We start from the raw sequence: 56563 nt of genomic DNA on the forward strand, positions 1-56563 counted from the left end.
GAGTAGTCAAAAATAGTGATATGTACGCATTATCTTCAAGTGAAAAGTCTAGAATTGATGCATTGACATTCCGCGAGATCTCCAACAAGAATGACCTTCTCAATGTTCTGAAAGTAGAGATAAATAAATACACAAACAATGATTTGTCTTTGGAAATTTTAGAGTTAATAAAAAAAGCATATGAAGCATCTATTGACGTCCAACTAACAGAACTGGCATTTGAGCCGCCAAAGACACAAATAGTTAACAAGATCGCCAATGACTTAAACGTTATTTTAAAAAGGGAGTGTGGACTTTCTAAAAAAGAATCCGAGGAGTTAACAAAGCGTCTTATTGAAGTTGCAGGTAACAATGATTACTTATCAGAATATTGTTCAGCAAAACTATGCATTAACCTATTAAACAACAGAAAGCTAGAGCAATATATTGAAAGTAAAATATTCTTTATTTATCTCGATGCACCAGTACTCATCCCTTACTTATCTGTAATTCGATTTTCCGACAACGACCTTTTTGATAAATCCCTTAGAAATGTTAAATTCATGAGGGAAAATATAAACACGCTAAAAAATAAACGATTGAGGGCAACATCTGAGCACTTTGAAGAAACAGTAAGGCATTTAGAACAAGCTGACAAAATCAGCCAGTTTGTAACTGACGAATTAATTCAAGAGCTAGGTGAGTCAAAAAACGTATTTTTCAACATTTACCTCAGGTGGAAAAGAAAACAGCCTACAAGATGTAACTTCACAACATTTCTTTATGAATTTATCGGAATATCCGAAGATGAAATTCCAACAAAAAACAAATTTGACGTTTTTTCTAGATGTGTATTAGATTTCTTGAGAATGAGTAACATTGATATCATTGATTATACCAATGAGGTAGACGGCACTTATATCTCAACAATTAAGTCAAAATTAACCAGAGAACCAGCGTTTAGACAAAGGAATTCAAGGACAATTGAAAATGATATAGTCTGTTCCTCTGCACTTGGTGATGACAAACTGCACTGTGATGAGGCCGGATATTTAAGCACTCCAATGCTTATAACACTCGATGGTTCTCAGTACACGTTAAGAAATGTAGTAAGAAAAAACTACAAGCATAAAGAGTGGCTTATTTATACGCCACAGAGAGCCATTGAAAGGTTATCAATGCTAAACATGAAAATAGCACCAGAATCTCTTAAGGATGGTGTGCTTGCAACTATTTCAGAAGAGTATTTTTTTAAAGACAATTCAAATAGCATAATAGACACCCTGTCATATATACTAGGCAACACCACAATCGATCAGGGCGAAATTATAAATTTAGCAACCAGATTAAAAAGACAAATAACAGAAGAGTCTCTAGGTGAAACAGAAATAGATATCGAGAAATACAATATCGTTAGTCAAGTCCTTTTGTACACTTATGAAAGCTTTAAATCAGACTTTAATAAAATTATAAAATTATTTTCCGATAGCACACAAAAGGAACCTTTAGTTGAACTACTTTTGAAAACCACAAAGGGCGGATTCAATCGCGAAGAAAAGGAGGTGTATTTGAAAAGCTTAAAAGCTCTCATTCAAACCGTAGACTAAGTATCTATATTTGATACTACCCCTAAGTATGACATCATGGACGGTTAGTCGCCCTTTGTGCGCATGGATGCGTGATACTATGGGCCATGAGCGAGTTTAAGCGTGTAGTCTTACGTAGCTCTCCCTTACAACGTCCCTCAGCACCTTGGCGACGTCTGGGTCATTCCAGCTAACATCCCCGCTCTCAATCAAATTCATCACCGCTGTGACGTACTCAGGCGGCGTGAAAGTCAAAACTGGCTCCGGTTCTTGCCCAACCTCCCCACAGTTATTGACAGAACTCCGAGTCGTGCCAAAGCATCAAAAGATGCCTAATCAACACGCAACAAGCACGAGCCGAGCATCACGCAGCACGTCTGTGCTCCAACTTCCCCAACGTTGTACGCCGCTAAATCACCTTCTTCAGCGGCAGCACAAAACACCTCAGTCAAGAATAGAGCATCCACATAGTGTCCACACTTGAGTCGTTTTTAAGGGCTTACAGGCACCTACGGTGCAACTTAACTCATTGTTTTACAATATATTCCACGTCATTCATGGCATAAAAAAGGCCACCGAAGTGGCCTTTTGCAAGCTTTCAGACAAATTAATCGTAAGCATTAAGCGTGCGTTGGCACAAGGCAGAGCGCACACAGTCCTGTTTGTCGAAACGAATGATGCCGACCATCTCGTCCTCTTCGAAGCGCTCCAGCGCGTCGCTAAGGCCGGATTTCACGCCGCGTGGCAAATCGCACTGGGTAATATCACCGTTCACGATCACCGTGACGTTCTCGCCCAGGCGGGTCAAAAACATCTTCATCTGGCTGGCCGTCACGTTCTGGGCCTCGTCCAGGATGACTACCGCATTTTCGAAGGTACGCCCGCGCATATAGGCGAAAGGCGCGATCTCTACCTTGCCAATTTCCGGGCGCAGGCAGTATTGCAAGAACGACGATCCTAAACGGCGTAGCAGAATGTCATACACCGGCCGGAAATAAGGGGCGAACTTCTCAGAGATATCCCCCGGCAAAAAGCCGAGATCTTCATCCGCCTGCAGAACCGGACGAGTGACGATAATCCGATCCACCTCTTTATGTATCAGGGCTTCAGCTGCCTTGGCTGCACTGATGAAGGTTTTACCGCAACCAGCCTCACCAGTGGCAAATATCAACAGCTTGTTTTCTATGGCTGATAAGTAATGACCTTGAGCTTCGGTTCTAGCCTCGATGGTAGAAGTATCCCGGCTGTCACGAGCCATACCGATAGATTCCACACCACCCATTTGTACCAGCGAGGTCACGCTTTCTTCTTCACGCTGGCGATGACTACGTGCGTCACGACGAATGACGCGTTTGGCTTCACGACGTGCTTTGATCACTGCTTTCTGTCTTCCCATAGTGGCACCTTACAGTTTGTTTCACCTACCGCAGGGCAGCAAACGCCGAGCGATTATGTTACACACGTATCAGGTTGTGGCCCCCTTTAAAGCCATAGAATGACGTGAACACCTAGCCGCCAAAAGGCGCGGCTCTTTTTCACAGAACAACGAGATTGGTACAAAACAGGAGTGTGTGTCAGCCGGATTAATGCGAAAGGAAAGCCAAGAGTCGGTCAGAAATTGAGAGTCGTAGAGAGCGCCCTCGTTACAACGAGAAATCAGTGAAGGTATGTTATTTGCTGTTTGTAGCCCAACCAAGGACTTTACCATTAGCGATCCCCGCAGTGATATTTACAGCATTGAGCTGTGCACCGTGTGAAAACTACCGCCAGATGATTACAGTATAATGACATTCAACCGCGCTGCGTTGCTAAAATGTAAAAAAATTTAATATTTTTTGTTTTAACCCGCTGCAACACCACTATATCAAAGCATAACCGCCTTGGCATTAAATTATTTTATTGTTAAATATCAACGCATTGATATTAATTCCGGCGAATGACATTTAGGTTGCCGGATTAAAAATTGAGCACATAAAAAAGCGCAGCCTTTGCGCTGCGCTTCTCTGTCCAACTAACAACTTTAGCGTCTCAAGCTTGCAACAAACTGCTGGCCAAATAATCGCCATTCGTCTTGACGCCCGGTAACACAAAGAAATAGCCGCCGCCGATAGGCTTGACGTATTCCTCCAGCGCTTCACCGTTCAATCGTTTCTGCACCGTCAGGAAACCCTGTTCCAAGTCTGCCTGGTAACAGACAAACAGCAACCCCATTTCCAACTGACCCGAATTGGAAACGCCCAGCGAATAGCTGTAACCACGGCGCAGCATCAGGTTGCTCTGGGTTTGTGGCGTACGCGGGTTGGCCAACCGAATATGGGCATCCATACGGATCAGCTTACCTTCCGGGTCTTTGGCATAGTCCGGTTCATCATGCTCGTGCTTCATCCCCAACGGCGCACCACTGTGCTTTTCGCGGCCAAAGATGGTTTGCTGCTCCTGCAACGGCGTCCGATCCCAAAATTCGACGTGGAAACGAATGATACGCGCAGCCTGATAGCTACCGCCAACGGCCCACGCAGGTTCTCCCGCTTTATCACCGACCCATACCACCTGATCCATTAACGGCTTATCGCTGGTTTTTGGGTTGGCGGTGCCGTCTTTGAAGCCCAGCAGGTTAATTGGCGTCTCTTTGCCCCGGCTGCGGGCCGAGTGTGCCGAGATAAAACCTTCCCGCTTCCAGCGCACGCTGAGCAAGTCTGGCGAATGCTTGATGATATCGCGCAGCGCGTGGATCACCGTTTCATTGGTATTGGCACAGATTTGCAGCAACAAGTCACCATGACACAGGGCAGCATCGAGTGAATCGTTGGGGAAACGCGTCATGGTTTGCAGGTGCAGCGGTTTCTGCGCCTGTAAGCCAAAGCGCTCATCAAACAGCGAAGTGCCAACGGAAACGGTGATGGTCAGGTTATCAGGGTAAATTTCCGGCCCCATGATGCCCGAATCCAACGGTGGCAGCTTGGGATCGACCTCCGGTGCCTTACCGCCGCTGGTGAGGAACGCGATACGGTTAGTCAACAGACGAAATAGCCGTTCAAGATCCTGTTTGTTGGTCGCCAACACGTCGAAAGCCACCAGCATCATGGCCGATTGCTGCGGCGTCAAAATACCGGCTTGGTGCTGGCCGTAGAACGGTTGTTTTTGCCAGCGTTCGTCCTGCGAGGTAGCCAGCGGCTCTTCTGCAGCCCGCGCCAGGGATGGCCCCGCCAACGCCAGAGCACCGCCCATCATGCCCAAACCCTGCAACAACCGCCTGCGCGAAGGCGAAGCGGCCTGCTCATCTTGAGGAAACGGCCCGTTTTGCGGGCCGGTCTTGTTGTTCATCATGCTCAGCCTTAATCCAGACCCAGCACGCCACGCAGCTGTGACAGGTCTTCTGCCAGCGTAGTGATCGGCCCTTTCATCGCATTACGATCCGCGGTGGTCAGCTTCTCGTAAGACTCATAACCCTCTGCGGTCTTGTATTTAGCCAGGATGGTATCGACGGTTTTAAAGTTGGCGTCGATCTTCGCCAGCAGTGGCTGGTTGGCCTTTTCCAACAGCGGACGCAACAGGTTCACAATCTTCTGGGCGCCATCGACGTTGGCCTGGAAATCCCACAGGTCGGTACGGCTGTAGCGATCCTCTTCACCGCTGATCTTGCTGGCCGCCACTTCTTCAATCAGGCCAGCAGCACCGCCCACCACTTTGCTTGGCGGGAAGGTCAGTTCACCAATGCGTTTTTGCAACTCCAGCGTGTCTTTATACAGACCATCGGCATACTCATTCATGCCCTTGGTGGTGTTATCGGCAAACAGCGCTTTCTCCAGACGGTGGAAGCCGGTGAATTTCGGATCTTCGGCTTTTTTCTCATAGTCGTCTTCACGGGCGTCGATGCTGCCGTCCAGATCGGAGAACAGCTCGGCAATCGGTTCAATACGCTCGTAGTGCTGACGGGTTGGCGCATAAAGCTTGCGGGCCTGGGCCACATCACCGGCTTTGATCGCATCGGTGAACAGCTTGGTCTGCTTGACCAGCCCTTCAACTTCCTTGGTGACATAGACTTTATATTCGGCAATCGGGCCAACCAAATCCATCACATTCAGTTTGCCATCAGCTACCGCACCCGCAGCCGTGACGACAAGCTTGCCTTTCGGGTTGCTCAACAGCCCACAGGTCATGTCGTATTCGCCCGGTTCGAGGTTTGCCGTCATTTTCTGGGTGAAACCTGGCGCAATATTTTCACGCTCTTCCACCACCATCACGCCTTTGAGGATTTCCCACTCCAGGTTCTTCTGGCTAGTGTTATGCACCACAAACTGGGTTTTACCGGCGGGCAGGGTCAACTGCATCGGCTCACACTGTTTGTCGTTTACGGTCACCTTAACTTGAGGGATATCCGCCGCCAGCGCGTTGAGGCTCAGCGCGAAAGCAGGAACGGCCAGTAATGCGGCATGCAATGCCTTGCGGCGAAATAACGGAGTAGACATACGGAATTCCCTAGTAAATTAGTGATGTGTCTTGCGTTGCGCCGGGATCGTTGAGGACTCCGTACGCTGCGGCAGGAAAAAGAAAATCAGAGCAGGGATCAGATACAGGAAATAGACCGCCACTTCGCTAACCGATGGCGCTTCCTGATAGCCGAACATTCCCTCTAACAGGGTGCCCAGCAGTGAATGCGTGGATAGCTGGTTGCTGAGGTCGAACGCGATATCCTGGAAGTGGTTCCACAATCCGGCCTCGTGGAAGGCACGGATCGCCCCGGCAGCCAGGCCCGCAGCCACGAACAGAATAAACAGGCTGGTCCATTTGAAGAACTTGGCCAGGTGCAATTTGATACCGCCCCAATAGATCAGCATGCCCACTACGATGGCGCACGCCAGGCCGAGCATCGCACCGATTGGCGCGGCAATGCCCACATCCTGCTGAAACGCGGCCAACAGAAAGAACACCGACTCCAGTCCTTCACGGGCAACGGCAAAAAACACCATCGCCACCAATGCCCATCCTTGTCTTTTACCCGAGTTGAGAGCGTTATCAATCGCCCCTTCAAGATGCACCTTCACCGAGCGGGAAACCTTGCGCATCCAGAACACCATATAGGTCAGGATGCACACCGCCACTACCGCTACCAGCCCTTCGAACAGCTCTTGCTGTTTTTGTGGAAACTCGCCGGTGGTTTCATTGATGAAGATACCTAACGCCAGGCACAGAGCAACGGCGACGATCACTCCAATCCATACCACACCAAGCCATTGACCGCGTTGAGTCCGCTTCAGATAGCTGGCGATCAAACTGACGATCAGCGCAGCCTCCAACCCCTCACGGAACATGATAAGGAAAGGAACAAACATAGAATATTAACCCCTGAAAAGGCGTTTGTAGTCAGCCGCGGGCGCTGGGTCGACCAGACTGCGGCAATGTAAAGAAAAGTAAACCAGAACGATAGTGATTATCATTCTACTGAAAAGAAAAACAAGAGGCGGAAGTGTGATTTTTATTAATCAAATGTCGCTAGTTGTTACAGCTTGGTGAGAGGAGTGATGGGGAAAGCGGATCTCTCCCCGATTACCGGGGAGAGATTAAGACGGATTTAGACCGTTTTGAACTCGGCCTCTGCCATATCAAAACGTTTGGTGATGGTTGCCGAAGGCTGGCGCCCCATCAGGCTGACCACCACGATGGCGATACAACCAAACACAAAACCAGGAATGATTTCATACAGACCCAGCCAGGCGAACTGCTTCCAGACGATCACAGTGATCGCCCCCACCAGCATACCGGCCAGCGCGCCGTTACGGGTCATGCGCGACCACATCACCGAGATCAGCACCACCGGGCCAAATGCGGCACCAAAGCCGGCCCAGGCATAGCTTACCAGACCCAGCACGCGGTTCTCCGGGTTAGCCGCCAGGGCAATCGCCACCAGCGCCACTACCAGTACCATCGCACGCCCTACCCACACCAGCTCACGCTGGCTGGCCTCTTTGCGCAAGAAGGCTTTGTACAGGTCTTCGGTGATCGCACTGGAACAAACCAGCAGTTGACAGCTCAGGGTGCTCATTACCGCCGCCAGAATAGCCGACAGCAGGATCCCGGCAATCCATGGGTTAAACAGCAGCATGGCCAGTTCGATAAACACCCGCTCGCCGTTTTGCGTCACATTGCCCGCTTGATCCGGGTTATTGGCAAAGTAAGCGATGCCGAAGAAGCCAACCGCAATGGTCCCCGCCAGGCAGAGGATCATCCAGATCATACTGATGCGGCGAGCGCTACGGATGGTGCGGTGGGAATCCGCAGCCATAAAGCGCGCCAGAATATGCGGCTGACCAAAGTAGCCCAGGCCCCAGCCCAGCAACGACAGGATCGCCACCAGATTCAGCCCTTTCATCATATCCAGATTGGCCGGGTTTTTAGCCGCGATCACCAGCATCGAACTGTCGATGCCGCCCACGGCGAAGATGACGATGACCGGCGTGAGGATCAGCGCAAAAATCATCAGGCTGGCCTGCACGGTATCGGTCCAACTGACCGCCAGGAACCCGCCGATAAAGGTATATAGGATGGTGGCGGCTGCCCCGGCCCACAGCGCGGTGGCGTAGGTCATACCGAAGGTGCTTTCAAACAGACGCGCACCGGCCACAATGCCGGAAGCACAATAGATGGTGAAGAACACCAGGATCACGATGGCGGAAATCACCCGCAGCAGTTTACTGTTGTCCTCAAAACGGCTGGTGAAGTAGTCCGGCAGCGTCAAGGCGTTGTTGTTGGCTTCGGTATGGACGCGTAACCGCCCTGCCACCAGCTTCCAGTTCAGGTAGGCACCAATGGTCAGCCCGATGGCGATCCAGCTCTCCGAAATACCGGAAAGGAAAATCGCGCCCGGCAGGCCCATGAGCAGCCAGCCGCTCATATCGGATGCCCCAGCAGAGAGCGCGGTCACCACGCTGCCCAGACTGCGGCCACCCAGAATGTAATCGTCAAAGTTGTTGGTCGCCCGATAGGCCAGCAGGCCGATCACCACCATCCCAAGAATGTAGACCACGAAGGTCACCAGCATAGGTGTGTTCATTATTTCAAACTCTCCATTTCTTATTCCCTTCTCCCTTTCAAGCCACCGTATGTTAGCAGCCTCTTGAAAGTTATCGGGTATTTTTATGTCAGTAATTTCACCCGCCACGCGCCGGAACGGGGCGCATTGCGATGGTGGCGGATAAACAGCGTTTATACCCATCATGGTCTGAACGCTGGCTATCCTAGTTGAGGCAGTCAACAACCAACAAGAGATTTAACAAAAAAGTCACACGAAACTCACGCCAGGTCACATTTATTCGCTGTTAAGGTTGCACTCGCCATAGCCGAAATGAGTTGCACCTCTTACTTAACCCTGATTAATACAGGGAAATAACCTAGATTCACACCACAATCCCACTTCTGTGCACGTAATCCGTAGCACTCAAGATGTTAAAAAATCGATTGGAGTCACACTTCGTTATGGAGTGCATTTAACAAGGTTGCACAAAGTTGCAACATGCAGGATATTGTCGGCATCAACAACCTAATTACGCTACGGATCGCCCCTAATCTAGCCGGTTATGAGGGGTCCAAATACAGGAGCTGGATTGGCATGGGCACTACCACAATGGGCGTGAAGCTCGATGAAGCAACCCGCGATCGCATCAAGAGCGCGGCACAACGAATTGACCGCACGCCACACTGGTTAATCAAGCAGGCTATTTTCAATTATCTTGAACGTCTGGAGAGCGGTTCCGATCTGCCAGAAATTCCAGCACTTGCCGTTGCCGGTCAAACAGAAGCGGATGATATCGCGCCGCAGGTGCCTGAAGAGTCCCATCAACCCTTCCTCGAGTTTGCCGAACAGATCCTGCCGCAGTCCGTCACTCGTGCGGCTATCACCGCCGCCTACCGCCGCCCGGAAACTGAAGCGGTACCAATGCTGCTTGAACAGGCGCGCTTACCCGCCGATCTGGCACAGGCCACCCATAAACTGGCCTATGGCATTGCCGAAAAGCTGCGTAACCAGAAGAGTGCCAACGGCCGTGCCGGTATGGTGCAAGGGTTGCTGCAGGAGTTCTCGCTCTCTTCTCAGGAAGGGGTGGCTCTGATGTGCCTGGCCGAAGCGCTGCTGCGTATTCCAGACAAGCCAACGCGCGATGCGTTAATCCGCGACAAAATCAGCAACGGCAACTGGCACTCCCACCTTGGCCGCAGCCCTTCGCTGTTCGTCAACGCCGCAACCTGGGGCCTGCTGTTTACCGGCAAGCTGGTGTCTACCCATAATGAAGCCAATCTCTCCAGCGCACTGAACCGCATCATCGGTAAACGCGGCGAGCCGTTGATCCGTAAAGGGGTCGATATGGCAATGCGCCTGATGGGCGAACAGTTTGTGACTGGTGAAACCATCGCCGAAGCGCTGGCCAATGCCCGTAAGCTGGAAGACAAAGGTTTCCGCTACTCCTACGACATGCTGGGTGAAGCCGCACTGACTGAAGCCGATGCGCAGGCCTATCTGGTTTCCTATCAGCAAGCAATCCACGCTATCGGCAAAGCCTCCAATGGCCGTGGCATCTATGAAGGCCCCGGCATCTCGATCAAACTTTCAGCGCTGCACCCACGTTACAGCCGCGCCCAGTACGATCGCGTGATGGAAGAGTTGTATCCACGTTTGCTGTCGTTGACGTTGCAGGCACGCCAATACGATATCGGCATCAATATCGACGCCGAAGAGGCCGATCGGCTGGAGATCTCCCTCGATCTGCTGGAAAAGCTGTGCTTTGAGCCGCAGTTGGCCGGTTGGAACGGCATCGGCTTTGTTATTCAGGCTTACCAGAAACGCTGTCCGTTTGCCATTGATGCGGTGATCGACATGGCCAGCCGCAGCCGCCGTCGCCTGATGATCCGCCTGGTTAAAGGCGCTTACTGGGACAGCGAAATCAAGCGCGCCCAGATGGATGGCCTGGAAGGCTACCCGGTGTATACCCGCAAAGTGTATACCGACGTTTCCTATCTGGCCTGCGCCCGCAAGCTGCTGGCGGTACCGAACCTGATTTATCCGCAGTTTGCTACCCACAACGCCCACACGCTGAGCGCCATCTATCATCTGGCAGGCAATAACTACTATCCGGGCCAATACGAATTCCAGTGCCTGCACGGTATGGGCGAACCGCTGTACGAACAGGTGGTAGGCAAAGTGGCCGACGGCAAGCTGAACCGCCCTTGCCGTATTTATGCGCCAGTCGGCACGCACGAAACGCTGCTGGCCTATCTGGTACGCCGTCTGTTGGAGAATGGTGCCAATACCTCGTTCGTTAACCGTATCGCCGATGCCACCCTGCCGCTCGACGAGCTGGTTGCCGATCCGGTCAGCGCGGTCGAGGCCATGGCGGCTAGCGAAGGCCGCATAGGTTTACCACATCCGCGCATTCCATTGCCGCGTGAGCTATATGGTGAAAAACGCGTTAACTCTAGCGGTCTGGATCTCGCCAACGAACAGCGGCTGGCTTCGCTGTCCAGCGCCCTGCTCACCAGCGCAAGCCAACAATGGCGTGCCGAGCCAATGATCGATGCTCCGTTGGATCAAGGCGTTGAACAACCGGTGATCAACCCAGCCGAACCGGGTGATATTGTCGGCTATGTGCGTGAGGCCACCGAAGGTGAAGTCAGCCGGGCATTAGACTCCGCTGCCGCGGCTGGGCCGATCTGGTTTGCCACCCCACCTTCCGAACGTGCCGCCATTTTAGAACGCGCGGCAGAGCTGATGGAAAGCCAGCTGCAAAGCCTGCTGGGGATCCTGGTGCGCGAGGCGGGTAAAACCTTCAATAACGCTATCTCAGAAGTCCGTGAAGCCGTTGATTTTCTGCATTACTACGCTGGCCAAGTGCGTGACGACTTCGCCAACGACAGCCATCGCCCGTTAGGTCCGGTAGTCTGTATCAGCCCGTGGAACTTCCCGCTGGCCATCTTCACCGGCCAGGTTGCCGCCGCCCTTGCCGCGGGTAACAGCGTGCTGGCAAAACCGGCAGAACAGACGCCGTTGGTCGCCGCCCAGGCGGTGCGTATTCTGCTGGAGGCTGGTATTCCTCAGGGCGTCCTGCAGCTGTTGCCTGGCCAGGGTGAAACCGTCGGTTCCCTCTTGGTCAATGATGCCCGCGTACGCGGCGTGATGTTCACCGGCTCTACTGACGTTGCGGGCATTCTGCAACGCAATATCGCAGGCCGTCTGGATCCTCAAGGCCGCCCAACCCCGTTGATTGCCGAAACCGGTGGTTTAAACGCGATGATCGTCGACTCTTCTGCTCTGACCGAACAGGTGGTGACCGATGTCGTGGCCTCCGCCTTCGACAGTGCCGGACAGCGTTGCTCTGCCCTGCGCATCCTGTGCGTGCAAGAAGACGTGGCAGAACACACCCTGAAAATGCTGCGCGGGGCGATGGCCGAATGCCGGATGGGTAATCCAGAACGCCTGTCTACGGACATTGGCCCGGTGATCGACGCCGAAGCCAAAACCGGCATTGAACGTCATATCCAAGCCATGCGAGCCAAAGGCCGCAAGGTTTATCAGGCGGCAAAAAGCCTGGGAGATGATGAGAAAGAGTGGGCTCGCGGCACCTTTGTGAAGCCAACGCTGATCGAACTGGAAAGCTTTGACGAGCTGCAAAAAGAGATCTTTGGCCCGGTGCTGCACGTAGTTCGCTTCCAGCGTGCCAATCTGGGCGCATTGGTCGATCAGATCAATGCTTCAGGCTATGGTCTGACGCTGGGTATCCATACGCGTATCGATGAAACCATCGCTAGAGTCACCGATCATGCCAAGGTCGGTAACCTGTATGTTAACCGCAATATGGTGGGTGCAGTGGTAGGCGTGCAGCCGTTTGGCGGCGAGGGATTATCTGGCACCGGGCCGAAAGCCGGTGGGCCACTCTATCTGTACCGCCTGCTGGCCAGCCGTCCACAGGATGCCGTGCAGCGCACTCTGAATCGCCAGGATAACGAGCGTCCTCTGGAGGCTACCGTACGCCCTACGCTGCTTGTACCGCATCAGGCCTTGGAACAATGGGCCGTGGCGGAGAACCATCGCGAGTTGGCAGTCCTGGCGCAACAATACGCCGAACTGGGCCAGGGTGGTACCGTTCGCCCGCTGCCAGGCCCAACTGGGGAACGCAACACTTACGCCCTGCTGCCACGTGAACGTGTGCTGTGCCTGGCGGATAACAACGCCGATGCGCTGAACCAGTTGGCAGCCGTGTTGGCGGTTGGCAGCCAGGCGCTGTGGCTGGAAGCGGAATTACAGCGCACGCTGTATCGCAGCCTGCCAGCCGCCGTTCAGGCACGGATCGGTTTCACCAAGGATTGGGCGCAGGATAAAGTCGAGTTTGATGCGGCCATCTATCACGGCGACGCCGATCAACTGCGCACTCTGTGTGAGCAAATCGCACAACGCAGCGGTGCTATTGTCTCGGTGCAAGGTTTCGCCCGCGGTGAAACCAACATCCTGCTGGAACGCCTGTTGATCGAACGCTCATTAAGCGTCAACACCGCCGCCGCCGGGGGTAATGCCAGCCTGATGACGATCGGTTAATCGCCAAATTCGAGTGACACCACCAACCCCGCAGCAATGCGGGGTTTTTTATTGTCTGAGGTATGGCAGTTCAAAAGCCGTCAGAATGCAGATATCGCTTGCCATTGATCCATAAAGATATCCACCAAACCAGAGAGCTCTTCTCGGGTTGCTCCATTGCGGGCTTGCACAGACATGCCCTGGATGACATTGGCAATGTACTTACCCAACAGAGCACAGTTGGTGTTTTCCGGCAGTTCTCCCTGGCGAACGCGCAGCTCCAGGCACTCGACAATTTTTTTCTCTGCGGAATTTCTTGGCTGGCTAAGCTGGTTAAATAACGCCTCATCCTCAGCAGACATCCCAAAAGTGGCAACAACCATAAAGCAGCCGGCGGGAGTCTCTGTGTCGGTAAACCAATCAACGCAAGTACGCAGCAACTGCTCAATCACCTGTGGCAAAGGGAGATCGTCCTGTTCAAGGATCACATCTCTGGCTTGACCGTAAGTGGCCAGATACTTATCCACCGCCGCACAAAATAAGCCTTCCTTGCTACCAAACTCAGCGTATAGCGAAGAAGGTTTGGTTCCTGTTTCCTCAATCAGTTGAGACATCGACGTGGGTTCATAACCAAAGCGCCAGAACAACCCCATAGCCTTTTCCAACACATCGTCGCGATCGAGTTTTTTAGGCCTGCCACGTGCAGGCCGCTCCGGTAGATCCTTTCTCATGTATAGGGCTCCAGGGCCTTGGTGACACCATTTATGTAACGATCACTATAAAATATTGCCCCAGTTTATACCATGGCGCCATTTAAAATAACGATCATTACAAAATATGATTGCATCATCACCACTCTGCGCGTATGGTAATTAAATAACGATCGTTACATAACCTGTAAGGATCGTCCTACGCAAAACTTTACTAAGGAATGGAATCATGAAATTACAGAGTTTATTAGCTATCGAAACACCGGTTATTCAAGCCTCCATGGTGTGGCTGAACTCTGCCGAACTGGCCGCTGCGGTCTCTAACGCTGGGGGACTGGGAGTATTAGGCCCGAATGCCGGACGCCAGGTTGCCAATGGCGGAATAGTTGCGACCGTAGAGGCTTTCCGCCAGGAAATAAGGAAAACCAGAAGCTTAACGGATAAACCCTTTGCCGTTAATTACCTCCTGCCCATCGAAGGAGTCGATATCAGTTTTAAATACGCCGAGCCGTTACTGGAGGTCATCCTGCAGGAAAAAATTAACATCGTCATAACCAGCGGTAAGGATATTACCAAAGGTGAAGCATACATCCGCAGGCTGAAAGAGGCTGGAGTTATCGTTATTCACCGCGAAATCTCACCGACGGTTGAGAACTCCATCATGGCGGAAAATATCGGGGTGGATGCGATCATTGTCACCGGCCATGAGGCTGGAGGACACCTGAGTGAACACCGTATCAGCACCCTGGTTCTGCTGCCCCAGGTCACCGATGTGGTCAAAATCCCGGTGATTGCCGCCGGAGGTATCTATAACCTGAAAACCGCAAAGGCGGCCATGGCAATGGGAGCTGCCGGGATCTATGTTGGTACACGCTTTATCACCACGTTTGAATCCCCTGCCAGCCTCAATACCAAGCAAGCGATTGTCGACGTTCAGTCTGAGGAGTTGGTCGAAATTAATACTCCGGCGGGAGATATTCGCGTCATCGCCACCGAGAGTATCCGCGCGGGACGCGGCGAGAGCGAAGTGGGCATCATCAAGACAGGTATGTTAGACGGAGACCACCACTATGGGGTGATCACGGTATCTGGCGCCGCTGGCGGCATTGGCAAGATTAGCAGCGTTAAGGAAGTGGTCTGCGAATTCTCTTCTGCCTTTCACTAATAGATTCTGTTGAGTAGCCAGTAGCACCACGAACATCCAAAGAGCCCTAGCAGAAAGCCCCAATTGCGAGCCTCTTCGCAAACCCCGCATTGACGCGGGGTTTTTTATTGCCTGCATAAAAGTCAGCCGATACCGTATTCATCTCCTTGCCAATAAATGTGTATGGTGTGTATTATAAGGAATGAACAGGTGAAAAGTTCAGAACTGATTAAACGACTCGAAAGCCATGGTTGGGTTTTACAACGGATCAAAGGCAGCCACCATCAATTCAAACACCCTAACTCATCGTTGGTGATCACCGTGCCTCATCCCAATAAGGAGGTGAAATTGGGAACGCTGCGGCAAATCATGAAGGATGCAGGGCTGCTTAATTCCTAGACCATTTCGCAATGACGAGGTAACGCTATGTTTTATCCCGCTTATATACATGCCGAGCCGGATGGCAGCGCCAGCGGCTTCTTTCCCGATGTGCCAGGCTGCTACTTTGCCGGAGACAGTCTCGATCAAACCTTCCAGGATGCCAAAAGCGCTCTGGATGCCCACTTTGAATTATTGAGCGAAGAGAATCAGGCCATTCCACGCCCACAAACAGTGTCCTTCCATCTGGCTCAGGGCAACGACGCCCTCAACGGCGGGCAGTGGCTGCTGGTGGATATCAATATGGACAAGTTCGATGGCCGGGCAGAACGCATCAATATCACGTTGCCCCACAGGCTGCTCAACCGCATTGATGCGCTGGTGCAGCAGCATCCGGGCTATGGCAGCCGCAGCGCATTTCTCGCCGCCGCAGCGCGTAATGAGTTGTTAAAGGCAGGATAACGAGGTTAAGGGGGCATAGCCCCCTGACAAGATCACTGATTGAGAAACTTATCTAGAAACTGCTTGGTGCGCTGATGCTGCGGGTTGGCGAACAACGCCTTCGCTGGCCCCTGCTCAACAATGCGGCCATGATCCATAAAAATGGCGCGATCGGCCACGTCACGGGCAAAGCTCATTTCGTGGGTGACGATCACCATGGTGCGTTTCTCTTCTGCCAAAGCGCGAATGGTATTGAGCACTTCACCAACCAGTTCAGGATCCAGCGCAGAGGTCGGTTCATCAAACAAAATGACCTCGGGCTGCATCGCTAACGCCCTGGCAATGGCTACGCGCTGCTGCTGACCGCCAGACAAACGTTTAGGGTAAGCCTGCTCTTTACCGCTCAGCCCCACTTTTGCCAACAGGACACGCGCCAGCTTTTCAGCGCTGGCCTTGGCCTCTCCTTTAACGATCACCGGTCCTTCGATGATGTTTTCCAGCACCGAACGGTGGGGAAACAGGTTGAAGCTCTGAAACACAAAGCCCACCTGCTGGCGCAGGGCCCGTACCTGATTTTTTTGTTTGCTCAGCGGGCGAGCGCTGTCGATCAAGATGTCACCGACACGGATAGTGCCAGAATCCGGCACCTCCAGCAGGTTGATGCTGCGTAACAAGGTCGTCTTACCGGAACCACTCGGCCCGATAATCGCCACCACTTCTCCCGCGTTCACCTCAAGATCGATACCGTGCAATACGGTCTGCCCTTTGAACTTTTTAACCAACTGTCTGACTTCGATGGCGCTCATCGGCTACTCCTGATCCTGACGGTTAACGTGCGCTTCCAGACGGTTCTGCAACGCGGAAAGCAAGGTGGCCATCACCCAGTAGATCAGCGATGCCGCCAGATACATGGCGAACACTTCCAGCGTACGTGAGGTGATCAGCTGCGCCTGACGGAACAGCTCCGGCACCTGAATAGTCGCCGCCAGCGAGGTATCCTTGACCAACCCGATAAAGCTGTTGCCCAGCGGAGGCAGCGCGGTGCGAGCCGCCTGCGGCAGGATCACCCGGCGCAGGGTCTGCCAAGGCGTCATGCCGATACTGGCCGCCGCTTCCCATTGCCCTTTATCGATTGAGGAAATCGCCGCACGCAGCGTTTCCGACGTATAGGCGGCGGTGTTTAATGAAAGGCCGATTAATGCCGCAGGGAACGGATCCAGCTCGATACCAAACTGCGGTAAGCCGTAATAGATCATAAACAGCTGGGCGATCAGCGGCGTACCGCGAAACAGGGAAACGTAGATGCGTGACAGCCAGGAGATCGGCCATAACGGCGAAAGGCGCATCAGCGCCAGCAAAAACCCGAGGATCAAACCGAGCGCCATGCCCCCCAGACTAAGCTGGAGGGTTAACAGCGCACCCCGTAATAAAAATGGCGCTGAATCCAGCGCCAGTTGGATACTCTCTTGCATTATTGAGTTACGTCCGCGCCAAACCATTTTTCAGAGATCTTCGCCAACGTCCCGTCTTTCTGCATTTCGGCAATCGCCTGATCGATAGCGGCCAGCAGTTCCGGATTGTTTTTACGCACTGCTACGCCAGCTTCCTGACGAGAGAATGCCGGGCCAGCGACGGCCAACGTATCACCGGTTTTCTTTACCAGATCCAACGCCGCCAGACGGTCGACCAAAATGGCATCGATGCGGCCTACGCGCAGATCCTGATATTTGGTTGGGTCATCGTCGTAGGTACGCACATCAACACCCTGCACGTTTTCACGCAGCCACTGTTCGTAGTTGGTGCCCAGACCCACGCCGACCTTCTTGCCCTTCAGATCGTCGGCCTTGGTAATAATGCCTTCATTGCCTTTCTTCACCAGCGCCTGGATACCGGAAACGGTGTACGGGGTAGAGAAATCGTACTTTTTCTTACGCTCATCGGAGATGGTGACCTGGTTAATCACCACGTCGATACGCTTGGACTCCAGCGAGGCTAACATGCCATCCCATTTGGTTGGGTTGAGCTTGGCCTTCACCCCCAGATGTTCCGCCAGTGCATTAGCGAAATCCACCTCAAAGCCAGTCAGTTTGCCGTCCTCACCCTGGAAGCTGAACGGCGGATAGGTGCCTTCCAGCCCAACGATCAGCGTGCCGCGCTGCTTGACCTGATTGAGCAGGTTATCGGCCGCGTAGGTTTTGACGTTCAAGCCGGTGGTCAGCGCCACGGCCATCACACCCAGCAGCAGTTGACGACGAAATTTTGAAAAGACCATAGACACCCCATCTGTTGTTTATCTTTTTGATTTCATGACTTTAACAGTCATAAACACTTCATAAAGGAATATAACCTAATAACTATAGTTCTAAATGGAATAACAACTGTGCTCGGCATCAGACCTGTGGATGATAGGCGAACAGCGCCGGTGCCCCACCGGTGTGCACAAACAGGATCGGACCTTCATCGCGAAAACGTTTCTGGCTGATGCCATCAATCAACCCCGCCATCGCTTTACCAGTATAGACCGGGTCCAGCAGTACACCTTCCTGCTGCGCCAGCAGCTTCACCGCCGCCATACCTTCGTCATTCGGCATACCGTACTGCGGGGCAAAATAGTCATCCCACAGGGTTATGGGGGCCAGCTCGTCAATATCCAGCGAACAGGCGACCGCTTTTTGCAGTTGTTCAACCTTCGGTAACTGATCGATCACCTTGCGGGAAACGGTCACGCCAATCAGTTCGCTCTCCGGCAGCAGTTGCTGTAGCCCCACCGCCAGGCCGGCGTGAGTCCCGGCACTGCCGGATGCCACTACGATCGAACTGAAGGTGACGCCATGGCTTTGCGCAGCAATTTCCAGCGCACACTGCACATAGCCCAATGAGCCGAGCGCATTGGAACCCCCTACGGGGATGACATAAGGACGGAAACCCTGGGCTTCCAAACGTGTGGCCAGATCGGCCAGTTGCATCTGCGGATCGTGCAAGGCATCACACATCACCACTTCAACATTGAACAGATCGAGCAGCAGACGATTACCGTTACTGAGGTAGTTTTCCGCTTTGGTATCAATGGGGTTTTCCAACAGCGCAACGCAATGCAGGCCGAGCTTGGCCGCCACGGCGGCGGTCTGGCGAACGTGGTTGGATTGAATGGCACCGGCGGTAACCAGGGTATCGGCCCCTTGGCGTACTGCATCGGCGGCTAAAAACTCCAGTTTTCTCAGCTTGTTACCACCCATTGCCATCGGCGTGACATCGTCACGTTTGATGTAAATTTCGCGGCCAAGGTAGTCTGAAAGGCGGGATAACTTTTCGAGCGGCGTGGCAGAGCCAACCAAATCCAGGCGCGGGAATTGCGCCAGTTGCTGTTGCAGATCCACAACTTCCCCCAGGGAATAAAATAACGGTGTTTGAGTGATAGATTTATCAGATGTGCTCTGAATAATCACTCTTTATTCGTGGGGGTGGCTGCAGGGTAACCCGGCTGGCCGAGTCGAGTTAATTAATACGGAGTTGAACGGGCGCAGCATGCAGCGCCCCTACATTGTGAGTTGGCGGAGAAGGGTCCGCAGTCTCAGTAACTTTTTTGCCAGGCCAGGTATTGGTCGTATTTACGCAGCGCGATACGGTAGTTATCGTTCGCCGCCGGTGGCAGATCGTCAATAATACGCTGATGGTTGAACGCGCTGGCAAACTGATCGGCAGGATAGTTGTGTGCCACCAGCATTTCATCCAGGCGCCGCAGGCGTACGACATATTCGCGGATGGTGCTGTGGTTCATCTCGGTCTGTTCAAACAGATATTGTTTAAACGCCATGATGTCGAAGTAGCTGGGGTGACTATTACAGGAGATTTCACTACAAAACCGGCATAGCGCGGTCAACTCGCTTTGCACGTTTTGCCAGACCAGATCGTCAATCGGTTGATCCATCCGGGCGATGGCTTCCTTATTGATGATCTTGCCACGGAACACCAGTGCCATGCGGTCAAGCACCTTCTCGCACTGGGAGCAATGGGTTTGGCTGTGTTTATAATCTTTCAGGTAGCGGCTGAGTGGCCGTTTCTTCAACTGTTTTCCTGGCATCTTTTGCAGTCCATTTATTGCGGCAGTAATCAGGTTGGTTAGGGAGGCAGGCTTTGGGGTTCAGTTGTCCTGGGCCAGACGTGCCCGCAGGCGTTTAATTGCCTGGCTATGCAACTGGCTGACTCGCGACTCACCCACATCAAGCACTGCGCCAATTTCCTTCAGATTCAACTCCTCCTGGTAATACAACGTCAGCACCAGTTTTTCGCGTTCCGGCAGCGCCTCGATGGCATCGATCACCCGCTGGCGCAGATTGCCTTCCAACAGTTGATGCAGCGGATTGGCAGCTTCATGACCTTCCAGCACCGGTTCGGCGCTGTCGCCATGCTCTTCCTGCCATTCGTCGTAAGAAAATAGCTGGCTATTATTGGTGTCCAGCAGGATCTGGCGATACTCGTCCAGCGAGACATCCAACCCCTGTGCCACCTCCATTTCGCTGGCCGGGCGGCCAAGCCGCTGTTCCAACTGCTGCATCATGCGCGCCACTTCCCGAGCGTTGCGGCGTACGCTGCGCGGCACCCAGTCGCGGCTACGCAACTCGTCGAGCATTGCTCCGCGAATACGCTGCACGGCATAGGTCGTGAAGGCAGTTCCTTGCAGGGCATCGTAACGCTCAACCGCGTTTAACAGCCCTATTCCCCCTGCTTGCAGCAGATCGTCCAGTTCCACGCTGGCGGGCAGCCTAACCTGCAGGCGTAACGCCTCGTGGCGCACTAACGGTACGTAGCGTAGCCAGAGAGAATTTTTGTCCATGACGCCTTCGGCGGTATACAGATCGCTCACTATGTCTAACCTGCGGATAACGGAGTCATGGCTATTATCCGTAGCAGGCGCAATACCAATCGTCTGAACAGCCGTACAAAACGGGCTTTATTTGTGCCATGTAAAAACTCTGACGGCAGCCAAAGACAAAAAACCCTGCCGAAGCAGGGTTTGGATGACAAGGCTAATCGGAGAGAGTCGATTAACGCAGCAGGGTCAGTACGTTCTGGGTAGACTGGTTAGCCTGGGCCAGAACAGAGGTGCCAGCCTGTTGCAGAATGTTGGCACGGCTCATGTTAGATACTTCGGTCGCGTAGTCTGCATCTTGAATACGAGACTGGGAAGCAGACAGGTTGTTAACGGTGCTGTTCAGGTTGTTGATAACAGAATCGAAACGGTTCTGTACCGCACCCAGAGAAGAACGCAGGCCGTCAACTTGTGACAGAGCTTTGTCCAGAGTTGCCAGTGGATCTTGAGTCGCGTCAGTGGTGCTCAGCTCTACACCTTTGCTGACTTTACCGTTGGTACCTAAAGTCGCTTTAGTGTAAGTATCTTTGCCATCAGCATCTTTACCCTGGATTACATAACCAGCGTTACCTTTGGCATCGGTATATTTGTGCAGTTCTTCACCTGCTGCCAATCCTGAAACGTTAACTTTGGCAGGAACCTTATCCACTGTTGCTGCAGAATCAATTTTAGCTTGAGTAATCGTAGCGGTAGCATCAGTACCTGAGTTGTAGGATGCCTTACCGTCAGCCCCCAGAGTTACTGCGTAAGCTTCTGTACCGGCTTGGTTTTTGGTGAAGTATGCGGTAGTACCGCCGTTATCGTAAGAATACAGTTTGCCGTCATTACCTGTAGAACCGGCATCAACGAATGTTGGTGCGGCAGTAGTATCAACATCGGTGACTTTAGCACCAACGTTGCTGACATTTACCGCAGTTGCAACACTGAATTTATCCAGACCCAGAGTTTCAGCGTTGATATTTTTCAGATCGATATCGATGGTTTCACCATCGTTAGCGCCAACCTGGATAGTCAACTTTTGGTTACCACTCAACACTTTTACGCCGTTGAAATCGGTCTGTTCAGAGATACGGTTGATCTCATTCAGACGCTGGGTGATTTCGTCCTGGATGGATTTCAAATCGCTGTCTGAGTTAGAACCGGTTTGAGACTGCACGGTCAGACGACGGATGTTCTGCAGGTTGTCGTTGACTTCGTTCAGTGCGCCTTCAGTGGTCTGCGCCAGAGAGATACCGTCGTTAGCGTTACGGGAAGCCTGAGTCAGGCCCTTGATGTTAGCGGTGAAACGGTTAGAGATCGCCTGACCCGCAGCATCATCCTTCGCGCTGTTGATACGCAGACCGGAAGACAGACGCTCGATAGCGGTCCCCAGAGAAGACTGAGATTTGTTCAGGTTGTTCTGCGCCATCAACGACAGGCTGTTGGTATTAATTACTTGTGCCATAATTTGCTTTCCTTACGAATCAGTTGCGACGTTCGCATTCACAATTAAAGGGTTCGGACCTTGTTGGTCCACGGCGTCAACCACCGTCTCCTCAGGTATCGGCGCCCCCCCCGCAACCTTTAGATTTTTTTTCCGTTTTTTTCACTTTTCGCCAATGGCGCGAATAACGCTGTTTTTCCCTCTTCTACTGCGCCATCGTTTTTTCTATTTATCCGTAAACTTTTTGAATACTGAGCCGATAACGCATAGAGCGTAAAAGTCATTGACCATAGGAGAATCACGAATGGCATCGATTAGTTCATTAGGCATCGGCTCAGGGCTGGACCTCAACGGCTTGCTGGACAAGCTGACCAAGGCGGAACAACAACGTCTGACACCTTATACTACCCAGCAAACCAGCTATAACGCCAAGCTGACTGCCTACGGCACGTTGAAAAGCTCGCTGGAAAAATTTGATAACCTGAGCAAGGATTTGGCCAAGCCAGAATTCTTTAACAATACTACCGCCACCACTCACGATCAGTTTAACGTGACTACCACCGCCAAATCGGTCCCGGGTAACTATAGCGTCGAGGTGCTGCACCTGGCGCAGCCGCAAACCTTGACGACAAAGGCCGATATTAAAGATCAAGCGGAGAAGCTGGGCACTAGCGGCGCCAGCGATCGTTCGATTTCGATCACCGCCGGCAACCCGCCCAAAGAGGTCAAAATCCCGCTAGGTGACGATCAAACCTCACTGCTGGAAATGCGTGATGCGATTAACGGCGCCAAAGCCGGGGTGAACGCCACCATCATGCGCGTGGGCGACAACGACTATCAGTTGGCCATCAGTTCCTCCACCACCGGCGAAAAAAATACGGTCAAGGTGCAGGTTAATAATGACGATAAACTGGGAGCGATCTTAAATTATGATCCTACCAGCACCAGCAACGCGATGAAGGAAACGGTCAAAGGCCAGGATGCCGAGTTGACCATTAACGGCACCACCATCAAGCGCAGTACCAATTCGATCGCCGACGCCCTGCAAGGGGTGACGCTGGATCTGAAAACCACCACCAAAACGGGCGAACCGCAGAACCTGGTGATCACCGCAGATAAAAGCGGCACCTCGGACAAGGTCAAGGCTTGGGTTGATAGCTATAACTCGCTATTGGATACCTTTAATTCCCTGACCAAATACACCCCAGTAAAGAGTGGCGAAGCACAGAACAACAAAAATGGGGCGCTGCTGGGCGACAACACGCTGCGCGGCATCCAATCCTCAATCAAGAGCGCGCTCAGCGCCGCACAGGACAATCCAGAGCTGAAGGGCCTGGGTAACCTGGGTATTACTACCAATACCAAAACCGGCAAACTGGAATTGGACAGCGAAAAGCTGAAAAAAGCGATCGATGAAAAACCCGATCAGGTGGCCAATTTCTTCGCTGGTGATGGCAAGGAGAGCGGTATGGCGACGGAAATCCACAATGAGATCCAAAACTATATCAAGGCCGGTGGCGTGATTGAGAACTCGACCAAGAGTATCAACACCAACCTCGACCGTTTGAATACCCAAATCACCCGCGTGACCGAAAGCATTCAAAACTCCATCGATCGTTACAAACAGCAATTTGTTCAGTTGGATACCATGATGTCGAAACTGAATGGTACCAGTAATTATTTAACCCAACAGTTCACGTCTAAATAGGCGTGTTAACCAGGTAAAATAGCATGTACAACCGCAGCGGAACCCAGGCTTACGCCCAGGTTAGTGTAGAAAGTGGCGTGATGGGTGCCAGCCCGCACCAGCTCATCGTGATGCTATTCGACGGGGCGCTCAGCGCCCTGCTTCGTGCACGCATCCTGATGAATCAGGGGAATATCGCCGGCAAGGGGCTGGCGATCTCAAAAGCAATTAATATCATTGATAACGGGCTAAAAAATGGCCTCAATCATGAACAGGGAGGGGAGATCGCCGATAATCTCGCCGCCTTATATGACTATATGAAACGCCGTCTGATGCAGGCCAACCTGCACAATGATGTCGCAGCCCTTGACGAGGTCAGCGGGCTGCTGGAGAACATTGCCGACGCCTGGCGCCAAATTGGCCCCAATTATCAACCCGTTCAGGACGGCGTATAATGGAACACCACCAACAACTGCTATCGGCCTATCAACAGATCCATACCCTGAGCGAGCAGATGATCACACTGGCGCAGGCTGGCCAGTGGGATGCGCTGATTGAAATGGAGATCACCTACGTCCAGGCGGTAGAAAAAACCGCCCAACTGGCGGGTATCCCTGAACCATCTTCGACCTTGCAGGATTTTTTACGCAGTAAATTGCAGCAAATCCTCAACAACGAAACCGAAGTGAAGCGACTGATGCAGCTACGCATGAACGAATTAACGGTTTTGATCGGGCAGTCTACCCGCCAGAGCGCGGTCAACAGCACCTACGGTCAATTCCATGACCGCGCTTTGCTGCTTGGTGAGCCGCAATCAAGATAAATCTTATGTTTAACCGCCTGTCCTAAGTAATTAATAGGATAAAACACTATTATTATCCCGTTGCACCATAATATAAACGCATGAGATTTGAATAATTCGTATGGCAGGTAATGCATGAAAATGCAAACCGCTGGCACTATTGCCGATTTAATGGATAACACTTATCCCGACACGGACGTTTTCTGTTCAACAGGAAACTGATTCTTGACAAGTAAATTACCGAGTTGTGATCGGCAACAGGCGAAAAAATGTTGCTCCAGCCCCCAGCAAAGCGTAAAGATATTCGTAGATAATAACGATGAAATGAATATTGATGGAACGCTTAATTAATTTTTGTCCTGGGATCGGTGCCTCAGCACACATCATTCAGCATACTGAACTGCGACTTCCGTCGCTCTATTTTGAGCAGACGCATCTGTTTTTGATCCAGCAAGGGCAAACACGTATACGGTGGCGGCAGCGGGAGGTGGTAGCTCGCGCTGGGGAGCTGTTGATCGTAGAAGGTGGGCTAACCGCCGATGTGATTAATAGCCTTTCAGACAGCGGAATATTCAGCTGCCAACTGCTGATTTGCGATCCCTTGCTGTTTGATACGCTAGCCAATGCGCCTATCGCGCCGCCGCCGATCCCTTTCACCGGCGTCACTACGCTGACGAAACTCCCCTGCCCGTTTTTGCACAGTTTTGAAACCGCGGCGCTAGCACTGACGCTGCACGATCGTTTTCCCCAGATGATTATCCGCCATAAAATGTGCGAAATCCTACTGTGGCTGGCACACCTGGGGATCCGATTCACTCACCAGGAAGCCAATAATCTGACCCAGCAGGTGCGCCGCTTGCTGGCAAGCGATCCGCAACGGATTTGGACCGCCGCTGAAGTGGCTGAAAATCTGATGATGAGCGAGGTGGTGCTGCGGCGTAAACTGTCGGCGGAGAATAGCGCCTTGCGCAGCCTGATGATCGACGTACGTATGAGCCGCGCGCTGCTGTTATTGCAGGCCACAGACTGGCCGATTTCCGCCATTGCACAATATGTGAGCTATGAGAGTTCTTCTCGTTTTGCCGAACGCTTCCGTAAACGATTCGGCTTCGCACCTACCGCCATCCGTGGGCACCAGCGAATTATGCAGCCCACCGCCGCGCAGCCCCCGGCATATCCATGGCTAAATACGGTAGAGGAATAAGTGCAGATTTTAACAACGGCAGGCTGAGGATGTGACGAAGGCCACCCAGAGTGGCCCGTACATCAGTTGAACTTAACTAACACATAGATTAATGCGGCCAACACAATTAACATAACGATGCTGAAAAAACGCCATCTCACTTCACTTTTAGTGCTCATCACCTTTCCTGAGTAAATACTATTAGCGCGATTATTTCCGTAGAAGAAATAACATCCTTGCCAAAGCTGTGCATCGTTCATCTTATCCACAACAGCATCAGCAGACTCCAAAGTACGATCAAAAAAATAACAACCACCGTACATTAGGAATTAGTTCTTTCAATAAAACAGAGGTATTTCTTTAAGTTACACCGTTCGCGGTTTTCTGCCAGTGCTTGAATGAGACTCAATTGCCTCACCGTCGGGCTATACTTTTTGCGTGGGCTAAAAGCGACAGAGAACGACTCCACTCAAAAATATGAGATAGTTCCTTGATGCGGTAAGGATATATCTAATTTACATCCCGGTTAATTGACATTTAGGACAATAACTACAAATATTAGCTTAATTAACCAATTTCAAGGAGGATAAGATAATGGAGTATTTGGTAGCATCGCTGACTGTTTTATGCCTTTTTTCCTTTAAGAAACACGCCAAAGTTATTGATAGTAAAAAGATTGGTGTTGCCCATAAAAAACACCGTCGACGCTCAAGACACCGGCTTGCCATGATTTATTGATTAGGCAAACGGGCCGAAAACCACTGAGAATCACATTAGGGAGGCTTACGCCAATACAGAGCTTGCGCTAAAGCCACCCTTTATTTACCGCTACACCGCCATATTCATCACGTCTTGATAAGCCGCAACCAGTTTATTACGCACCTGCACTCCCAGTTGCAAAGACACCGAAGACTTCTGCAGATCGACCATCACGTCGTTCAAACTGATACCCGGCACACCCAATTCAAAATTCTGTGCTTGCTGGCGCGCAGTTTGTTGAGTCTCGCTGATCTTACCGAGAGCCGCCTTTAACTCATTGGCAAAGCTTGCTCCCTGCACCGGATCGTTTTGTCGCAGCGCTCCGGCCTGAACCGCCGTGGCTTGCAACTGCTGCACCACTCCTTCAATACCCTGAATTGCCATCATGACCTCGTCACTTCATTCATACCCTATGGATTTCAAGCGGTGGCCTGAAAGACGGCGGGAAAACCGCGCCTTCATTCGCCTGCATGATCCCGATGCTGAACACCCTACCACAGTGTTTTCCGGTTAAAGCGGCTAATTAACTGCAAAAACACCGGTTTATCGGGCCATCAAAATTTGCCCCTAGAGCAAATAATGGCATGCCCAAAAATGGGGGCGCTTTTGTTAGGCCGTAAAGAACTGTGTATTCAGGGAGTCTGTTTTGTCATCACACAACAACGCTAGCCATACCTCGAACCCACCAGAGTGGGTACCAGCATGAATGGTGAAAGCCGTGATAACGGCCTGCTGGCCCTATGGAATCGCCTGCGTGCCAACCCTAAAATTCCACTGCTGATCGCGGCCTCGGCGACGATCGCCATCGTGGTTGCGCTGACGCTATGGGCCAAAAGCCCGGATTACCGCGTGCTGTACAGCAATCTCAACGATCGCGACGGCGGCGCTATCGTCACGCAACTCACGCAGATGAACATCCCCTATCGCTTTACCGAGAACGGCTCTGCGTTGATGATCCCGGCGGAGAAGGTGCATGAAACGCGCCTGCGTCTGGCGCAACAGGGGCTGCCTAAGGGAGGAGCCGTCGGCTTTGAACTGCTGGATCAGGAAAAATTCGGCATCAGCCAGTTCAGCGAGCAGATCAACTACCAGCGCGCGCTGGAAGGCGAACTGTCACGCACTATCGAATCCCTGGGGCCGGTACAGAATGCCCGTGTACATCTGGCGTTGCCTAAGCCTTCGCTGTTTGTGCGCGAACAAAAGAATCCTTCAGCTTCCGTAACGCTAACGCTGCAACCTGGCCGCACCTTGGACGATGGCCAGATCAATGCCGTGGTGTATATGGTGTCCAGCAGCGTGGCCGGTTTGCCGCCGGGCAACGTCACGGTGGTCGATCAGGCTGGCCGCCTGCTGACCCAATCCGACGGCACCGGGCGCGATCTCAATGCCGCACAGCTGAAGTACGCCAATGAGGTTGAGAACCGCTATCAGCGCCGTATTGAAGCCATTCTGGCACCGATTGTCGGCAGCGCGAACGTGCGTGCACAGGTAACGGCACAAATCGATTTCTCCACCCGCGAGCAAACCGACGAACAGTACCAGCCCAACCAGCAGCCGGATAAATCCGCGATACGCTCCAGACAGTTCAGTCAGAGTGAACAGAACGGCGGGCAACCGATCGGCGGCGTACCGGGTGCCCTTTCCAACCAGCCGAGTGCAGCACCGACTGCACCGATAGAAACACCAAAAACTACGGCTGCGGGCAATACTAATACTCCCGCCACGGCAAACAATGCCAATAACAGCACCCGTACCGGGGCTAGCGGTAACGTAGCGCAAAACAGTCGCCGTGATGAAACCACCAACTATGAGGTGGATCGCACCATTCGTCATACCCAGCACAAGGCTGGAGCCGTGGAACGCCTGTCGGTCGCCGTGGTGCTCAACACCCTGGGCACCGATAAGGACGGCAAACCGCTGCCGATGAGCAAAGAGCAGTTGGCCCAGGTGGAATCGCTGGTCCGTGAAGCGATGGGTTACTCCAGCAGCCGTGGCGATACGCTTAACGTGGTCAACACCCAGTTCAACGATGTAGAGCAGACCGGCGGCGAGTTGCCTTTCTGGCAGTCACAGTCGTTTATCGATCAGTTGTTCAACGCAGGCCGTTATTTGCTGGTACTGCTGGTGGCCTGGATTTTGTGGCGCAAGCTAGTTCGTCCGCAGTTGCAAAGCCGTCAGGTGGCGCAACAAGCTGCAGTGGTCGCTGCCAATACGCCAGCCAGTCGCCCGGCTGAGGTGAACAAGCCAAGTCATGAAGAGCAGGCGCTGCATAAGAAATCACAGCAGCGCGTCAATGCTGAAGTCCAGGGCCAGCGGATCCGCGAACTGGCCGATAAAGATCCACGCGTGGTCGCCCTGGTGATCCGTCAATGGATGAGTAACGAACTATGAGCCTGACAGGTACCGAAAAGAGCGCCATCCTGCTGATGACGCTGGGTGAAGATCGCGCCGCCGAAGTCTTCAAACACCTCTCGTCACGGGAAGTGCAGCAGTTGAGTGGCACCATGGCCAGTATGCGTCAGGTGTCCCACAAACAGCTGGGGGAAGTCCTCCGCGAGTTTGAAGACGATGCCGAACAGTATGCCGCGCTGAGCGTCAATGCCAGCGACTACCTGCGCTCGGTGCTGGTTAAAGCCTTGGGTGAAGAACGTGCCAGCAGCCTGCTGGAGGATATTCTCGAATCACGCGAAGACACCTCCGGCATGGAAACGCTCAACTTTATGGAACCGCAGAGCGCGGCCGATCTGATCCGCGACGAACACCCGCAGATCATTGCCACCATCCTGGTTCACCTCAAGCGCGGCCAGGCGGCGGATATCCTGGCCCAGTTCGAGGAGCGCCTACGCAACGACGTGATGCTGCGTATCGCCACCTTCGGCGGTGTACAGCCAGACGCCCTGGCAGAGCTGACCGAAGTGCTGAACAACCTGCTGGACGGCCAGAACCTCAAGCGCAGCAAAATGGGTGGCGTCCGTACCGCCGCCGAGATTATCAACCTGATGAAAACCCAGCAGGAAGAGGCGGTTATCGGTGCCATGCGCGACTACGACGGCGAGCTGGCGCAGAAGATCATCGACGAAATGTTCCTGTTCGAAAACCTGGTGGAAGTGGACGATCGCAGCATCCAGCGCCTGTTGCAGGACGTGGAAAGCGAATCCCTGTTGATCGCCTTGAAAGGGGCCGAACAACCGCTGCGCGAGAAGTTCCTCAAGAACATGTCGCAACGTGCCGCCGATATCCTGCGCGACGACCTGGCCAACCGTGGCCCGGTGCGTATGTCTCAGGTGGAGAACGAACAGAAGGCCATCCTGTTGGTGGTACGTCGCCTGGCAGAAACCGGCGAAATGATCATCGGCGGTGGCGAGGACACCTATGTCTGATCGCCTCAACACCCTGCCCTGGCAGCCCTGGTCGCTTAACGACCTGGCGGATCCCAAACCGGTGCTGGAACCCGAAGCCCCACCTGAGGTGATCATCATCCCGCAGGATGACAGCATCAACGAACAGCAACGGCTGGAGATGCTGCGTCTGCAGGCCCAACAGCAAGGCCAGCAACAAGGCTTTGCCGAGGGCCAGCAGAAAGGCTATGACGCCGGTTTCCAGGCCGGGCTGGAGGAAGGCCGTCAGCAAGGCATTCTGGCAGGCCAACAGCAGCAGCAACCGATCACGGAACATTGGCAGCAGTTGGTCACCGAGTTCCAGCACACGCTGGACGCGCTCGACAGCGTGATTGCCTCACGCCTGATGCAACTGGCCCTGACGGCGGCCAAACAGGTGATCGGCCAAGCACCGGTGTGCGACGGCACCGCCCTGCTCGGCCAGATCCAACAGTTGATCCAGCAAGAACCGATGTTCAGCGGCAAACCTCAGCTGCGCGTACACCCGGATGATTACGAACGGGTAGAGCAGCAGCTTGGTGTCACCCTCAGCCTGCACGGCTGGCGGCTGCTGGCCGACGGACAGTTACACCCAGGCGGCTGTAAGGTCAGCGCAGAAGAAGGCGATCTGGATGCCAGCCTGGCCACCCGCTGGCATGAGCTGTGCCGTCTGGCCGCACCGGGAGAGCTGTGATGACCGTTCGTCTCGGCCGCTGGCTGAACTCGCTGGACAGTCTGGAAAAACGCATTGCCCGTGCGCCCGCGGTGCGCCGCTATGGCCGCCTGACCCGAGCCACCGGGCTAGTGCTGGAAGCCACCGGTTTGCAGTTACCGCTGGGGGCTACCTGCCTGATCGAACGCCATGACAGCGGTGTGGTGCAGGAGGTAGAAAGCGAGGTGGTCGGTTTTAACGGCCAACGGCTGTTCCTGATGCCGCTGGAAGAAGTCGACGGCATCGTGCCCGGCGCTCGGGTCTATGCTCGCGTCTCCCCTGAAGGGCAAAGCGCCAGCAAACAGTTACCCCTTGGCCCGGCATTGCTTGGCCGGGTGCTCGACGGCGCTGCCAAACCGCTCGATGGTCTGCCAGCACCAGATACCGGCTACCGCGCACCGCTGATCACCGCCCCGTTCAACCCGTTGCAGCGCACCCCGATCGAACAGGTACTCGACGTGGGCGTGCGCACCATCAACGGGCTGCTCACCGTGGGCCGCGGCCAGCGCATGGGCCTGTTCGCCGGTTCTGGCGTGGGTAAAAGCGTACTGCTCGGCATGATGGCGCGTTACACCCAGGCCGACGTTATCGTGGTTGGGTTGATCGGCGAACGTGGCCGCGAAGTGAAAGACTTTATCGAAAACATCCTCGGCACCGAGGGGCGAGCCCGTTCGGTGGTGATCGCAGCACCGGCAGACGTTTCGCCGCTGCTACGCATGCAAGGCGCCGCCTATGCCACCCGTATAGCTGAGGATTTCCGCGATCGTGGCCAACACGTGCTGCTGATTATGGATTCCCTGACCCGTTACGCCATGGCGCAACGAGAAATCGCCTTGGCGATCGGGGAACCGCCGGCTACCAAAGGCTATCCACCTTCGGTATTCGCCAAACTGCCTGCGTTGGTAGAGCGTGCCGGTAACGGCATCACTGGCGGCGGTTCCATCACCGCGTTTTATACCGTGTTGACCGAGGGCGATGACCAGCAAGACCCGATTGCCGATTCGGCACGTGCCATCCTTGATGGCCATGTGGTTCTTTCCCGGCGCTTGGCGGAGGCGGGCCACTACCCCGCCATCGATATTGAAGCTTCGATCAGCCGTGCCATGACCTCGCTGATCGACGAGGAGCATTACCGGCGGGTACGTAACTTCAAACAGATGCTGGCCAGTTACCAACGTAACCGCGATCTGATCAGTGTAGGAGCCTACGCCGCAGGCAGCGATCCGCTGCTGGACAAGGCCATGACGCTGTATCCGCAGATGGAAGCCTATCTGCAACAGGGCATCTTCGAGCGCAGCGGCTACGACGATGCCTGCCAGCAGTTGCAGCAACTGATTGTTTAACCACGGAGCCTGAGCACCATGAAACCACAATCACCGCTGATTATCCTGCGCGATCTGGCGCAGGATGCCGTAGAACAGGCCGCACAGCACCTCGGCCAGGCACGTCAGGCGCAACAGGCGGCGGAGCAACAGCTTGCCATGCTGCTCAACTACCAGGATGAGTATCGGCAAAAGCTGAACAACACTCTGTCTAGCGGCATGGGTTCCGCCAGTTGGCAAAACTACCAGCAGTTTATCGGCACGCTTGAGCAGGCCATCAGCCAGCACCGCCAGCAGTTGCTGCAGTGGAGCGAGAAGGTAGAACGGGCGGTCAAGCAGTGGCAGGACAAACAGCAGCGGCTGAACGCTTTTGAAACGCTCAACACCCGAGCCCTCAGCGCCGAACTGATACTGGAAAACAAGCGTGACCAAAAACTGATGGATGAGTTCGCTCAACGCAGTTCACAAAGGAATCTAAACCCATGAATCTCAACGTTCTCTCTGGCTTGCCAGCGACCGCTGACGGCACGGAGACTGGCCTTACCGCGCTGTCGTTGGATGATGCCGGACTGTCTGCCAGCTTTGCTCAACTGCTCGGCGAGCGCTTCACGCCCGAAGGTCAACTGAAAGGCAAGCCGAACGTGGCCCAGCTACTGGCCGAAGATCCACAAATCTCAACCCTCAGCCGCCAACAGCTTAACCAACTGCTGACCTCGTTTAGCGATCGTGGCCGCTTGCTGGCCGCTCCGCAGGAACTGGATACGGTAGACGATAGCCAAACCCGGTTAACCAAGCGCGATGACGAACAGCCGTTGCACCCTGTCGATACTTTGGATGCGGCCAGCTTGCAGGCCCTGTTTGCCATGCTGCCTGCCACCGTAGTGCAGTCGTTACCGGGGAATGGGGTTGCAACCGTCGCTGAGCCAAACGGGGACGAAGCGCCGCTGACAGGAGCTGCATCACTGTTAGCCACCCTGAGCGAAAAACCCGCGATATCCACTACCGGTCTGCCAGCGTCAAAATCGCAGCCGAACGCAGACGATAAATCCGCCTTGGCCGCCAAAACTGACGCGGCGGCGGTACTGTCTTCTCAGGCCGATGACAATCAGGATAGCGGCACCACCCCACTGAAACTGGCGGCTGAATCGGCGCAATCTACTGCAACGCCACAGCACACGGCCCCTGCGGCTGTTTCCAGCCCGGTGACCGCCAGCCAACCCGTCAGCGCGACGGTGAGCGCACCGGCAACGCCACAGTTGAACGCTCAACTCGGCAGCCCGGAATGGCAACAGGCGCTGAGTCAGCAGGTGCTGATGTTCCACCGTAACGGCCAGCAGAGCGCCGAGTTACGCCTGCATCCGCAGGAACTGGGTGCCTTGCAAATCACGCTGAAGCTCGACGATAACCAGGCCCAGTTGCATATCGCCTCGGCACACGGCCAGGTTCGTGCGGCGGTGGAAGCCGCGCTGCCCCAACTACGCCATGCGCTGGCGGAAAGTGGCATCAACCTTGGCCAGAGCAGCGTTGGCGGTGAGTCACTGCCGCAGCCGCAACAGTCACAGCAGCAGGCCTCTCACCAAGGCGGGCAGCCTTCTTACCGTGAACAACACGGCAGCGCCGAAACCGGCGTTGAAGCCCTGAGCGCCCCAGCGGCGCTGCAGGCGATGGCCCGTTCGGTCGACGGCGTTGATATTTTCGCCTGACGGCGTGCAAACGCCCAAGCTGGCACGCTTTTCCCCGCCTATTCTGGCTATTGCAGCCCAGAATAAGCGGGATAATAGCTTTACATGTATTGCGTGCTGCCTATCTGCACGCAGAGAACAGGATTTGGCTTAGTAATGTCTCAGAACCCCCTTCCAACAGCAGCAACAAAAAAACGTCCAATACTGGTGATCCTGCTGGTACTGATCGCCTTGGGCGCATGTGGTGCCGCGGGCTATAGCTGGTGGTTGATGCAGCAGCATAAGAACGGTCAACCCGCCGCCGAGGAAAAAAAACAGCCACCTCCGGCACCGGTGTTTATGCCGCTGGATACCTTTACCGTCAATCTGGTGACGCCGGATAACAACACGGACCGCGTGCTGTATATCGGCCTGACGCTGCGCCTGCCAGATGAAGAAACACGCCGCCGGCTGAACGATTTTCTGCCGGAAGTGCGTAGCCGTCTGCTAATGCTGCTTTCACGACAGGAAGCAAGTCAACTGGCCAACGAGCAAGGGAAACAGCAACTGGTGGCACAGATAAAAGACGTGCTCAGCCCACCGCTGGTTACGGGACAACCGAAGCAAGTGGTCAGCGACGTGCTGTTCACTGCCTTCATACTGCGGTAATAAACCATGGGCGACAATATTCTTTCACAGGCCGAGATCGACGCACTGCTCAATGGCGACAGCGCGGGGGATGAACCCGCCGCCGTCATCGGCCATGAAAGCGAGGTCAAACCTTACGATCCCACAACCCAACGCCGCGTGGTGCGTGAGCGCCTGCAAGCGCTGGAGATCATTAACGAGCGTTTTGCCCGTCAGTTTCGCATGGGGCTGTTTAACCTGTTGCGCCGTAGCCCGGACATTACCGTCGGGGCGATCAAGATCCAGCCATACCATGAGTTTGCCCGCAACCTGCCGGTGCCGACCAACCTGAACCTGGTCCACCTGAACCCATTGCGCGGCACGGCGCTGTTTGTGTTTGCCCCCAGCCTGGTGTTTATCGCCGTGGATAACCTGTTCGGTGGCGATGGCCGTTTTCCTACCAAGGTGGAAGGCCGGGAATTTACGCCAACCGAACAGCGGGTGATCAAGCGTATGTTGCGTTTGGCGCTGGACGCCTACGGCGATGCCTGGAGCGCCATCTACAAGATCGATGTGGAATACGTACGTGCCGAAATGCAGGTCAAGTTCACCAATATCACCACCTCTCCCAACGATATCGTGGTAACCACGCCGTTCCAGGTGGAGATCGGGGCGCTGAGCGGTGAGTTCAATATCTGTATTCCATTCGCCATGATCGAGCCATTGCGCGAGTTGCTGACTAACCCACCGGTGGAGAACTCCCGCCAGGAAGACAGCCAGTGGCGAGAAACGCTGGTGAAACAGGTTCAGCACTCCGAACTTGAACTGATAGCCAACTTTGTCGATATCCCGATGCGCCTGTCGAAAGTGCTGAAACTCCAGCCGGGCGACGTGTTACCGATCGATAAGCCGGAACGCCTGATCGCCCATGTTGACGGCGTCCCGGTCTTGACCAGCCAATACGGCACCTTGAACGGGCAGTACGCCCTGCGTGTTGAACATTTGATTAACCCTATTTTGAATGCCCTGAGTGAGGAACGGCCCAATGAGTGATCCTAAACAACCGTCTGGCGAAGAGAAGGACTCCGTAGACGATCTGTGGGCTGATGCGTTTAACGAGCAACAGGCGACCGAAAAATCCGCCTCTACCGAAGGCGTATTCAAGTCGCTGGAAGCTCAGGATGCGTTGGGTAGCCTGCAAGATATCGATCTGATCCTGGATATTCCGGTCAAGCTGACCGTGGAGCTGGGCCGTACCAAGATGACCATCAAAGAACTGCTGCGCCTGTCGCAAGGCTCGGTGGTGGCGTTGGATGGTCTGGCCGGTGAGCCATTGGATATCCTGATCAACGGCTATCTGATTGCTCAGGGCGAAGTGGTGGTGGTCGGCGACAAGTTCGGCGTACGCATCACCGATATCATCACGCCTTCCGAGCGCATGCGCCGCCTGAGCCGCTGATGAACCCCAACGCCAGCGTGCAGACGCAAAGCACCCAGCAGCCCGCCGGTTCGGCGCTGCCCACCGGTTCGGTATTGATGCAGGTCAGCAGCGCGCTCGGCGCTATTTTGCTGCTGATCCTGCTCGCTGGCTGGCTGTTTCGCCGGCTGGGTTTTGCCCCGCAGGCCCGTGGCAATCAAAAATTGCTCAACCTGCGTGCCAGCTGTCAGGTTGGCCAACGCGAACGCGTGGTGGTGGTTGAAGTGGATAACACCTGGCTGGTGCTGGGCGTTACGGCTCAGCAGATCACCCCGTTGCACACCCTGCCCGCCCCACCGGCACAGGAAGCAACCGACCATAAAACACCGGCAGATTTCCGCCAGTTGATGCAAAACGTATTAAAACGCCCGGATAAATCGGCATGAATCCACTCTCCCACCGCCGGGCTTTTGGCCCGCTGCTGGCCGCTGGCCTGCTACTGCTCAGCCCTGCGGCTTTGGCACAGTTGCCGGGGCTGATTAGCCAACCTACGGCCAACGGCGGCCAAAGTTGGACGCTGCCGGTGCAAACGCTGGTACTGATCACCTCACTCAGCTTCCTGCCAGCGATGCTGCTGATGATGACCAGCTTCACCCGCATCATCATCGTGCTGGGGCTGCTGCGTAACGCCCTCGGCACTCCGTCGGCACCGCCCAATCAGGTGATGCTGGGGCTGGCGCTGTTCTTGACCTTTTTCATCATGTCACCGGTGTTCGACAAGGTGTACCAGGATGCCTACCTGCCGTTCAGCCAGGACAAGATCAGTATGGAGGTAGCGATCGACAAAGGTTCGCAACCGCTGCGCGAGTTTATGCTGCGCCAGACGCGGGAAAGCGATCTCGCCCTGTATGCCAGGCTGGCTAACCTGCCCGCGTTGGAAGGCCCGGAGGCCGTCCCGATGCGTATTCTGTTGCCCGCCTATGTCACCAGTGAGCTGAAAACCGCCTTCCAGATTGGTTTTACCGTGTTTATTCCGTTTCTGATCATCGACCTGGTGGTAGCCAGCGTGCTGATGGCGCTGGGGATGATGATGGTGCCACCCGCGACCATCTCGCTACCGTTCAAGCTGATGTTGTTTGTACTGGTGGATGGTTGGCAGTTGCTGTTGGGATCGCTGGCGCAGAGTTTTTATAGCTAGATCGGTGTTGCCCCCTCGCCCTCACCCTAACCCTCTCCCCCAGGAGAGGGGACCGATCGAGTGTGCTGATGCCGTAGTGTTCTTGCCGAAGGTACAGAGACTTATCAAAAGCACCATTTAGCTCTCTCCCCTCGAAGAAGGGACCTATCGAGTTTGTTGTTGCTTTAGTGTTCTTTCCGAAGGAGCACAGACTTATCAAGAGCACAGATTAGCCCCCTCTCCCCTCGACGATGGGGCCGATCGAGTTTGTTGTTGCTTTAGTGTTCTTGCCGAAGGAGCACAGGCTTACCAAGAGCACAGATTAGCCCCCTCTCTCCTCGAAGAAGGGACCTATCGAGTTTGTTGTTGCTTTAGTGTTCTCTTCGAAGGAGCACAGATTAGCCCCCTCTCCCTTCGGGAGAGGGTTGGGGTGAGGGGCAGAACGCAACCTCCCATATTGGAGAAAAGAGATGACACCTGAATCGGTAATGGCGCTGGGTACGGAAGCGATGAAAGTGGCGCTGGCGCTAGCCGCCCCGCTGCTGCTGGCCGCGCTGTTCAGCGGGCTGATCGTCAGCCTGTTGCAGGCCGCCACGCAGATTAACGAAATGACGCTGTCGTTCATTCCCAAAATTCTCTCCGTGGTCGCCACCCTGATCGTTGCCGGGCCGTGGATGCTCAACCTGCTGCTGGACTACATGCGCATGCTGTTCAGCAACCTGCCGAACCTGATCGGCTAACCATGCTGACCTTTGACAGCGCCCAACTCAGCGTCTGGCTCAGCCAGTTCTTCTGGCCTCTGCTGCGCGTCCTGGCGCTGATTAGCACCGCCCCGCTGTTCAGCGAAAAACAGATCTCCAAGCGGGTGAAAATTGGCCTGGGCGGCCTGATCGTCTTGCTGATCGCCCCCACGCTGCCCACCAGCAATATCCCCCTGTTTTCCGTCACCGGCCTGTGGCTGGCCGTACAGCAGATCCTGATCGGCGTGGCGATCGGTTTGACGATGCAGTTCGCCTTTGCTGCAGTGCGCTTGGCAGGTGAGGTGATCGGCATGCAGATGGGGCTGTCCTTCGCTACCTTCTTCGACCCCTCCGGCGGCCCCAATACGCCACTGCTGGCGCGCCTGCTGAACCTGCTGGCGATGTTATTGTTCCTCAGCTTCGATGGTCACCTGTGGCTGATCTCGCTGCTGGCAGACAGCTTCCATACCCTGCCGATCCAGGCACAGCCGCTGAACGGCAACGGTTTCCTGGCGCTGACCCAGGCAGGAACACTGATCTTCATTAACGGTATGATGCTGGCGCTGCCGCTGATCTGCCTGCTGCTGACGCTGAACCTGGCGCTTGGCCTGCTCAACCGCGTTACCCCGCAGCTTTCGGTGTTTGTGATCGGTTTCCCGGTCACGTTAACCATCGGCATGTTGACCCTTGGCATGATGATGCCGATGCTGGCCCCTTTCTGCGAGCATCTGTTCGGTGAGTTTTTCGATCGGCTGGCGACAGTGATCGGCGGTATGTCCCCTTAACGCTGAGGTTAGCCGCGAGACAAACTAGCAGGGAAAGATATTTTCCGAGATAAAAAGTTGAAAAAGTGAAATTAACCAGATTTAGCGGCGATTATCCTGCCGGGCTTGAATAATAAAATACCCCCCTTAGAATGGCCTCATTAAATAAATCCCACGCCGTATAAAAAAGCGGTAAAAGACCATTAAGCTGGTCACGTGATTTATTAACACCAACTGAACACCAAGAAAATAAAATAACCGCATCTGATGGCGGCGGGACTTTATTTATCTCAATATAGCCAGGAGTATCAAATGAAAGCGAAAACTAACAGGAAAGCACGCAGAGCCTTGGGTATGGCGCATTGGACCACTAATCGCATTCAGATCACAGCGTCCGCCTGCGGAAAAATCTGGACCATAGCCAAAAAGAAAAAATAATCTGTTTTTAATGCGTAGCGTTAAAAATAGTAAGGTCACTTATCCAGCCTGAATATCCTGACGTTTCCCGCCGTTAAATCAAGCTGTGTAAAAACGGTACTGCGCTCTATATCCACGTTATAGGGCGCAGTGCCCTACAAGCGTGAATAACTATTTCTTATCGATTCATTTGAAATAACGACATACCTTGCATATCACTGAAGGTCTTATACGATGCCTGCAAGGCAGCCTGTTGCATGTAGTAAGACGAGATCGCCTCCACCACATCCGCCTCAACCAGCGCGGTCAGCTGATTTTTATTAGCCGTATTGTTTTCGATACCAATGCTATCCAACACGTCCAACTCCTGCAGTTGAGTCCCCAACACTGCACTGGTGCTCAGCACGTTGTTATAGCTGTTATCCAGGCCACGGGTTGCCTTATCGAGCGCCGCAGTCACCTGCGCACGGGTATCCTCATCGGCTCCCTGCAGCGGGGTCTTCAACGCTTTCAGCGCTATATCGATGCTCTCGAACACGTTGGCTTCGGAACGGCTGCCGTCCGGCTCCGGTTTGATATTGCTGGTCAGAGACATAAATATCGAGCTGCCGGCGTGGCCCACGGTCATGGTGCGGTTGGCATCCACTTTCTGCTCAATGGCCGAGTTGCTGCCCTGGTAAACCACCTTGCCACCCTGCTCGACAAACGGAGCTTTGTCATTGGCAAAGCCGGCAAAAATAAAGCGGCCGTTACCGTCGGTGCTGTTGGCCTGACTGAGTAGCTGATCTTTCAGCCCCTGCAACTGGGTGGCCAAAGAGTCACGGTCATTATCGCTGAGAGTGCCATTACCGGCGTTGACGATCAGCGTTTTCATGTCCTTGATGCCGTCGGCGGCGCTACGCAGCACGGTTTCTTCCATCGAGATGTTCTGACGGGCAAAGGTACGCGCCAGAGCGTACTGGCTGTTTTCTGACATCGACTGCGAGATCATCACCGCCTGTGACGCCGCTAACGGATCGTCCGAAGGGTAAAGCACGCGCTTGCCACTGGAAAGCTGCTGCCCGGACTGCATCCACAGAGACTGATTATTGGTGACCCCCGACAGATTCTGCTGGTAGATCATGCTGGTGCTCATGCGCATGGGTTGGGTTCCTCACTAAGGGCATCCACAGCCGGCATACCGGCTGCGGTTAACGGTAAAATCAACGAATATTCAATATGGTGTCAAACAATGAACTGGCGGTCTCGATCACCTTCGCATTGGCCATATAATACTGGTTGAAACGCAGTAGTTCGCCGTACTCTTCGTCCAGGTTAACCCCGGAGATAGACTGCTGTTGGGTTTGCAATTGGGTCACAATATTGGTTTGTGCGGTGGCGTTGACCTTGGCGGTAGCGGTCTGGTTACCCACGCTACTGACCAATCCGGCATAGGCGCCGCTCAAGGTTGCTTTGCCATCCACCACTTTGGCGGTTTGCAGATCGAGCAGTTTCTTGACGTTGTCGTTATCGCCCTTACCGCCATCTTCCTTTCCTGCGGCAGCAAACTTGGCCGAGTCGCTGATGGCAACCTTCAGGGTACCGGCCACATCGCTAACCGGCTTCACGGTAAAGCTGTCATTCTTCTTCGCGTTGCCCGTCACGCCGATCTGCAGGCCATCAAAGCTCAGCGTCGGTTTGCCATCCGCATCGGTGCCTGCGGTGGCAGGTACTTTGACGTTGTCGGACAGGCGCGTGACCTGCCAGTTGGCACCGTCAAACTCCATGCGGTAGTCACTGGCCTTGACCTTGCTGGTATCGGTAAAGGAGACCGACAGCGAGGCATTGCCGGTGTTGTTGGTATTGTTGACCGTACGCCCACCGGAGAAGCTGAAGAAATCCTCCCCCGGATCGCCGTTGATATCAAAGCCTTCGCGATGCTGCTGGTTAAAGCTATCGGCCAGCGCCAGGGCCAGTTGCCCCAACTGGTTGCGTGCGCCGTCCAACGATTCACTACGGAACTTCAGCACGCCGCTGACGCTGCCGCTGCCAATCTGGCTTTCCGGGATTTCGTTAGCGCCATTGCCGCGATCGTAACCGAGCGTCAGGCGAGACGGGTCTTTGCTGGAAGGCATCGCCGTCACCTGATAGGAGGAGTTGCCCTGCACCAGCGTCAAACCGTTGGCGAAGGTCACGGTATAGGCATCACCGTCCTGCTGGGTGACCTGAACGCCGACCACCTTGTTAAGCTCCGTCACCAACTGATCGCGCTGATCCAGCAAGGCGTTCGGCTCGCTGCCGCCGCTGCTGGCCCGCACCTGGGTGATTTCGTTATTCAAGCGGGCGATTTGCTGGCTGTAAGTATTGATCTGGTTGGCGCTGTCGCTCAGTTGCTGGTTGACGCCCGCATCCATATCGCGCAGATACTTGTCCGCATTGTTAAACTGATTCACCAGGCCGTTGGCCTTGCCTAACACAGTCTGACGGGCTGCGTCATCCCCGGCATTGCTGACGACGTTTTGCAGATTTTTGAAGAAATCTTCCATCCCCGATGCCAGGGTGTTGGTTTTAGACGCCAGCAGGTTGTCGATCTGGGAGACTTTCTCGAAGTAGCTGTTCTGGGCCGAAGCTTCGCTTTGCGCCCCGCGCAGTTGGGTCATGATGAACTGGTTATACTCGCGATTGACCGTAGTCACGGTGGCTCCGTTGCCGATAAATCCGTTCATGGTGCCCAGGCCGCCGTTTTGCGCCAGGATCGCGGTTTGGCGGTTATAGCCCGCCACGTTGTAGTTGGAAATATTATTACTGACGGTGCTAAGCGCAACCTGCGCCGCATTCAGGCCACTCATCGCGGTATTGATTAAGCTGTTGGACATAGAGGTTCCTTATGCTGCGGTGCCAGCGGCCCACAGAGGTCAAAAATTGTGCCGGGCGTTGCCATCCAGCCTGTTTGGGTTATCGGCCATCTGACGGCAAACTTGAGTAAAAAAATGGGCGCTGCATGCAGCGCCCGACGGCTAAAACAGATCCTGCAAATCGTGGGTATAGGCCTTGGTTACCTGCTCCCCAGCGCTTTTCATCTGCTGGATCATGCTGACCAGCTTTTTGGCATACAGTGGATCGGTCGCATAGCCGGCCTTTTGCAGCGCATGTGCCGCCTGCTCGGGGCTGCTGGCACTGGCAACGTTGGCGTAGCGCGGGTTGTTGGTCAGCAGTTTGACGTAATCCCCAATCGCTTCCATATAGGAGCCATAAACGCGGAAGCGGGCCTTGATCTTCTTCGCCACCCCTTCCTCGAACTCGGTAGTGGTGATCTCGGTCACTGGACCGTCCCAACTGCTACCGGCCTTGATACCAAACAGGTTGTAACTGCGTGAGCCATCCGCCGCTGGGATCTCGCGTTGCCCCCAGCCAGACTCCAGCGCAGCCTGCGCCACAATCAACTGGTGCGGAATACCGCTTTGCTGGCTGGCAACCCGTGCCGGAATGGACAGCTGTGCCACAAAGTTACCATTGCTCAGCGGCAAGGGAGGCGCCGAAGGTATTTTTGGCACAGCCCGGCGTACCATCTGTTCCAATGCCTGACGTGGTAAGGTCTGCAACACCTCGTTGTCCAGCGCCATCGGCACCGTCCCAGCGGTTTCGCTTGGGCGGCTGTTTCCGGCGGAGAGCTGCTTGACCATCATGTCCGCCAGCCCTAGGCCTTTCTGCGACATCTGTTGGGCGATCTGTTGGTCGTACATCGAGGTATACAGCCGCGTCTGGTCGCTGCTCAATACGCCATCCTGCGGCAACGCCGCACGCATGCTTTTCAGCATCATCTGCACGAACATACCTTCCACCTGCTGGGCCACCTGCTTGATATTGCCCTGTGGATCGGCGGCAACATCTCGCTTCAAGCCGTTCAGCGACTGGGTGTCATAGGCAGCACCCGACATAGCCATCAGATCGCTGCTCATCAGATAATTTCCAGTTTGGCACGCAGGCAACCAGCGCTCTGCATTGCCTGCAAGATAGACATCAGGTCGATCGGCGTCGCCCCCAGCGCATTCAACGCGCGAACCACGTTATTGAGGTTGGCGCTGGCGTTCACTTTTTGCAGTGAACCGCCCTGCTGCTGCACGGAAATCTGGGTATTCGGCGTCACCACGGTCTGGCCACCGCCGAATGGCGTATCCGGCTGGCTGACGGTGTTTTGCCGATCGACCACCACCGACAGGTTCCCTTGTGCCACCGCGCAGGAATCCAGTACCACATCCCGGTTCATTACTACCGAACCGGTCCGGGAGTTGATGATCACTTTGGCATCCATCGCCCCAACGTTAATGCTGATATTCTGAATATCCGCCAAGAAACGCACTTGCGAACTATTGCCGCGTGGCACCAGCACCTGCACGGTACGGGAATCGAGCGGAGAGGCAGTGCCGCTGCCGCGCTGGCGGTTGATGGCATCGCTGATCTGTTGTGCCAGGGTGAAATCATCGTCGTTCAGTTGCAGGTTGATCACGCCATCCTGGCCGAAGGTGGTAGGCAATTCGCGTTCGATGGAAGCGCCGTTGCTGATACGGCCACCGGCCAACTGATTGACCTGCACGCTGCTCCCCCCGGAGGACGCACCGGCACCGCCGACCAGCACGTTACCCTGTGCCAGCGCATAGACCTGATTATCCACGCCTTTGAGCGGTGTCATCAGCAATGTCCCGCCGCGCAGGCTCTTGGCGTTACCCATTGAGGACACCACCACGTCAATGTTCTGCCCCGCACGGGAGAACGGCGGCAGCTTGGCGGTTACCATCACCGCCGCCACGTTTTTCAACTGCATGTTGGTGCCTGGCGGTACGGTGATCCCCAGTTGCGACAGCATGTTGCTCAGGCTCTGGGTGGTAAACGGGGTTTGCATGGTCTGGTCGCCAGAGCCGTCCAACCCCACGACCAGGCCGTAACCAATCAACGCGTTGTCGCGTACGCCCTGTACCGTCACCAGATCGCGGATGCGCTCCGCCGTCGCGGGCAGGCAAACCAGCATCATGGACAGTGTGAGAAGTAACTTTTTCAACATCGGTCAATCCTTAGAACGGTGAAACATTTAAGAAGAAGCGCTGTAGCCACCCCATGGTCTGCGCTTCATTGATATAGCCGTTGCCGACGTATTCAATGCGTGCATCCGCCACCTGGGTGGACGTGACCGAGTTATTGCCACTGATGGTGCGGGGGTTAACCACACCGGAGAAACGGATGAATTCGGTGCCCTGATTTATGGCAATTTGCTTTTCGCCCACCACGTGCAGGTTGCCGTTGGCCAAGACCTGATTGACCGTGACGGTAATGGTGCCGTTAAAGGTGTTGTTAGCGTTGGCCCCGCCCTTGCCGCCGAAGGTGCTGTCGCCGGAGATATCCATGTCGGCGCGCGCGTTACCGAGCAGCCCGTCGAGGTAACGCGGTGAAGTGGCTACGCCAAATTTGCTGGATCCGTTGCGGCTGGCGTTGGCGGATGAGCTCTTGCTGGCGCTGACGTTTTCTTGTAGCACGATGGTCAGGGTGTCGCCGATATTACGCGGGCGACGATCCTCAAACAGCGGCTGATAGCCGTAGTTCATCGGCTGCACCGTCTGGAAAATCGAACCGTTCGGCACCGGAGCACCGGCCGGAGCGGGCTGAGCCGTGGTAGCCCCGTCAACCAGGGGGGTATGCGGAATATAGGCACAGCCGCCGACTGTCAGCATCAGCAGCCCGGCCAGGACGCGTTTGCCTTGCTGCGGCACGCTGGCCGCTAAAAAGGTGGTTACCACGGGTATCGCCTTTGTTGCTCTGGATAAGGATTACGGGCGCAGCAAGCCGCGCCCGTCGATTACAGTTGCGTCAGCTTTTGCAGCATCTGGTCAGACGTTGATACCGCTTTGCTGTTGATCTCATAGGCGCGCTGGGTCTGGATCATGTTGACCAACTCTTCCGCCACGTTGACGTTAGAGGTTTCAACATAACCCTGATACAACAGGCCTGCCCCGTTGAGGCCGGGGGTACTTTCGTTAGGCGCGCCGGAGCTTTCGGTTTCCTGGTACAGGTTTTCACCCATGCTTTCCAGACCGCTATCGTTGATAAAGGTGGTCAACGTCAGTTGCCCGACCTGCTGCGCCGCCGTCTGGCCCTGCTGGGTCACGCTGACGATGCCATCACGGCCCACGGTAATGCTCAGGGCGTTGGCCGGAATGGTGATCGCCGGTTGTACCTGAAAACCACTGGCGGTTACCAACTGGCCATTCTGATCGATCTGGAATGAACCATCGCGGGTATAGGCCTGGGTGCCATCCGGCAACACCACCTGGAAGAAGCCCTGCCCCTTGATCGCCACGTCTTTGCTGTTGTTGGTCTGCGACAGGTTGCCCTGGCTGTGGATGCGCTCGGTCGCCACCGGACGTACGCCGGTACCAATCTGCAAACCGGAAGGCAGCGTGGTCTGCTCGGAAGACTGAGCCCCGGGCTGACGCATGGTCTGGTACAGCAGATCTTCAAACACCGCACGCTGGCGTTTAAACCCGTTGGTACTGACGTTCGCCAGGTTGTTGGCGATCACGTCCATATTGGTCTGCTGCGCATCCAGACCGGTTTTGGCAATCCATAAGGATGGGATCATGATTTATTCCTCTGCACTCAGCTCATTGACAGCAATGAGTTGGCGCGCTGTGCGTTTTCATCCACGCTGTGGATGACCTTCATTTGCATTTCGAACCGGCGAGCGTTGGCGATCATATCCACCATCGTCTCCAGCGGTTTGACGTTGCTGCCCTCCAACACCCCCGGCATGATCCGTACATCAGGATCGTTCGGTAGTTGGTTGCCACGCTGCTGCTGAGCCTCGGCAGTCAGATGGAACAGGCCGTCGTCCCCGCGCACCACTTCCCGAGCATCGGCCTTCACCAGCTTCAAGCGGCCAATCTGGGAAATGGTGTTAGGCGGATCGCCCGGATTTAACGCCGAGATGGTGCCGTCCGCCGCCAGCGTCAGTTCTGCCTGCGGCGGGGCTTCGATTGGCCCGCCATCGCCCATAAGCGGCACACCCTGCACCATCAACTGCCCGGTGGAGGAGATCTGGATGCTGCCGTTACGGCTGTAGGCTTCAGTGCCATCCGGCAGCCTTAGCGCCAGAAAGCCGTCCTGCTGCAATGCCACATCCAGTGGCCGCCCGGTGTAGTTCAGCGGCCCTTGGCTCATGTCAGCCCCAGGCGTCGAAGCTGCCACCAGCGTCCGCGTCTGCATGCTTGGCCCATCAACCGGCACCGCACGCAGCGCCGAAAGCTGTGCGCGGAACCCCGGCGTGGAGGCGTTGGCCAGGTTGTTGGCCGTGACCGACTGCTGCTCCAGCGTCTGCCGGGCTCCACCCATCGCGGTATAAATCGCGTGATCCATAAATCAATCCTATTAGCGCAGGCTGACCAGCGTTTGCAGGATCGAATCCTGGGTTTTGATGGTTTGCGCGTTTGACTGGTAGTTACGCTGCGCGACGATCATGTTTACCAGTTCCTGACTCAGATCGACGTTGGAAGACTCCAGCGCTCCGCTGGTCAGTGAACCGAAACCGCCACCGCCCGCCAGGCCCACACGTGGCTGACCTGAAGCACCGGTCTCCTTCCAGACGTTATCGCCCTGTGCGGCCAGGCCTTCCGGGTTGGAGAAGTTGGTCAACACGATCTGCCCCAGCAACTGGGTCTGCTGGTTGTTGTATACCCCGACCACGGTGCCGTCTTTGTTGATCTGGAAACCCTGGTATTCCCCGGTGGCATAGCCGTCCTGGGAAATCTTGCTGACAGAGTCACTGCCGACGTTCTGTTGCAGACTACCGGCAAAGCTCAGGTTAAAGTTTTGCGCCAGCGCGCCGTCTTTAGCCGACATTGGCACGACCAGGTTGAATGGCGTGGTGCTTGGCTGACCCTGCGCATTCAGCGTGCCGGTCAGCGTACCGCTGTTGTCAAAGTTCAGGCTGCCCGCTTTGGCCGACGGAGCACCCGTCACGCTGCCGTCCTGGGTGTAAACGTCCCACTTGTTATCCGCCGTTTTAACAAAGTAGGCGTTGATGTTGTGAGCGTTGCCCAGGGTGTCATAGGTGGTAATGGTGTTGACGTAGTTAAACGAGTCGGTCTTGTTGGGATCGAATGGCGTCACCGCCGGTGGCTTATGGGTCGATTTCAGGTTGGCCACCATATTGCCGCTGGTGCTGGCTTTGGCGTTCATCATGCCTTCAGGGATGCTCAGCGGTACCGGATCGGCCCCTTGCTGGATGGTTGGCGGCGAACCAGCAGCCGGGTAGCCGGTCAGGCTCAACCCTTGCATGTTGGTGATGTTGCGGTTGGCATCCATGATGAACTGCCCATTACGCGTATAGAAGATGCCGCCATCGGCGTCTTGCATACGGAAGAAGCCGTTCTGGCTGATGGCGATATCCATTGCCCGGTTGGTGTTGGTGGTAGTACCGCCGTTGAAGTTCTGGGTGATCCCCGCCACTTTCACCCCCAGCCCGACCTGCGAGCCGGCAAACATATCGGCAAAGGATACGCTGCCAGATTTAAAGCCGTAGGTGGCGGAGTTGGCGATGTTGTTACCAATCACATCCAGGTTGGTTGCAGCCGCGTTTAAACCGCTGACCGCTTGAGAAAAAGCCATGTCGTTCTCCGAAATAGGTCATTTAAAAAGGTGTCTTCAGGATCGCGTGATCCATTGCCGACGTGGAAAATCACTGCGCTTAGTCTGGCGAACCCAGTTTGGACAGGATCAGGCGCACGTCATCCAGCGTTGAGGTCCCCGCCACGCCCAGATCCAGTTTTGCCCCGTCCGTACCGCGCGTGACGCCGTTAACCATGGCGAAACGCAGTGGCTGCGCCACCAACTGCTCACCGCCGTTTTTGGCGTTGATCGCCACGGTGTAAGAGCCGTCGGGCGCATTGGTGCCATCTTCCAGCGAACCGTCCCAGGAGAAGGAGTGCACACCGGCGGTCAACCCTCCCAGTTCGATAGTGCGAACCACTTTGCCGGTGGCATCGCTGATGGTCGCCGTCACCGAATCGGCGGTGCGTTCCAGCTCTACGCCAAACGGCGTGGTGCTGACCTTGCCAGCATCATTACCCACCAGGATCTCCTTGCCCGGCACCATCACGCCGTGGCCAATCAGCGAACTGGCCTGGATTGACTGGTTGCCGCTGATCTGGCCGGAGATCGACCCCAGCGTGGTGTTGAGCTTCTCGATCCCGCTAACCGTATTGATCTGGGCCAGTTGGGTAGTCAGTTCGTTGTTTTGCATCGGGTTGGTGGGGTCCTGGTTTTTCAACTGGGCCACCAACAGCGTCAGGAAATTGTTGCTCAGATCCTGGCTGGTATTGCCATTCGCACCGCTTTTGGCGCCGGTACCGGCAATGCTGTTGTCGAGTGATTCATTGGTGGTGGCGGCAATGGCCATAAATAAAAGCTCCGGTTACTGACCCAGCGTCAGGGTTTTCATCAACATGGATTTGGTGGTATTCAACACTTCGACGTTGGCCTGATAGCTGCGCGAGGCCGAGATGGTGTTGACCATTTCCCCTACTACATCGACGTTGGGCATCCGCACGTAGCCTTTGGCATCCGCCAGCGGGTTGCCCGGCTGAAACACCAAGCGCTCCGGCGAGGGATCGTCTACCACCTGCGCAACACGCACGCCGCCGGTCGACTGGCCCGGTGCCGCCGCAACCTCAAACACCACCTGTTTGGCCCGATAAGGCTGGCCATCCGGGCCGGTGGCGCTGTCGGCGTTGGCCATATTGCTGGCGCTGACGTTAAGACGCTGGGATTGCGCGGACAGGGCCGAGCCGGAAATATCAAAAATATTCAATAACGACATGGGAATTATCCTCCTTGCAGCACGGACATCATGCCCTTGATCTGGCCGTTCAACAGCGTCAGGTCGGTTTGATATTTCAGGCTGTTATCAGCAAAGTTGGTGCGCTCACGGTCCATATCCACCGTGTTGCCGTCCAGGGAAGGCTGATCCGGTACGCGGAACATAAGATCCAGAGACGGTGGCTGCATATTCTGCGCCGGGATATGGCGAGCCGAGGTCAGGTTAAGTGCCACGCCGCTGCCGTTGACGCGCCCCTGCTCCATGACCTTGTTCAGTTGGCTGGCGAAATCGATATCACGAGCCTGATAGCCCGGCGTATCTGCGTTGGCGATGTTGGCCGCCAGGATTTCCTGCCGCTGGGCGCGCAGGTTCAGCGCCTCCTGGCCAAAACGCAGAGCAGCGTCCAATTTGTCGAGCATGCTCCCTCCGCGAGGTTAGAATTTGGAGCCGACAGCATAAACGCCCTACCTGTCAGCCTATCGTGGGAATAAGGGCAAAATGCGTCGCTATTTGTCTGCTTAGCCTGCGCGCGTAACGGTTACACTTGTCCCCCTGTGGTCGCTGCGTCTGTGAGGAAAATATGAAAAGTATCCTGCTGTTGGTCGGCTTGCTGATCGGCCTGAACGCGCACGCCGAGGGCCTGGACGGACAGGTGGAGAACTTTATCAAGTCACAATTTGCCACTAGTACCAACGTGACCGACGTCAAGGTGCTGGTGCGCACGCCAGCAAGCCGTTGGCCGCAGTGCGAATTGCCGCAGCTTTCGATGCCTCAGAATGCTCGCCGCTGGGGTAACATCAGCCTCTCGGCCCGTTGTGGCCAGGAGCGACGTTTTATTCAGGCGCAGGTGCAGGTGGTGGGACATTATCTGGTGGCAGCACGTGGGATCAGTGCAGGCAGCAAACTCACCGCAGATGATATCAAGCTGAAAACCGGCCGATTAGACACCCTGCCGCCTCGTACCCTGATTGATAACGCCAAGGCGATCGGTGCCGTTAGCCTGCGCAATATCAGCCCTGGGCAGCCGTTGAATACGGTCATGCTAAGACGGGCCTGGGCGGTCAAGGCCGGGCAAACGGTACAGGTGTTGGCGCAGGGTGATGGATTTAATATCAGCGGTGCTGGGAAAGCGATGACCAACGCCGCCGCCGAAGACGGCGTGCGCGTGCGCATGGCCTCCGGGCAGATTGTTAGCGGCATTGCCAATATTGATGGCACAATTCGTATTACATTATAAAAAAATAAAGCTTTGCCAATACTTGTCGATAACAAAGTCATAGCAGCATTTATCCGGCCACCAGGGCCACAGATTTGAATTCCCCGTTGCCTTAGCGGCGGTGGTACAGATGGAGATTGAACATGAGTATCGATCGTACCCAACGGTTGCAACCCGTACCCACGGTGCAGCCGCGAGAAACACAGTCAGACAGCGCAGTTCAGGCGCGTAAAAAAGTCTCGGCGGAAACTGCGGTCAGCGGCACCCAGGTTAAGCTGAGCGATGCACAGGCTCGCCTGATGCAGCCGGGCAGCCAAGATATCAATATGGAGCGAGTGGAAAGCATCAAGCAGGCGATCCGCAACGGCGAATTGAAGATGGATACCGGCAAGATTGCCGACGCCTTGTTACAAGACGTGCAAAGCGAATGGCAGTCCGGCGCCGATCGGGGTTAACACCAAGGGTGAGTCATTGATATGGAAAACCTGGCACAACTGCTGGATAAGCTGCTGGACACCTTGCAGGCGTTAGGCACGGTGCAGACGGAGGAGCACACTTTACTGTGCTCGAAAACCTTGGCTGGCGTGGCTCTGCAACGCGTAACCGATGCTAAAAGCCAACTGCTGGCGACGGTCAATTATCTGGACCAACAGCGGCTGGAGATGGAACGGCTGCAACACTGTCAAGCACCTTATGAGGGCCAGCCACAGTTGGCAGCCAACTGGCAGCAAGTGCAACAGCTGAGCCTGCAACTGCGCGAACAGAATCACCATAACGGTATGCTGCTCAATCATCATATTGAGCACAATACGCAGGCACTGGCGATTTTAAACAAACAGAATAAATCGCTGTACGGGCCCGATGGTCAGTCCCGCGCGGGGAGCCTGCTGGGCCGTAAGATTGGGGTTTGATGCGCCCCTCACCCTAGCCCTCTCCCACAGGGAGAGGGGACAGAACGTGCCACAACTCTGCTGCTACGTCTGAATCTCATACCATCCCCACAATGTCATTTGCACCTGAGCTAACGCCAGCTGAAATTGGCTCCTGTACCTAACCATAAAACCGCTCTAGCTCCCTCTCCCTGTGGGCTGAGGAATCCCCACTAATTTTTTCTTAGTGGTTTCAGAGAATTAGAGCGAGTGTTTTACGATCAATCCGTTCCATTTTGTTCGTAAATTGGCAGTGAGAGAATGACGAACCACTTCTTCTCGTCTGCTTGAGGCTATTTTTTAGTCCTGTTTTGGGTAAAAAACAGCCTATTTCTCGTCTCAATTTTTCTGGGGATTCCTCAGCCCTGTGGGATAGGGTTGGTGTGAGGGGCCTTCACGCTCTGCAATGCGCGCCACCAACGCGCCCAATAAAACCAGATCGATCAACCACGCGTTGGCAAGGTCTGTCGATGCCTGAGATTGGATCAGCAAGGTCACCGACAGAATGACTCCGATGACCGCCAACGAGGCAGCTCTGGTTGCCAGGCTGATGCTGTTCAGCGGCTGCAACAACGCTGTCGTCACCTGGCGGGCGCCTCCTAAACCAATGCCGCCGATAACGATCCCCGGTAACATCATCAGCCAATCATTACGGCCGAACAGCCCCAACAGCAACAACCCGGCAGCAGAGAGCACCAGGCTCCGCCATAACGCCGCCAGGGTTCGCTGTTTTTCCACCGCCAGCAAACGTATTAACGCCACGCCACAGGCATTGGATAACAGCAGGGCCAGCAACAGCGTGATGGCAACCTCCGGCCTTCCCCAGCCAATGTTCAACAGCAAAACGCCTGCCGATATCAATACGCTGTATACGATGGTGCGAGCAATCGCTCCCGGTTCCCCTACCGCGCCTGCGGTACTGATTTCTGCTGGTGATCTCATAACAGCTCCTGACACTGATGTGGAATGATGAATTAATCTCACTCCATTAATCGAATGCCATCAGCCTATCCAAGGTATATAGTCATAACAAACTCATAGTTTTCAGCCTTGGATGAGAATAATTCAGCCATGAAAAAAATCCATCTCCCTCCGCTAGGTGCTTTACGCGCCTTTCATGCCGTTGCCAGCTGTAGCAGCTTTAAACGGGCTGGGGAGGAACTCAACGTCAGCGCAACGGCGATCAGCCATCAGATCAAACTACTGGAGTCAATTCTGGCATGTAGGGTCTTCGAACGCAGTGCGCGCGGGGTTAGCCTGACCGAAACCGGCGAGATTTTATATGCCGGTACGCAACGCGCCTTTGCGGCTCTGGAGCAGGCCGCCGCGCAGATTATGCATTCTCAGCAGCCTCAATCTCTGACGGTTACCACCACCTCCAATTTCCTGACCCATTGGTTGGTGCCGCGCCTGGCCGATTTCAAGGCGGAATTCCCGGACATCGACCTGCGGTTACATACCAGCGTCGAACGAGTCGACTTAACGCAGCGCACCGTCGATGTCGCCATTCGCTACCGGGAAATGCCGGAGCAAACGTTGCACTCAACTTTATTGTACGAGGATCGTTTTATCGCGGTAGCCAGCCCGTCATTGGCGCTGGCAGATATCGGCGATTTACGCGGGGTGACGCTGTTTCACGTAGAAAACCGGCTGGTGCCCGCCGACTCTCCGAGCTGGCAAAACTGGCGGAGGAACTATGGGCCACAGGATCTGAATGTAGACGCGGGGCTGACCTTCAGCGATGAAACCCATGCGCTACAGGCGGCGATTGCGGGACAGGGGGTGGTGATTGCCAGCCAGTTGCTGGCGCGAGATTTGTTACAGCGCGGCGTGTTAACCGCACCGTTCGAGATGTCATTACCCGGTGCCCGCTATTACCTGGTTACCACAGAAGAAAACGCGCAACGCCCGGATATCATGGCGTTGCGCGACTGGCTGTTGAGGCAAATAACGCCAGGGATGACTTATCATCCTCACTCATAGTTCACAATCACCTGATTAGAGATCGCCCGCAGCGGAGGATTTAACGCGCCGCGAGACTTCACGTAATAAATGAAGCGGAACTCGCTGTCTGCGGGAATACCGTTGAAAGCCTCACTGCGGCCACTGCCCGCGCCGAGCGGTAGGCAGCGTGACGAGGTGCAAAGCTGTACCTCTAATCCGGCAGGCGCACCAGCCAGCAACTGATAACGCCAGCTTACACTGGTCACCCGAGCATCGGCCGCCGGTGGATTAGCTGGCCGCAGGCTGGGGGAGACATCACGCACGCTCCCCGTTTCCAGCGTGACGCCGCTGGCATCGGCGGCCCAGGAACCCGACACCGCCTGCGCGGCCAGCGGAGCGAACAACACTAATAAAGGAAGAAAAGCTTTCATCAGGCGGCTCCTATGGTTGAGGTCATGCGGATCTGACGTTCGTCGTTGATTTCCAGGTTCGACAGCACCACCAACTGCGGCAAGGTACGGCGCAGGAAGCGCGCCAGCAGGGCACGTAACGCGTGGTTTACCAGCAGCACCGGCGGTGCACTGAGCATTTCCTGACGTTGCAGCGCCTGCTTGGCCTGATCCAACAAGCGGTCCGCCAACCCAGGCTCAAGACCTCCGCCCCCTTGCAGGGCCTGCAACAGCAGGCGCTCAAGCGGCGTATCCAGACCAATGACCTGGATCTCACCGCTACCCGGGAACCACTGCTGAGTGATGGCCCGCCCAAGGGCCACGCGCACCACGGAGGTCAGTTCGAAAGGATCGCTTTGCGTTGGCGCATGTTCCGCCAGCGTTTCTATAATGGTGCGCATATCGCGAATCGACACCCTTTCGGCCAGCAGATTCTGTAGCACCTTGTGCAACGTGGTCAGCGAAACTACCCCAGGTACGAAATCTTCCGTCAGCTTCGGCATCTCCTGCGAAACACGATCCAACAGTTGCTGGGTTTCCTGGCGGCCAAACAGCTCGCTGGCAAACTGACCAAGCAAATGGTTGAGATGAGTGGCGACTACGGTGCTGGCTTCCACCACCGTGAACCCCTGGATCTGCGCCTGTTCACGCAGTGCACTATCGATCCACACCGCCTCCAGCCCGAAGGCCGGATCGACGGTTTTATCACCGGCCAGCTCACCCACCGCATTGCCCGGATTTATCGCCAGCCAGCGCCCCGGATGTGCCTCACCGCTACCGATCTCCACCCCTTTCATCAGAATGCGGTAACTGGCCGCCGACAGTTCGAGGTTGTCGCGAATATGCACCACCGGTGGCAAATAGCCCGTATCCTGAGCGAATTTTTTACGGATGCCACGAATACGCCCCAGTAGCTCACCGTTTTGCTGAAAGTCCACCATGGGGATCAGGCGGTAACCCACTTCCATGCCCAACGGATCCTCCAGCTGTACATCAGACCAACTGGCCTCTACCGCCTGCGGATTTTCCTGCGGCAGCGGCGGTTCTTTGACTTTCGGAGCCTGCTGTTCTCGCCCGCGCAGCCGCCAGGCCAACGCCAGCAGTGCCGCCGTAAACAGCAGGAACACCAGGTTTGGCATACCCGGAACCATCCCCAACAGCCCCAACACCCCAGCACTCAACACCATCACGCGCGGATTGTTGAACAACTGGTTGACCATCTGCTCGCCAACGTCCTCATCGGTCGCTACGCGGGTGACGATCACACCGGCCGCCGTCGAGATCACCAACGCCGGGATCTGGGCGACCAGGCCATCACCGATGGTCAGTAAGGTATAGGTTTCAGCCGCGGTACCCAGCTCCATGCCGTGCTGGATCACGCCGACCAACAGGCCGCCTACTACGTTAATCACCATGATCATCAAGCCTGCTACCGCGTCACCGCGCACAAACTTGCTGGCACCGTCCATCGAACCGTAGAAATCCGCTTCCTGCGTCACTTCGGAACGGCGCTTTTTAGCCTCGTCTTCGCCGATCAGCCCGGCGTTCAGATCGGCATCGATCGCCATCTGTTTGCCCGGCATCCCGTCAAGGACAAAACGGGCGCCCACTTCGGCAATACGCCCGGCCCCTTTGGTGATCACCATAAAGTTGATCAGTACCAGGATGATAAACACCACGATACCGATGGCGAAGTTGCCGCCCACCAGGAAGTGACCGAACGCTTCAACCACCCGCCCCGCCGCCGCCGCACCGGTATGCCCCTCCATCAGGATGATCCTCGTGGAAGCGACGTTCAACGATAGGCGTAACAGGGTTGAGAACAGCAGGATGGTCGGGAAGGCGGCGAACTCCAGCGTCCGCTGGGTAAACATCGCCACCAACAGCACCATGATCGACAAGGCAATATTGAAGGTAAACAGCAGATCGAGGATAAATGCCGGTAACGGCAGCACCATCATCGACAGGATCATCAGGATCAGTATCGGGCCAGCCAGCACCTGCCACTGCGTATCTTTAAAATTACCCGGCAAACGAAGCAGGGAGGCCAAATTAGCCATCTGAGTTATTCTCTCCAGCAAAATCCAGTGCTTCAGGCACCGGTAAACGTTGAGGTTTTTTCGGGATCAGGCCGCCTTCACGCTGCCAACGGCGCAGCTGATAGACCCAGGCCAGGACCTCGGCCACGGCGGCATACAAGGTCGTGGGAATGTGTTGCCCAATCTCACTGTGACGGTATAGCGCTCGCGCCAGCGGCGGTGCTTCCAGGGTTGGAATACGGTGCTCATTCGCCAATTCACGGATACGCAAGGCGATCTCCCCTGCCCCTTTGGCAAGGACTTTCGGCGCACTCATGTTCTTGTCGTTGTATTGCAATGCCACGGCGTAATGCGTCGGGTTGGTGACGATCACGTCGGCCTTAGGCACGTCGGACATCATGCGGCGGCGAGAGATGGCCCGCTGTTGCTGGCGAATACGCCCTTTGACATGGGGATCGCCCTCCTGCTGCTTATGTTCGTCGCGAATTTCCTGCTTGGTCATCTTCAATTTCTTGAAGTGGCTCCATAGCTGATAAAACACGTCGAAGGCCACCATCGGCACCAGCCCAAGGACGATCAGCATGCCGCAGAAGATCACGATCTGTAGCGCATTGCGCAGTGCGTCCTGCGGCTGCTGCGTGACCAGATGCAGCATCGCCGCCCAGTTGTGCCACAGGTAAAGCCCAGCCACCCACCCCACCAACGTCGCTTTAAGGATGGCCTTCAGCAACTCTGCCAGCACCTGGGTGGAGAACATCCGTTTTAATCCGGAGATCGGGTTCATGCGCTTGGCATCAAACTTAAGGCTGAAGCCCACGCCGCCCAGCAGCATCGGGGCCGACAGCGCCACCAGCACCAATCCGGCCAGGATCGGCATCAGCGCCCACACCGCTTGACGCAGCAACATGGCAAACTGGCGCAGCATCTGCTTATCGTTGCTGACCATGTTGTGATCAAAGTGCAGCCCTTCCGATAACATCCTCGCCAACTGTTGCGCCATATGGCCACCCGCGACCCACAAGATCGACAACCCCGCAATCAGCATCAGGATCGAAGTCAGCTCGCGCGAACGCGCAATCTGGCCCTCTTCACGCGCCTTTTCCAGCCGGTGGGGTGTGGGGGCCTCAGTTTTTTCCATATCACTGTCTTCGGCCAAGGCGAGGGTTCCCATGCGTGCGAAGAATAGAATTGACGCCAGCATGCCAAAAAAATGCGGATTTCATTGCGGGAACAACGGCGCAAAAGGCCGGTTATTTCGGGGATGGGCTAGCGAAAAGAGTTAGGGCGCAGCACCCTGCGCCCTAAGAAACCATCAGAACCCCAGGCTGTCGAGCAGATCGTCCACCTGGGCCTGATTGGCAATTACGCCAGCCCCGTTCTGATCCAGCTGCGGGCCATTGAGCAGGCTG

At 55.0% G+C, this 56563-nt stretch carries 57 protein-coding genes (2 of these 57 only partly in view); 27 read left to right on the forward strand and 30 right to left on the reverse strand.

What is annotated here, in order from left to right; all coding sequences use genetic code 11:
* On the forward strand, positions 1–1586 hold the 3' portion of the coding sequence (locus IMQ33_RS11970; RefSeq protein WP_196067758.1) for a hypothetical protein. It extends 679 nt beyond the left edge of the window; the window shows 1586 of its 2265 coding nt (coding positions 680–2265); its start codon lies off the left edge, out of view; it ends in the stop codon at positions 1584–1586.
* Positions 1587–2172: 586 nt separating this feature from the next.
* On the opposite strand, the gene phoH is transcribed toward IMQ33_RS11970, so the two are convergent.
* The 5 genes from phoH to putP form a co-directional block, all read right to left on the reverse strand.
* A complete protein-coding gene (gene phoH, locus IMQ33_RS11975; protein ID WP_021180979.1) occupies positions 2173–2961 on the reverse strand; it encodes a phosphate starvation-inducible protein PhoH in 789 nt (262 codons plus the stop codon).
* 632 nt (positions 2962–3593) lie between these two features.
* On the reverse strand, positions 3594–4889 hold the full coding sequence (gene efeB / locus IMQ33_RS11980) for an iron uptake transporter deferrochelatase/peroxidase subunit (RefSeq protein WP_196061927.1): 1296 nt from the start codon (positions 4887–4889) through the stop codon (positions 3594–3596).
* Positions 4890–4900: 11 nt separating this feature from the next.
* Complete coding sequence (gene efeO / locus IMQ33_RS11985; protein WP_196061866.1) at positions 4901–6034, reverse strand: iron uptake system protein EfeO; 1134 nt, start codon at positions 6032–6034, stop codon at positions 4901–4903.
* An 18-nt stretch (positions 6035–6052) separates the two neighbouring features.
* The gene (gene efeU / locus IMQ33_RS11990) at positions 6053–6898 is read right to left on the reverse strand and encodes an iron uptake transporter permease EfeU (RefSeq protein ID WP_024485638.1); all 846 of its coding nucleotides are present in this window, start codon (positions 6896–6898) and stop codon (positions 6053–6055) included.
* Positions 6899–7137: 239 nt separating this feature from the next.
* On the reverse strand, positions 7138–8616 hold the full coding sequence (putP, locus tag IMQ33_RS11995) for a sodium/proline symporter PutP (RefSeq protein ID WP_099049939.1): 1479 nt from the start codon (positions 8614–8616) through the stop codon (positions 7138–7140).
* A 555-nt stretch (positions 8617–9171) separates the two neighbouring features.
* Here putP and putA point away from each other — a divergent pair.
* Positions 9172–13143, forward strand: a complete 3972-nt coding sequence (gene putA, locus IMQ33_RS12000; protein WP_196061867.1) for a trifunctional transcriptional regulator/proline dehydrogenase/L-glutamate gamma-semialdehyde dehydrogenase — start codon at positions 9172–9174, stop codon at positions 13141–13143.
* Positions 13144–13223: 80 nt separating this feature from the next.
* Here putA and IMQ33_RS12005 read toward each other — a convergent pair whose 3' ends face one another.
* Positions 13224–13853, reverse strand: coding sequence for a TetR/AcrR family transcriptional regulator (locus IMQ33_RS12005; RefSeq protein ID WP_196061868.1), 630 nt, complete (start codon positions 13851–13853; stop codon positions 13224–13226).
* A 208-nt stretch (positions 13854–14061) separates the two neighbouring features.
* Here IMQ33_RS12005 and IMQ33_RS12010 point away from each other — a divergent pair, with 208 nt between their 5' ends.
* The 3 genes from IMQ33_RS12010 (at position 14062) to IMQ33_RS12020 (ending at position 15816) form a co-directional block, all read left to right on the forward strand.
* On the forward strand, positions 14062–14997 hold the full coding sequence (locus tag IMQ33_RS12010) for a nitronate monooxygenase family protein (protein ID WP_161713595.1): 936 nt from the start codon (positions 14062–14064) through the stop codon (positions 14995–14997).
* Positions 14998–15186: 189 nt separating this feature from the next.
* Positions 15187–15375, forward strand: coding sequence for a type II toxin-antitoxin system HicA family toxin (locus tag IMQ33_RS12015; protein ID WP_196061869.1), 189 nt, complete (start codon positions 15187–15189; stop codon positions 15373–15375).
* Positions 15376–15402: 27 nt separating this feature from the next.
* Entirely contained in the window at positions 15403–15816 is a 414-nt protein-coding gene (locus tag IMQ33_RS12020; RefSeq protein ID WP_024485643.1) for a type II toxin-antitoxin system HicB family antitoxin, read from the forward strand.
* Positions 15817–15848: 32 nt separating this feature from the next.
* Here the strand turns inward: IMQ33_RS12020 and tcyN are convergent, their stop codons facing one another.
* The 7 genes from tcyN to IMQ33_RS12055 all read right to left on the reverse strand — a co-directional run bounded on the left by tcyN (position 15849) and on the right by IMQ33_RS12055 (position 22109).
* Positions 15849–16601, reverse strand: a complete 753-nt coding sequence (gene tcyN, locus IMQ33_RS12025) for an L-cystine ABC transporter ATP-binding protein TcyN (RefSeq protein WP_021805696.1) — start codon at positions 16599–16601, stop codon at positions 15849–15851.
* A gap of 3 nt (positions 16602–16604) precedes the next feature.
* Entirely contained in the window at positions 16605–17267 is a 663-nt protein-coding gene (gene tcyL, locus IMQ33_RS12030; protein WP_021180972.1) for a cystine ABC transporter permease, read from the reverse strand.
* Complete coding sequence (gene tcyJ / locus IMQ33_RS12035; protein ID WP_196061870.1) at positions 17267–18067, reverse strand: cystine ABC transporter substrate-binding protein; 801 nt, start codon at positions 18065–18067, stop codon at positions 17267–17269. Before tcyJ ends, tcyL begins: the two co-directional genes overlap by 1 nt.
* Before the next feature lie 118 nt (positions 18068–18185).
* Positions 18186–19172 (reverse strand): D-cysteine desulfhydrase, encoded by a 987-nt coding sequence (locus IMQ33_RS12040; protein WP_196061871.1) that lies wholly within the window; start codon positions 19170–19172, stop codon positions 18186–18188.
* A gap of 194 nt (positions 19173–19366) precedes the next feature.
* Entirely contained in the window at positions 19367–19876 is a 510-nt protein-coding gene (gene fliZ, locus IMQ33_RS12045; protein WP_024486813.1) for a flagella biosynthesis regulatory protein FliZ, read from the reverse strand.
* Positions 19877–19936: 60 nt separating this feature from the next.
* Positions 19937–20659 (reverse strand): RNA polymerase sigma factor FliA, encoded by a 723-nt coding sequence (locus IMQ33_RS12050; protein ID WP_021180968.1) that lies wholly within the window; start codon positions 20657–20659, stop codon positions 19937–19939.
* Positions 20660–20840: 181 nt separating this feature from the next.
* Positions 20841–22109 (reverse strand): FliC/FljB family flagellin, encoded by a 1269-nt coding sequence (locus IMQ33_RS12055; RefSeq protein WP_196061872.1) that lies wholly within the window; start codon positions 22107–22109, stop codon positions 20841–20843.
* Positions 22110–22392: 283 nt separating this feature from the next.
* Here IMQ33_RS12055 and fliD point away from each other — a divergent pair, with 283 nt between their 5' ends.
* From fliD to IMQ33_RS12075, 4 genes are all read left to right on the forward strand, one after another.
* On the forward strand, positions 22393–23796 hold the full coding sequence (fliD, locus tag IMQ33_RS12060) for a flagellar filament capping protein FliD (RefSeq protein ID WP_196061873.1): 1404 nt from the start codon (positions 22393–22395) through the stop codon (positions 23794–23796).
* Positions 23797–23819: 23 nt separating this feature from the next.
* Complete coding sequence (fliS, locus tag IMQ33_RS12065) at positions 23820–24230, forward strand: flagellar export chaperone FliS (protein ID WP_024528884.1); 411 nt, start codon at positions 23820–23822, stop codon at positions 24228–24230.
* Positions 24230–24598 carry a flagella biosynthesis regulatory protein FliT gene (gene fliT / locus IMQ33_RS12070; protein WP_196061874.1) on the forward strand — a complete coding sequence of 123 codons (369 nt, stop codon included), beginning with the start codon at positions 24230–24232 and terminating at the stop codon, positions 24596–24598. The genes fliS and fliT overlap by 1 nt, the downstream gene beginning before the upstream one ends.
* Before the next feature lie 313 nt (positions 24599–24911).
* On the forward strand, positions 24912–25781 hold the full coding sequence (locus tag IMQ33_RS12075; RefSeq protein ID WP_196061875.1) for a helix-turn-helix transcriptional regulator: 870 nt from the start codon (positions 24912–24914) through the stop codon (positions 25779–25781).
* Positions 25782–26588: 807 nt separating this feature from the next.
* Here IMQ33_RS12075 and fliE read toward each other — a convergent pair.
* Entirely contained in the window at positions 26589–26903 is a 315-nt protein-coding gene (fliE, locus tag IMQ33_RS12080; protein ID WP_046808515.1) for a flagellar hook-basal body complex protein FliE, read from the reverse strand.
* Between the two features lie 318 nt (positions 26904–27221).
* On the opposite strand from fliE, the gene fliF reads away from it, so the two are divergent.
* The 14 genes from fliF to sra all read left to right on the forward strand — a co-directional run bounded on the left by fliF (position 27222) and on the right by sra (position 38754).
* Entirely contained in the window at positions 27222–28910 is a 1689-nt protein-coding gene (gene fliF / locus IMQ33_RS12085; RefSeq protein WP_196061876.1) for a flagellar basal-body MS-ring/collar protein FliF, read from the forward strand.
* Entirely contained in the window at positions 28907–29899 is a 993-nt protein-coding gene (gene fliG, locus IMQ33_RS12090; RefSeq protein WP_021180960.1) for a flagellar motor switch protein FliG, read from the forward strand. Before fliF ends, fliG begins: the two co-directional genes overlap by 4 nt.
* Positions 29892–30590 (forward strand): flagellar assembly protein FliH, encoded by a 699-nt coding sequence (gene fliH, locus IMQ33_RS12095; protein WP_174334305.1) that lies wholly within the window; start codon positions 29892–29894, stop codon positions 30588–30590. The genes fliG and fliH overlap by 8 nt, the downstream gene beginning before the upstream one ends.
* A complete protein-coding gene (gene fliI / locus IMQ33_RS12100; RefSeq protein WP_196061878.1) occupies positions 30590–31951 on the forward strand; it encodes a flagellar protein export ATPase FliI in 1362 nt (453 codons plus the stop codon). The genes fliH and fliI overlap by 1 nt, the downstream gene beginning before the upstream one ends.
* Positions 31952–31969: 18 nt before the next feature.
* Entirely contained in the window at positions 31970–32416 is a 447-nt protein-coding gene (gene fliJ, locus IMQ33_RS12105) for a flagellar export protein FliJ (protein WP_024486398.1), read from the forward strand.
* Positions 32413–33633, forward strand: coding sequence for a flagellar hook-length control protein FliK (locus tag IMQ33_RS12110; RefSeq protein ID WP_196061879.1), 1221 nt, complete (start codon positions 32413–32415; stop codon positions 33631–33633). Before fliJ ends, IMQ33_RS12110 begins: the two co-directional genes overlap by 4 nt.
* A 135-nt stretch (positions 33634–33768) precedes the next feature.
* A complete protein-coding gene (fliL, locus tag IMQ33_RS12115) occupies positions 33769–34260 on the forward strand; it encodes a flagellar basal body-associated protein FliL (protein ID WP_196061880.1) in 492 nt (163 codons plus the stop codon).
* A 6-nt stretch (positions 34261–34266) separates the two neighbouring features.
* Positions 34267–35271 carry a flagellar motor switch protein FliM gene (fliM, locus tag IMQ33_RS12120; protein ID WP_021180954.1) on the forward strand — a complete coding sequence of 335 codons (1005 nt, stop codon included), beginning with the start codon at positions 34267–34269 and terminating at the stop codon, positions 35269–35271.
* Entirely contained in the window at positions 35264–35677 is a 414-nt protein-coding gene (gene fliN, locus IMQ33_RS12125) for a flagellar motor switch protein FliN (protein ID WP_021180953.1), read from the forward strand. Before fliM ends, fliN begins: the two co-directional genes overlap by 8 nt.
* On the forward strand, positions 35677–36081 hold the full coding sequence (gene fliO, locus IMQ33_RS12130) for a flagellar biosynthetic protein FliO (protein WP_196061881.1): 405 nt from the start codon (positions 35677–35679) through the stop codon (positions 36079–36081). Before fliN ends, fliO begins: the two co-directional genes overlap by 1 nt.
* On the forward strand, positions 36078–36833 hold the full coding sequence (gene fliP / locus IMQ33_RS12135; RefSeq protein WP_037413205.1) for a flagellar type III secretion system pore protein FliP: 756 nt from the start codon (positions 36078–36080) through the stop codon (positions 36831–36833). Before fliO ends, fliP begins: the two co-directional genes overlap by 4 nt.
* A 449-nt stretch (positions 36834–37282) precedes the next feature.
* Positions 37283–37552, forward strand: a complete 270-nt coding sequence (gene fliQ, locus IMQ33_RS12140) for a flagellar biosynthesis protein FliQ (RefSeq protein WP_021180950.1) — start codon at positions 37283–37285, stop codon at positions 37550–37552.
* A gap of 2 nt (positions 37553–37554) precedes the next feature.
* On the forward strand, positions 37555–38337 hold the full coding sequence (gene fliR, locus IMQ33_RS12145) for a flagellar biosynthetic protein FliR (RefSeq protein ID WP_196061882.1): 783 nt from the start codon (positions 37555–37557) through the stop codon (positions 38335–38337).
* A gap of 291 nt (positions 38338–38628) precedes the next feature.
* Positions 38629–38754, forward strand: a complete 126-nt coding sequence (sra, locus tag IMQ33_RS12150; protein ID WP_196061883.1) for a stationary-phase-induced ribosome-associated protein — start codon at positions 38629–38631, stop codon at positions 38752–38754.
* A 157-nt stretch (positions 38755–38911) separates the two neighbouring features.
* On the opposite strand, the gene flgL is transcribed toward sra, so the two are convergent.
* The 11 genes from flgL to flgB all read right to left on the reverse strand — a co-directional run bounded on the left by flgL (position 38912) and on the right by flgB (position 48996).
* Positions 38912–39874 (reverse strand): flagellar hook-associated protein FlgL, encoded by a 963-nt coding sequence (gene flgL, locus IMQ33_RS12155; RefSeq protein WP_196061884.1) that lies wholly within the window; start codon positions 39872–39874, stop codon positions 38912–38914.
* Between the two features lie 61 nt (positions 39875–39935).
* Positions 39936–41588, reverse strand: coding sequence for a flagellar hook-associated protein FlgK (flgK, locus tag IMQ33_RS12160; RefSeq protein WP_196061885.1), 1653 nt, complete (start codon positions 41586–41588; stop codon positions 39936–39938).
* A gap of 141 nt (positions 41589–41729) precedes the next feature.
* On the reverse strand, positions 41730–42671 hold the full coding sequence (flgJ, locus tag IMQ33_RS12165; RefSeq protein WP_196061886.1) for a flagellar assembly peptidoglycan hydrolase FlgJ: 942 nt from the start codon (positions 42669–42671) through the stop codon (positions 41730–41732).
* Positions 42671–43771 (reverse strand): flagellar basal body P-ring protein FlgI, encoded by a 1101-nt coding sequence (locus IMQ33_RS12170; protein ID WP_174334301.1) that lies wholly within the window; start codon positions 43769–43771, stop codon positions 42671–42673. The genes flgJ and IMQ33_RS12170 overlap by 1 nt, the downstream gene beginning before the upstream one ends.
* Positions 43772–43781: 10 nt before the next feature.
* A complete protein-coding gene (flgH, locus tag IMQ33_RS12175; protein WP_046808516.1) occupies positions 43782–44435 on the reverse strand; it encodes a flagellar basal body L-ring protein FlgH in 654 nt (217 codons plus the stop codon).
* Positions 44436–44560: 125 nt separating this feature from the next.
* Positions 44561–45343, reverse strand: coding sequence for a flagellar basal-body rod protein FlgG (gene flgG, locus IMQ33_RS12180; protein ID WP_021180943.1), 783 nt, complete (start codon positions 45341–45343; stop codon positions 44561–44563).
* Positions 45344–45360: 17 nt separating this feature from the next.
* The gene (locus IMQ33_RS12185; protein ID WP_021180942.1) at positions 45361–46116 is read right to left on the reverse strand and encodes a flagellar basal body rod protein FlgF; all 756 of its coding nucleotides are present in this window, start codon (positions 46114–46116) and stop codon (positions 45361–45363) included.
* Between the two features lie 12 nt (positions 46117–46128).
* The gene (flgE, locus tag IMQ33_RS12190) at positions 46129–47367 is read right to left on the reverse strand and encodes a flagellar hook protein FlgE (protein WP_024486454.1); all 1239 of its coding nucleotides are present in this window, start codon (positions 47365–47367) and stop codon (positions 46129–46131) included.
* 79 nt (positions 47368–47446) lie between these two features.
* Positions 47447–48157: a flagellar hook assembly protein FlgD gene (gene flgD / locus IMQ33_RS12195; protein ID WP_024486455.1), complete on the reverse strand. Its 711-nt coding sequence runs from the start codon at positions 48155–48157 to the stop codon at positions 47447–47449.
* 15 nt (positions 48158–48172) lie between these two features.
* Entirely contained in the window at positions 48173–48577 is a 405-nt protein-coding gene (gene flgC / locus IMQ33_RS12200; protein ID WP_021180939.1) for a flagellar basal body rod protein FlgC, read from the reverse strand.
* Between the two features lie 5 nt (positions 48578–48582).
* Positions 48583–48996: a flagellar basal body rod protein FlgB gene (flgB, locus tag IMQ33_RS12205; protein ID WP_024487043.1), complete on the reverse strand. Its 414-nt coding sequence runs from the start codon at positions 48994–48996 to the stop codon at positions 48583–48585.
* A gap of 161 nt (positions 48997–49157) precedes the next feature.
* Between flgB and flgA the strand changes: the two genes are divergently transcribed.
* The 3 genes from flgA (at position 49158) to IMQ33_RS12220 (ending at position 50704) form a co-directional block, all read left to right on the forward strand.
* On the forward strand, positions 49158–49814 hold the full coding sequence (flgA, locus tag IMQ33_RS12210; RefSeq protein ID WP_121607169.1) for a flagellar basal body P-ring formation chaperone FlgA: 657 nt from the start codon (positions 49158–49160) through the stop codon (positions 49812–49814).
* 122 nt (positions 49815–49936) lie between these two features.
* On the forward strand, positions 49937–50248 hold the full coding sequence (flgM, locus tag IMQ33_RS12215) for a flagellar biosynthesis anti-sigma factor FlgM (RefSeq protein ID WP_121607170.1): 312 nt from the start codon (positions 49937–49939) through the stop codon (positions 50246–50248).
* A gap of 21 nt (positions 50249–50269) precedes the next feature.
* Complete coding sequence (locus tag IMQ33_RS12220; protein ID WP_024487040.1) at positions 50270–50704, forward strand: flagella synthesis protein FlgN; 435 nt, start codon at positions 50270–50272, stop codon at positions 50702–50704.
* A 357-nt stretch (positions 50705–51061) separates the two neighbouring features.
* Here IMQ33_RS12220 and IMQ33_RS12225 read toward each other — a convergent pair whose 3' ends face one another.
* Positions 51062–51664 (reverse strand): hypothetical protein, encoded by a 603-nt coding sequence (locus IMQ33_RS12225; RefSeq protein WP_196061887.1) that lies wholly within the window; start codon positions 51662–51664, stop codon positions 51062–51064.
* 129 nt (positions 51665–51793) lie between these two features.
* On the opposite strand from IMQ33_RS12225, the gene IMQ33_RS12230 reads away from it, so the two are divergent.
* Complete coding sequence (locus IMQ33_RS12230) at positions 51794–52705, forward strand: LysR substrate-binding domain-containing protein (protein WP_121607173.1); 912 nt, start codon at positions 51794–51796, stop codon at positions 52703–52705.
* Here the strand turns inward: IMQ33_RS12230 and IMQ33_RS12235 are convergent.
* The 4 genes from IMQ33_RS12235 to cheZ all read right to left on the reverse strand — a co-directional run.
* Positions 52696–53097 (reverse strand): flagellar protein FlhE, encoded by a 402-nt coding sequence (locus IMQ33_RS12235; protein ID WP_037412861.1) that lies wholly within the window; start codon positions 53095–53097, stop codon positions 52696–52698. The two genes, IMQ33_RS12230 and IMQ33_RS12235, sit on opposite strands and share 10 nt — an antisense overlap.
* Positions 53097–55175 carry a flagellar biosynthesis protein FlhA gene (gene flhA, locus IMQ33_RS12240; RefSeq protein WP_196061888.1) on the reverse strand — a complete coding sequence of 693 codons (2079 nt, stop codon included), beginning with the start codon at positions 55173–55175 and terminating at the stop codon, positions 53097–53099. The genes IMQ33_RS12235 and flhA overlap by 1 nt, the downstream gene beginning before the upstream one ends.
* A complete protein-coding gene (gene flhB, locus IMQ33_RS12245) occupies positions 55168–56310 on the reverse strand; it encodes a flagellar biosynthesis protein FlhB (RefSeq protein WP_024485790.1) in 1143 nt (380 codons plus the stop codon). Before flhB ends, flhA begins: the two co-directional genes overlap by 8 nt.
* Positions 56311–56466: 156 nt before the next feature.
* Positions 56467–56563: the end of a protein phosphatase CheZ gene (cheZ, locus tag IMQ33_RS12250; RefSeq protein WP_024485789.1), read on the reverse strand. The gene runs 548 nt beyond the window's last position; the window shows 97 of its 645 coding nt (coding positions 549–645); its start codon lies beyond the right edge, outside the window — the gene reads right to left on this strand; the stop codon is at positions 56467–56469.

It is taken from the genome of Serratia sp. Res13-Sevr-LER1-36-b (assembly GCF_015673035.1).
Classification (GTDB): Bacteria; Pseudomonadota; Gammaproteobacteria; order Enterobacterales; family Enterobacteriaceae; genus Chania; species Chania fonticola_C.

Excerpts from the sequence above, each read along its gene's own strand:
- phoH (WP_021180979.1), bottom strand. The coding sequence starts at position 2,961 with ATGGGAAGACAGAAAGCAGTGATCAAAGCACGTCGTGAAGCCAAACGC.
- efeB (WP_196061927.1), bottom strand. The coding sequence starts at position 4,889 with ATGAACAACAAGACCGGCCCGCAAAACGGGCCGTTTCCTCAAGATGAG.
- efeO (WP_196061866.1), bottom strand. The coding sequence starts at position 6,034 with ATGTCTACTCCGTTATTTCGCCGCAAGGCATTGCATGCCGCATTACTG.
- efeU (WP_024485638.1), bottom strand. The coding sequence starts at position 6,898 with ATGTTTGTTCCTTTCCTTATCATGTTCCGTGAGGGGTTGGAGGCTGCG.
- putP (WP_099049939.1), bottom strand. The coding sequence starts at position 8,616 with ATGAACACACCTATGCTGGTGACCTTCGTGGTCTACATTCTTGGGATG.
- putA (WP_196061867.1), top strand. The coding sequence starts at position 9,172 with ATGGGCACTACCACAATGGGCGTGAAGCTCGATGAAGCAACCCGCGAT.
- IMQ33_RS12005 (WP_196061868.1), bottom strand. The coding sequence starts at position 13,853 with ATGAGAAAGGATCTACCGGAGCGGCCTGCACGTGGCAGGCCTAAAAAA.
- IMQ33_RS12010 (WP_161713595.1), top strand. The coding sequence starts at position 14,062 with ATGAAATTACAGAGTTTATTAGCTATCGAAACACCGGTTATTCAAGCC.
- IMQ33_RS12020 (WP_024485643.1), top strand. The coding sequence starts at position 15,403 with ATGTTTTATCCCGCTTATATACATGCCGAGCCGGATGGCAGCGCCAGC.
- tcyN (WP_021805696.1), bottom strand. The coding sequence starts at position 16,601 with ATGAGCGCCATCGAAGTCAGACAGTTGGTTAAAAAGTTCAAAGGGCAG.
- tcyL (WP_021180972.1), bottom strand. The coding sequence starts at position 17,267 with ATGCAAGAGAGTATCCAACTGGCGCTGGATTCAGCGCCATTTTTATTA.
- tcyJ (WP_196061870.1), bottom strand. The coding sequence starts at position 18,067 with ATGGTCTTTTCAAAATTTCGTCGTCAACTGCTGCTGGGTGTGATGGCC.
- fliZ (WP_024486813.1), bottom strand. The coding sequence starts at position 19,876 with ATGCCAGGAAAACAGTTGAAGAAACGGCCACTCAGCCGCTACCTGAAA.
- IMQ33_RS12055 (WP_196061872.1), bottom strand. The coding sequence starts at position 22,109 with ATGGCACAAGTAATTAATACCAACAGCCTGTCGTTGATGGCGCAGAAC.
- fliD (WP_196061873.1), top strand. The coding sequence starts at position 22,393 with ATGGCATCGATTAGTTCATTAGGCATCGGCTCAGGGCTGGACCTCAAC.
- fliS (WP_024528884.1), top strand. The coding sequence starts at position 23,820 with ATGTACAACCGCAGCGGAACCCAGGCTTACGCCCAGGTTAGTGTAGAA.
- fliT (WP_196061874.1), top strand. The coding sequence starts at position 24,230 with ATGGAACACCACCAACAACTGCTATCGGCCTATCAACAGATCCATACC.
- IMQ33_RS12075 (WP_196061875.1), top strand. The coding sequence starts at position 24,912 with ATGGAACGCTTAATTAATTTTTGTCCTGGGATCGGTGCCTCAGCACAC.
- fliE (WP_046808515.1), bottom strand. The coding sequence starts at position 26,903 with ATGGCAATTCAGGGTATTGAAGGAGTGGTGCAGCAGTTGCAAGCCACG.
- fliF (WP_196061876.1), top strand. The coding sequence starts at position 27,222 with ATGAATGGTGAAAGCCGTGATAACGGCCTGCTGGCCCTATGGAATCGC.
- fliG (WP_021180960.1), top strand. The coding sequence starts at position 28,907 with ATGAGCCTGACAGGTACCGAAAAGAGCGCCATCCTGCTGATGACGCTG.
- fliH (WP_174334305.1), top strand. The coding sequence starts at position 29,892 with ATGTCTGATCGCCTCAACACCCTGCCCTGGCAGCCCTGGTCGCTTAAC.
- fliI (WP_196061878.1), top strand. The coding sequence starts at position 30,590 with ATGACCGTTCGTCTCGGCCGCTGGCTGAACTCGCTGGACAGTCTGGAA.
- fliJ (WP_024486398.1), top strand. The coding sequence starts at position 31,970 with ATGAAACCACAATCACCGCTGATTATCCTGCGCGATCTGGCGCAGGAT.
- IMQ33_RS12110 (WP_196061879.1), top strand. The coding sequence starts at position 32,413 with ATGAATCTCAACGTTCTCTCTGGCTTGCCAGCGACCGCTGACGGCACG.
- fliL (WP_196061880.1), top strand. The coding sequence starts at position 33,769 with ATGTCTCAGAACCCCCTTCCAACAGCAGCAACAAAAAAACGTCCAATA.
- fliM (WP_021180954.1), top strand. The coding sequence starts at position 34,267 with ATGGGCGACAATATTCTTTCACAGGCCGAGATCGACGCACTGCTCAAT.
- fliN (WP_021180953.1), top strand. The coding sequence starts at position 35,264 with ATGAGTGATCCTAAACAACCGTCTGGCGAAGAGAAGGACTCCGTAGAC.
- fliO (WP_196061881.1), top strand. The coding sequence starts at position 35,677 with ATGAACCCCAACGCCAGCGTGCAGACGCAAAGCACCCAGCAGCCCGCC.
- fliP (WP_037413205.1), top strand. The coding sequence starts at position 36,078 with ATGAATCCACTCTCCCACCGCCGGGCTTTTGGCCCGCTGCTGGCCGCT.
- fliQ (WP_021180950.1), top strand. The coding sequence starts at position 37,283 with ATGACACCTGAATCGGTAATGGCGCTGGGTACGGAAGCGATGAAAGTG.
- fliR (WP_196061882.1), top strand. The coding sequence starts at position 37,555 with ATGCTGACCTTTGACAGCGCCCAACTCAGCGTCTGGCTCAGCCAGTTC.
- sra (WP_196061883.1), top strand. The coding sequence starts at position 38,629 with ATGAAAGCGAAAACTAACAGGAAAGCACGCAGAGCCTTGGGTATGGCG.
- flgL (WP_196061884.1), bottom strand. The coding sequence starts at position 39,874 with ATGCGCATGAGCACCAGCATGATCTACCAGCAGAATCTGTCGGGGGTC.
- flgK (WP_196061885.1), bottom strand. The coding sequence starts at position 41,588 with ATGTCCAACAGCTTAATCAATACCGCGATGAGTGGCCTGAATGCGGCG.
- flgJ (WP_196061886.1), bottom strand. The coding sequence starts at position 42,671 with ATGAGCAGCGATCTGATGGCTATGTCGGGTGCTGCCTATGACACCCAG.
- IMQ33_RS12170 (WP_174334301.1), bottom strand. The coding sequence starts at position 43,771 with ATGTTGAAAAAGTTACTTCTCACACTGTCCATGATGCTGGTTTGCCTG.
- flgH (WP_046808516.1), bottom strand. The coding sequence starts at position 44,435 with ATGCTGACAGTCGGCGGCTGTGCCTATATTCCGCATACCCCCCTGGTT.
- flgG (WP_021180943.1), bottom strand. The coding sequence starts at position 45,343 with ATGATCCCATCCTTATGGATTGCCAAAACCGGTCTGGATGCGCAGCAG.
- IMQ33_RS12185 (WP_021180942.1), bottom strand. The coding sequence starts at position 46,116 with ATGGATCACGCGATTTATACCGCGATGGGTGGAGCCCGGCAGACGCTG.
- flgE (WP_024486454.1), bottom strand. The coding sequence starts at position 47,367 with ATGGCTTTTTCTCAAGCGGTCAGCGGTTTAAACGCGGCTGCAACCAAC.
- flgD (WP_024486455.1), bottom strand. The coding sequence starts at position 48,157 with ATGGCCATTGCCGCCACCACCAATGAATCACTCGACAACAGCATTGCC.
- flgC (WP_021180939.1), bottom strand. The coding sequence starts at position 48,577 with ATGTCGTTATTGAATATTTTTGATATTTCCGGCTCGGCCCTGTCCGCG.
- flgB (WP_024487043.1), bottom strand. The coding sequence starts at position 48,996 with ATGCTCGACAAATTGGACGCTGCTCTGCGTTTTGGCCAGGAGGCGCTG.
- flgA (WP_121607169.1), top strand. The coding sequence starts at position 49,158 with ATGAAAAGTATCCTGCTGTTGGTCGGCTTGCTGATCGGCCTGAACGCG.
- flgM (WP_121607170.1), top strand. The coding sequence starts at position 49,937 with ATGAGTATCGATCGTACCCAACGGTTGCAACCCGTACCCACGGTGCAG.
- IMQ33_RS12220 (WP_024487040.1), top strand. The coding sequence starts at position 50,270 with ATGGAAAACCTGGCACAACTGCTGGATAAGCTGCTGGACACCTTGCAG.
- IMQ33_RS12225 (WP_196061887.1), bottom strand. The coding sequence starts at position 51,664 with ATGAGATCACCAGCAGAAATCAGTACCGCAGGCGCGGTAGGGGAACCG.
- IMQ33_RS12230 (WP_121607173.1), top strand. The coding sequence starts at position 51,794 with ATGAAAAAAATCCATCTCCCTCCGCTAGGTGCTTTACGCGCCTTTCAT.
- IMQ33_RS12235 (WP_037412861.1), bottom strand. The coding sequence starts at position 53,097 with ATGAAAGCTTTTCTTCCTTTATTAGTGTTGTTCGCTCCGCTGGCCGCG.
- flhA (WP_196061888.1), bottom strand. The coding sequence starts at position 55,175 with ATGGCTAATTTGGCCTCCCTGCTTCGTTTGCCGGGTAATTTTAAAGAT.